Origin of the sequence: Bifidobacterium sp. ESL0732, from assembly GCF_029395535.1 — a bacterium.
GTDB lineage: Bacteria > Actinomycetota > Actinomycetes > Actinomycetales > Bifidobacteriaceae > Bifidobacterium.
The window spans coordinates 230,686-288,356 of the sequence record NZ_CP113920.1 but is presented as its reverse complement, the minus strand read 5'-3'; the positions used below and the strand labels follow the sequence as shown (position 1 = coordinate 288,356).

Genomic DNA, 57,671 nt, shown 5'->3' with positions numbered 1-57,671 from the left:
GCTTTCAAAACACGTTCGCGCGTGGAGGGACGCATGCTCCCAGTTCCGTTGAGTGCATTGGAGACGGTTTTGATGGAGACTCCTGCCTCCTTTGCCACATCTTTAATCGTCACTCTGGAACGCATATGCTAATCCTTTTCACAACTGTATTATGTAAACGAAAACGTCCGAATCGCTGACCCTCATCAGTCAAATAATACTGTAATCCAGCATACAGCCATCCCTAAGGCAAAGCCCATAAAACAAGATCGTGTCTGCACAGCAAAAGGCTGCACAGACACGATCTGCCATCCGACAACGTTCAATAAGAACCCGTCGAATGCGATTATTCCAGATGTTTTATTGCTTCACGGCTCCAGCGGTGATGCCTCCGACCCAGTAACGCTGCAGGAAGAGGAACGCCAGAACCAACGGAATCACAGAGATGAAGGCGCCGCAGGTGATGAGGTTCCATACTTGTTCCACACCGGCACCGGCGTTGGACTTGGCCTGCCATTGAGTCAGACCCACCGTAATCGGGAAGAGCTTGGTATTGGCAAGCACAACCTGGGGCAGGAAGTAGTTGTTCCAGCAATTGACCACGGAAAGCAGGAAAACGGTGGTAATTGCAGGGGTCATGATCGGCAGCGAGACCTGGAAGAAGGTCCTCAACTCGCCGGCGCCATCGACTCGCGCCGCCTCCATCATCTCGTCAGGCAAGGAAGACTGGCAATATACACGCATCAAGTAAGTGCCGAACGGGGAAAGCAACGAAGGCAAGATGACCGCCCAAATCGTATCGTTCATTCCGATCTTCGTCATGATGATGAACGTGGGAATGACCAATGCCGTGGTCGGAATCATCAAGGCACCGAGAACGATGTTGAAGTATACCTTGCGGCCATGGAAGCGGAATTTGGCGAATCCGTAACCCGCCATAACTGACAACGCCGTCGCGCCGACGCCGCCGACCAAAGCGTAGAGCAGCGAATTGAACAGCCAACGCCAGTAGATGCCATCCTGGTAAGTGGTGAGCTCCTTGATGTTGTCCCACAAAGCGAAATGCTTGTCGAACCACATCGGGCCGCCAGTGCCCATGAACAACCCGGCGTTGTTCTTGGTGGCGGCGACGATAAGCCACCAGACCGGCAGTATGAAGTAAAGAATGCAGATCACCATGAAGACCTTGGCGGTGATTTGATGCCCCCTGTTGATCTTCTGACCTTTATCGATATTCTGATTCTGTTTCATCGCTCAGTCCTCCAATCCAGACTGCTTGCGCGTCAATACCATGAACACCACGCTGAAGATGACCACCAGAAGGCCGAGTGCGAACGAGACCGTCGCGGCATAGTTCATTTGGTTGTAGTTGAATTCCAAAGCCTGCGCATACATGTTCGGCGTATATTCAGGTGGGATTGCGGAGTTCGCGTTGTTTCTCAAGACCATCGGCTCGGTGTAGAACTGCAACGTACCGATCAACGCGAAGATGGTGACCATGACCATCGAGCTGGTGATCATAGGAACCTTGATCTTCAAAGCGATCTTGACTTCCGACGCCCCATCGATTCGGGCGGACTCGTAAAGGTCCGTCGGAATCGACTGCAACGCGGAGTAGAGAATGACCATGTAATAGCCGGTCCATTGCCAAGTGACCATGTTGACCAAGGAACCGAAGATGCTGCCCGGGGCAAGGAAGTCAGGGGCCTTCATACCGAACAGTTGAAAAAGCGAAGTGAAGGGTCCCATATCCTTTGAATACAGGAAGCCCCACATCAGAGCGCCGATAACCACAGGAATGGCATACGGCAAGAAGTAAAGCAAACGAGAGACCGAGGCAAACTTGGACTTCATGGTGTCAAGCACCAGTGCCAGCAGAAGTGCAAACAGAAGCTGGATAGGTACCATCACAATCGTGTAGAGCACGACCAGTTTCAAACCATTCAGGAAGATTGGATCGGTGAATACCCTTTTATAATTGGCAAGCCCGGTGAATATCGTACCGCGGACCTGCGTATAACTGTATAGCGAAACAAAGAACGCATAGACAAGTGGAACGACAAGGAACAGGATAAACACGATGCCGAAAGGAGCGGTGAATATCCAACCCCAGCGGTTCGCCCTTGTCGTTGACAACGACTTGGTACCATGCGGCACAACATTATTTTTCTTTTTCGACATGAGCTTCTCCTCATTGAAGGAAAGGCGGGCAGAACCCGCCTCCCCTAACACCACTTGTTGTTACTCGACTGTGAAGCCCTGCTGCTTGGCATAGGTGCTGAGCGTCTTCTGCCATGCATCAAGCTTGGTATCCACATTGGCACCATCGCGCAGAATCGAGGCCAAAGTCTTGGTCTGCTCATCATTGGCGTAGGTCTGGAAGGGCAGGAACTGATAGCCCTTGTAGTTCTGAGCCACCGGTGCGATGATCTTGTTAATCTGCTGGTTGTTGAAGAACTTCTCACCACGATCAAGGAAGGCCTGAGACTGAAGCTTCTTCTGCCAGGTCGGATACAGACCGGAATCGTTGACTGCGATGTCCTGGGCCTGATCGTCACCGAAGAACTCCATGGCTACCTTCGCGGCCTGCTTGGTGTCCTTGGCCTGATCGGTCACAGTAAGAGCCGAACCGCCGCAGTTGATGGCCGGATCGTTCGCTGTCCAGCCTGGGGCCTTGGCGACCTGCCAGATCGAACCATCCTGAACACCGGAAAGACCGTTCAGATAGCCAACCATCCACGAAGCATGGATGATGGTGGCATAGGAGCCATCAACGTTCTTCTTGTTCCAAGCCGCAGTATCGGTATCGTCAGTGGCAACGATGCCTTCCTTGGCCATCTTCTGCCAGAAGGTGACAACCTTCTTGACGGAATCTGAATTGACATCAATACCGACCTTTTCGGGATCATTCGCAGAATACTTGAAGACCTTGCCGCCAGCCTGATCGTAATAGGCGTAGTTGAACAGAGTGCCGTTAGGCTGCCAGTTACCAATATGGCCTTCATAGCCTTTGGACTTGAGCTCAAGACCGGCCTTCTCATACTCGTCCCAGGTCGTCGGAATCTGTACACCGTACTTGTCGAAGATATCCTTGCGGTAATACATCACGACCGGGCCGACATCCACTGGGACGCCGTAGACGCTCTTATTGCCGCCCAGCTGGACGTCCTTCCAAGCGCCTGGAGTGTAATTGTCCTTGATTTTGCTGACCCCATACTTGTTCAGATCGACGAGATGCTTCTCAACGCCTGAGGCGTACTGAGGCATCATGGCATATTCAAGCTGTACGATGTCGGCGGCACCCGACTTCGCCTTGATGGCGGTGCTGAAGCGCGAATACGCCTTGGCGGACTGGTCAGAGCTGGTCCAGCAGACCTGAACGTCATTATGGGTATCGTTGAAATGATCAATCAACTTTTCAACCTGAGGATACCAAGACCAAAGAGTGACCTTCTCAGCCTTTGGATTCTTCACCTTGTTGATGCACTTGGCCGAATCGTTGGCATGAGCATCGCTGCCGGCCGCCTTCGAACCACCATTGTTAGAACCCGAACCGCATGCTCCAACAGACAGGGCCATGGCGCCCGCAAGGACGAGGCCCAACGCCTTGTTGATACTTCTCATTTTTCCTCCTTATCGTTGCGCCAACACTGGCACAATTGGATAAATTAACAAACATGAATCAACGTCCAAGAAACAGGCGCAAGATTCACAGATATGGTGTCGCCATCTATGGCGATGTTGCCGGTGACCTGTGGGGTCACTCTATTGGGATGCTCAAGCGTGTTGCAAGCCGAGACATCATCATCGTGCAACGTCCACGATTTAGCCTTGGAGAATCGACGATGGGCCGGTAGGGCGATCTCGAGTTTCGTATTTTCCTCCAAGGAACGATTCACGAGGAAAATGGCGAATGAGCCGTCCTTGCAACGCACAGCCGTATGACCGATTGCACTCACTTCGCCGTACGCCGCGGTATCAATGGAGGGACCGTTCAACACTGTCTGAAGAGCGGTACCGCCTTTGGCGAACCGGGCAGAAAGCGAGAAGGGATAAAAAATGGTCTGCCTCCAAGCCGGGCCGCCGGGTTCGGTCATAATCGGCGCAATGACATTTACCAACTGGGCCATGGAAGCGGAATGGACCGTGTCTGCGTTGCGCATCAAGGAGATCAGCAAATCGCCGACCACTGCCGCGTCCGTTACGGAGTAGATCTGCTCCAAAAGTCTTGGAGCAGTAGGCCAATTGCCGATTCCAGACGGATTGTTGGCCGGATCGTTGGCTTTATACCAGACGTTCCACTCATCAAAGGACAGATAGACCTGATGCGAAGTCTTATGGCGAGCCTTCACCGATTGCACGATGGCGGCGATTTCGTGAATAAACGCCTCCATGTCGGCGCCGGAGGCCACGAAGCTCTGCATATCGCCATTCCAAGGACGCGCATATGCATGACAGGAAACGAAGTCGACTAAATCATAAGTGGCATCGAGAACGGTCTCTTCCCATGAACCATATGTCTGCATATCGTGCGTGGACGAACCACAAACCACGAGTTCAAGGTTCGGATCAATTTGGCGCATACCTGCAGCAACCTTTGCTGCAAGACGTCCGTATTCTTCGGCAGTTATATGCCCCAACTGCCATGGTCCGTCCATTTCGTTGCCCAAGCACCACATGCGGATGTCAAAAGGCTTATCGGCACCATTGGCACGACGTTCTTCCGAAAGCTTCGTTCCACTGGGAACGTTGGCGTATTCCAGCAAATCCATTGCGTTCCCAAGGCCGCGCGTTCCTAGATTCACTGCTTCCATTAGCTCATTTCCATTGACTTTGCCTAGCCACTTAACCATCTCATGAAGACCGAACTGGTTGGTCTCGGTGGAATGCCAAGCAGTGTCAAGACGACGCGGGCGCTGATCCTTTGGACCGACTCCGTCCTCCCAGCGATAGCCGGAAACGAAATTGCCGCCCGGGTAACGGATGGTGGTTGCCCCCAGCTCGCGAACCAAATCAATGACGTCCTGACGGAAACCGTCCGCATCAGCAGTCGGGTGACCAGGCTCGTAGATGCCTGTATATATGCAGCGTCCAAGATGCTCAGCAAACGAGCCAAACAACCTATCATCGATAGGAGCGATCTCGAATTCATCATCAACGACAAGTCGCGCTTTGTTGGTTGTGGCACCTTCAGGCATGATCTCCTCTTTCAAGCTAGTCAGGCAAGTACAACGTTGTTCTAACAGGCAAACATTAACCACAGGTTTACAGTCTGTTAAGTTAATACAACCTTGTACTTGTTCTGATTCTTAAGATACACCTCGATAATCTTGCTTGCAAATGACATAAGTACAAGGTTGTACCAAAACGACTCTGCCAAAAGGCGACACGCCGAAGAACGGACACTGGCGCAACTCACTTTGCCGCTTCAAAAAGATCCATATTCCATAAGACTTAAACGCCCTAAACTTTGCACGACCATACCGCGGAAACTTATACAAGAGCGGATAATTAGTTCAGCCCTATCGCGATGTCGGCAGCTCGATAACGAATTGCCGATTCACCTGTATAGAATCATGAGGCTCCAGCGCACTACTCCAGATGTGGAATCCCGAATCATCCGGATCTATACCATCGTCATGGAATCCTCGCCCGGCAAACAAATGAATACTAGAGGTATTCCTGGGATCAATCTGTGTAACCACCAAAGGCGTGCGCCCCCGATGAAAAGCGTCAACGGCAATATCATCCAGCACAATGCCCAACAGTTGATCGCCCAAGCGGTATTGGTCATATTTTACGCTTCGCGCAATCCAAGAAATCGCGTAGGCACCCGAAGAAGATTCCTCTACTCCGGTATACCCATATTCACAATACGCAAATATCTCTGTATTCCCAGGAGTCACCAGAATCGTTCTGGTCGGAGCATCGTTTTTCCGGAAATCCTTGTGTTTCAAATCCAGAATATGCCGTTGCGGTTCCATAGCCCATTCAGACGCCGAACCATCCGCCAAACAACAATGAAACTTCCTCAATAACGATAAATCGTCACCCGTAGCGTTACGAGTGACGACTATTGAAAATGTAGAACCCATGACAGCAAATCAGTTGTTCGTATGTGAGACTTTTGAATACTGCGCGGCAATCACGGCCAACTTATTCCATTTCGCTTCCGATGATGTCTCAGGCTTGTTTACAGGACGAACAACCGGGATAGTTTGTGTAGACACTTTTACCGACACGATAACCCTCCTCCAAATTCATCGAAAAAACAAGATAAAAATTCCGCCTAGTTTTGAGTTTATCACTTTGGCGCCACAAACGGAGTGTCAAAAGAACGATTCTTAGACAGCGTAATGGAACCGAACAAATTGCACCGTAACAATTCTTCCAAGACATCTCCACCCAATCGAAACGAAATAGCCGCATGCCGAACCGTCGGCAAAAGCCAAACCGAACACCGACGGCACTGCTCTATTCATTTCAAACACATTTTTAGCGACTTTAGCGGCACTTATTTTGTGGCTTCAGAATCAACTTGAGTTTTTGCCTTAGTACCTGAGTCGGACTTAGCGTTAGCGACAGATTCAGTTTTTTTGGTTTTGGTGCCTGAGTCGGACTTCGACATGGACGGCTTCTTGCCCGAATCAGTCCTCGAAACAGCTTTGACCACTGAGCTGGCATCTGGGACATCTTGAGTTGCCGATTTTTGCGCCGCGGAAGCATCTTGAAGCTCCGAGCGCCGCAACTTGCGAAACGCGACGCGCTTCAGACGCGGCGGACGACGGGTGCTCAAGAAGAGCGGCTGCACCTCGACCACCGGGTTGTAAGGGGCCAGGCCGAACCACTTGACCGGCGAACCGGCCACATGACGGATGGCATACTTCATCTTAAGCGAGAGCGCCTCACGGCCGGTGATCTTGGACTCCGGCATCAAAGCCTTGTGAATCAGGACGTAACGCACGGTGCCGATATCCGGGTCGGCATCCACCTTCGGATAGACGGACTTCTGCTCCGGTAGCTCGCCCGAGGCGGAAAGGTCATGCATAATCTGATGAATATAAGCAGGAATCGATTGCGAGACCTTGAAACCGAGTCTGATCCGCACACGGAAGATATAATCCGTGCCGAAATTCTCGACTGAGTATTCGCGGGTGAACGGTTCGTCAGTGGTGACCATCGAAACGGCCCACCAGGCACGCGCACGCTTCGGGTGGTCAGCGAAAATCGAAAAGAAGATATCCGTGTCAAGCCGACGCAATTCGGAATCGGAAGTCAGGTAAACGATGTTGTCGGCAAAATACGGAATACGAAAATCATCATGCAATTTTGCGAGCGCGGGTTTGAAATCACGAGGCTTCATATGACGACGCTGCGAACGTTCAATCTTGGTGCCGTCATCCCAGGTGATCATAATCAGCAGAATCACGGTCGTGAGCAGCATGGTGAACCAGCCGCCGCGCAGGAACTTCGACATCGAGGAGATGAAGAAGAGCGAGTCGGTGGTGGCGAACAGCGCGAAGAAGCACACCGCGCCCACGCGATGGTGGTGATGCCAGACGTATGTGGTCAAAAGAATCGTCGTCGCCAGCATGGTGATGGTCAGCGCCAGACCGTACGCCGCGGAAATATGCTCGGAATCCTTAAAAATAGCCAGCACCGTAAGCGTCGCCACGCACAGCACCACGTTGACGGCCGGGATATAGAGCTGGCCACGCGTACGCGAGGGGTAGCGCACCTGAAGATGCGGCATCCAGTTCAGGCCGGTGGCCTCGGAGACCATCGTGAACGCGCCGGTAATCAGGGCCTGAGAGGCGATGACACCAGCCGCCACGGAAAGGATCACACCGACGTAACGCACGTTCGGACTCATCATCTGGAAGAACGGGTTGACGGTGACGTTCGCCAGGGATTTGTCGCCGCGGTTGTTGAGCATCCACGCGCCTTGCCCGAAATAGTTGAGCACGAGCGCAACGTTGATGAAGGGCCAGGTGAAGTAGATGTTGCCGCGGCCAACGTGGCCCATGTCGGAGTACAGCGCTTCGGCGCCGGTGGTCGAAAGGAAGACGGTGCCCATCAGCGAAAGGCCGGCGACGTTGTGCGAGCTGAAGAGAAACTCGACGCCATAGACCGGGTTGATGGCCTCGAAAATGGTCCAGTCACCACTCAGATTGACGATGCCAACCAGCGCCAGGAACGCGAACCAGACCAGGACGACCGAGCCGAAGACCTTGCCGATGCTTTCGGTGCCACGCGACTGCACACAGAAAAGCACGACAATGATGATGAGAGTAATCATCAGCGTCAGGTTCGGGTTCTCTTCGAAAGCATTAGTGAGCGCGGGAATGGTCTTGAGGCCTTCCACTGCCGAGGAGATCGAGACGGCCGGGGTCAACACGGAATCCGCCAGGAAGGCCGCTCCTCCAATCATCGCTGGAACCAGCAGCCACTTGCCGTAGTGCCGTACCAGCGAGAAAAGCGCGAAAATGCCGCCCTCGCCCTTGTTGTCGGCGTGCATGGCGACCAGCACGTATTTCACGGTCGTAATCAGCAACAGCGTCCAGAAAATCAAGGAAAGCATGCCGAGAACCGCGGGCCGGTCGATTTTAGCAAGCCCGCCCTGCCCGGCCAGGAACGTCTGGACGGTATAGAGCGGAGAAGTGCCGATGTCGCCGTAGACCACGCCAAGCGTGACGATGGCCATCCCAAGCGTCACCCTGTCGGGGCTGGACTGCACTTTGCGCCACCAGCGGCCGATTGGGCTGTGTGAGGCCTTGGTCAGTTTCTCGGCTTCCTCGCGCTCCTCCTTGGCATGTTTGGCAATTTCCTCGCGTTCCTCACGGGTCAGGGTGTCGCGAGAGACCTTGGGGGCATTGGTGAAGGTGTCGGCGCGCAGCAAGGCTTTCTTTTCGGCCGCAGCCGCCCGCTGCTCAGCAGTCAGCGCCTTCTTTTCGGCATTGGCCACCTTTCGTTCGGCAGTTTTGGCCTTGCGTTCAACGTTGGCAACTTTCTTTTCGGCGTTCGCCGCCTTCTTTTGCGCGTGAACAGCAGTTTTCTTGACTTTTGTCGCTCTGGTCGAGGCTTTGCGCGTCCGCCATGAGGCTTCTGCGGCGCCTTCTGCCGCTTCAGCTTTGGCTTTCGTCTCGCTTATCGCTTTGGCTGCGACCTTGCGCGTGCGTGAAGACGTTTCGGTGGCGGCATTTACCGCTTTTACTTTGGCGGCCACATCCAATGGGGTTTTGGCCCGCGTTGTTTTGCCCGAGTTGTTGGCGCTAACGCCGGTTTTGCTGCTATCGGAGTTGCTGGCAGGCTTATCTCTGTTTCGCGTGCCACGAACACGTCTGCGAACCTCTTGATTTTCTGGGTTTTGCTCTTGTTGACGATTTTGAGGTTCACTTGCCCCATGATGTTGCGGTTGCGCCATGATTTGTCCTCCAGAAACGGAAACCTTTACGCGCTTGTTTTCTTGCCAAATCCACTTGCCGAGCGCTCTCGTTTACAAACCAACGGGCAAGTGTAGCCATCTATTTACGAAAACCAAAATCGGAACGCTTATCTTGATTAAATTATGATTATTACTAGATAACAAGTCGCCAAATTAGCAGAAAAAGGGTTGTCCAGCAACGTTTTGAGGCAAAATGCGACACCACCATTCCACAGCATCGTCAAAGAATCCAACATCAAAATTACGCTGTGGACCAAGCGATTATTTACGTTCCGACTCCGACCGAAATGCTCGGCACCTTGATATCGAAAGCCGGTTTTTGCGATATCCGATACCCTAAAAAGACAAAATCTCGCAGGCTTACTTCTCCACCCAAGCAGCAAAGATTCAACTCGGGACAAGACGAAAAGTGCGCCAACCATATTTGGCGGTTGGCGCACTTTCAATAGCTTGCATCCGAAAATCATCGGGCTATCAATTTCGAATTATCGGACTATGACAACTTTCCGGATTTTCCGCTAGCGGCATCGGGACTTTGAGAGCGTGGCATGACCTTGGTCTGCTCACCGGTATCGCCTGCTGCCGATGTTCCACTTCTTTTGGCCAAATCGCCCAACTCCTGTTTTGCGACCTGCGAGAGGTGCAACGCCTTATCGGCTTGAGCGGCACGAACCGCCTTCAACGTCTTGGCCGCACGCAACGCCTTGGCCTTCTCGCCTTCGCTCAACGTTTCCTGTTCAGCTTTCGCCTTCACCGCATTGAGAGCTTCAAGCTTTGCTTTTTTGCGGGAAACCTCCGCCTTGTTCTTTTCGTTCTTCGCCGCATTCGTGCGCGATTCCTTGGATTCGACGCGACGCTTGCTGGTACGCAACGCGACGCGCTTCAGGCGCGGAGGACGACGGGTGGAGACGAACAACGGCTGCACTTCGACCACCGGGTTGTAGGGGGCCAGACCGAACCACTTGACCGGCGAACCGGCCACATGACGGATGGCATACTTCATCTTGAGCGAGAGCGACTCGCGGGCCGTCAGCTTCGATTCCGGCATCAAAGCCTTATGAACGAGGACGTAACGAACGGTGCCGATATCCGGGTCGGCGTCCACCTTCGGATAGACGGACTTCTGCTCCGGCAGCTCACCGGAAGCGGAGAGATCATGCATCACCTGATGGATATAAGCAGGGATGGACTGCGAGACCTTGAAACCGAGCCTGATCCGCACACGGAAGATATAGTCCGTGCCGAAGTCCTCTACCGAATACTCTCGTGTGAACGGTTCGTCAGTGGTGACCACCGAAACGGCCCACCAGGCACGCGCACGCTTCGGGTGATCGGCGAAAATCGAGAAGAAGATATCCGTGTCAAGCCGGTGCATTTCCCAATCGGAGGTCAGGTAGACGATGTTGTCGGCGAAATACGGGATACGGAAATCGTCATGCAACTTGGCGAGCGCGGGTTTGAAATCGCGCGACTTCATATGACGACGCTGCGAACGTTCGATCTTGGTCGCATCGTTCCACGTGATCATGATCAGAAGGATCAATGCCGTCAAAAGCATCGTGAACCAGCCGCCATGCAGGAACTTCGCCATGGAAGCGACGAAGAACAGTGTCTGGATGGCGATAAACACCACGAAGAAGATGCTCGCAAGCACGCGATGGTGCTTGTACCAGATATAGACCGTAAGCAAAATCGTCGTCGTAATCATCGTGACGGTGAGTGCCAGGCCGTATGCCGCGGAAATGTGCTCGGAATCCTTGAAGAGGGCCAGCACCGAAAGCGTGGCGACGCACAGCACCACGTTGACCACAGGGATATAAAGCTGGCCACGCGTACGAGCCGGGTAGCGCACCTGAAGATGCGGCATCCAGTTCAGGCCGGTGGCCTCGGAGACCATCGTGAACGCGCCGGTAATCAGGGCCTGAGAGGCGATGACACCAGCCGCCACGGAAAGGATGACGCCGACGTAACGCACGTTCGGACTCATCATTTCAAAGAACGGGTTGGCATTGCCGAGCGCTGTGTTGCCCTGGTTGCGCAGCATCCAAGCGCCCTGCCCAAAGTAGTTGAAGACCAACGCGACAAAAATGAACGGCCAGGTGAAGTAGATGTTGCCGCGGCCAACGTGGCCCATGTCGGAGTACAACGCTTCGGCGCCGGTGGTCGAAAGGAAGACCGTGCCCATGATGGCCAGACCCGCCAGGTTATGCTTGCTGAAGAGGAACTCAATGCCGTAAACCGGGTTAATGGCCGCGAAAATGCTCCAGTCCCCGCTGATATTGACGATGCCAGTGATCGCGAGGAACGCGAACCAGACCATGACCACCGAGCCGAAGACCTTGCCGATACGCTCGGTGCCGCGCGACTGGACACAGAAGAGGACGACGATGATCACGAGGGTAATCATCAGCGTCAGACTGGTGTTCTCGCGAAACACCGGTTCGAAGAGCGGAATGGTCTTGAGGCCTTCCACTGCCGAGGAAATCGAGACGGCCGGGGTCAAGACGGAATCCGCCAAGAACGCTGCACCACCGAGCATCGCCGGAATCACCAGCCATTTGCCGTGGTGGCGAATCAACGAAAACAGCGCGAAGATGCCGCCTTCGCCCTTGTTGTCGATACGCATGGCGACAAGCACGTATTTGACGGTCGTAATCAGCGTAATCGACCAAAAGACCAACGAAAGCAGGCCGAGGACAGCGGGACGGTCGATGTTGCCGAGCCCACCCTGGCCGGTGATGAAGGTCTGCGAAGTGTAGAGCGGGGACGTGCCGATGTCGCCGTAGACCACACCGAGCGCAACGATGGCCATGCCAAGGGTGACCTTGTCCTGGCTGGACTGCATCTTGCGCCACCAGCGGCCGATCGGACCGTGCGCGGAGGCCTTGGTCAGCTTCTTGGCCTCTTCTTCCTCCTCCTGCTCATGCTTGGCGATGACCTCGCGTTCCTCACGGGTCAGGGTGTCGCGTGAGACCTTGGGGGCATTGGTGAAGGTATCGGCGCGCAGCAAGGCCTTCTTTTCTGCGTTCACCGCACGTTTCTCGGCCTTAAGGGCTTTCTCTTCGGCGCTCGCTGCTTGTTTTTGCGCCTTTGAGGCGGCTTTGCTCGCCGTGTTGCTTTCCTGTTCAAGTTTACGAACGGCCTTCTTCTCTGTAGGCCGCCTGCCTTGCCCGCTTTTTTCGGTTTTGCCTGCGTTTCGGCGACTATTTCTTCGATTTCGAGGTTGCTTCGACTCACGATCTTGCGATTGCGCCATGACCTGCCCTCCAAAACGGAAAAGCGAAATGCTCCCCCGTATATACTTTCTTCTCAGAGCCCGGTTAACGGGCGCCCTCGTTTATCAACCAAAGCGTCAGTTTAGCCTTACAGACTTAATAAACCAAAATCAACCTTAGCCGCAGAATATATCAAGACTTTCAGAATCTCGCTGAATTCATATAAATGTCAGAAATTACATATTTTTCACCGAAGCAGCGAAAAAATCACCAGAATCGCCCTTTATACGCCGTAGACAACCCATGTGGTGCGACGCGTCGCCTCCGCGACTTCACCTACCGACAAATCGAGGGTGTCGGCAAGCGCCTTCAAGGTATAGGGAATCATATACGGGGCATTTGGACGGCCACGATACGGCATTGGGGTGAGATAAGGAGCATCGGTTTCCACCATGATGTGGTCGAGACCCACGACGGCGGCGGACTTGCGGATTTCCTCGTTGCCCTTGAAACTCGAAGCGCCGGAAAAGCTCAGGTACCAGCCCTGCTCCTTGGCGATTTGCGCGAGCTCAGTGTCACCGGACCAGCTGTGGAAAACCGTGCGTTCTGGGCTGCCGTCTCTGAGCAGAGTTTCGATGACCTCTTTGTGGGCGTCGCGGTCGTGGATCTGCAGCGGCAAATTGAGCTCCTTGGCCAGAGCGATATGGGCACGGAAAGCATCACGCTGAATTTCCATCGCGGCCTCGCCGGTGCGGAAGAGGTCCATGCCGGTTTCGCCGATGGTGACCACCTGCTCGGGATATTTCGTAGCCAAGCGGTGAACCTCAGCGAGCGCGTCCTCGAAACTCACGTCGTGCCACGGCTGGTATTTCAGGGGCAGACCATCCGGGCCAGGAACTCCGCGATGACCATGCAGCACTGCCTCGTTCGGATGGATTGCCAGACCTGCGTGCACAGTTCCGGGATGGTCGAGCGCCATCTGGACAGCGACCTTGAGATTCGGCAGCTCACAGCCCACGTCAATGACGCCTTCGACCCCGACGGCTTTAGCCTGCGCGAGAATCTCGTCGACGCTGTAAACCGGCACCGGCGGCTGATCACGTTCGATGGCCTCCCGATTCATCTCGCGCGCGAACGGCACCACGCTTGCCACATGCGTGTGGTCGTCGACTACGCTGACCCCGTCCGGCAGCGCTTGTGGCGCCGGCGCCCAGCTTCGATCGCGATGTTTCTTGCTCATGCCGCCCAAGTCTAACGAAGGGCTTAACACGGATATGCAAAATCCTTGGTATCGGCGCCTTCACAGACGCACTAACACCAAGGATTCCGACAGTATCAACCTCAAATAAAACTATCGTTTCGGCATATCAGCGCTCATAACCGAGGCCGTCACCGAAATGGTAGGTAGGATCGGCAGTGTCGAAGGGTACATCGCTTTGGGCCTCCTCGACGGCCTTCATCGAACTGGGGATATCGAATGGCAGACGGCCTTTGGGCTTGTCACGTCCGAACAGCACGTCCAACACGGCCTCGTCGCAGGCACCGTAGTCAACAATAAGCGACGTGACCAGCGGCACCAGCGGCTTGACGATGGCAGGACGATCAAGATAGAGGTCGATGACCGTGGGGACTGTCTTCGAGACCTCAGCGATATGAGCGATGGTCTCGTCACTGAATTCCAGCGACCCCGCGTGCATCATCGCCTCGAAAGCTCCAGGACGATGCTCATAAGGCGCCTTGACACGCAGAATCGCGACATCCACCTTGTCAGGGCTATCCACAACCGTGGCATACTTGCCAAGAACCTCCACATCGACACCTTCGGCATAGACCTTCACACCCTCACGCAACGGCAGGAGCGACGAATCCCCAGCACCCCTGTCGTTCTTGAGCAAAGTAAGCGAACCACGCTGCGCGGCCAGACCGGCCCCGCGGAATTCCGGCGCACCGACGATGCCGTCGGCCGCGTCGGCATCCACGTATGGATGCTCGAAAAGACCGAGAATGAACTTCTCGCGCAGCAGCTTGGCCACGGAAGCGTCGAGACGCGATTCGGAAACCTTGCCGGACTTCACGAGATCGACCAAAACGTCGCTGCACAGCTCGCCGCCGAACTGATCGGCTCCGGCATCGAGCGACTTCAGCATCTTCTCGGGGCGCGTCAAGCTTTCGGCGCCCCACGCACGCGCAGCCATGAACTGGCCGCCCATATCCGCGTCCGTGAGCACGCCCCAATCGGTGCAGATGATGCCGTCAAAGCCCAGCTCGCCACGCAGCAAATCAGTGAGAATTCCCTTGTTGAAGGCGAAGCCGACTTCTTCGTACTTCGTGCCGACAGGACGGCCGTAGGAAGGCATGACCTGCGTGGCACCGGCCGCAATCGCCGCCTTGAAAGGCTTCAGATGATATTCCAGGTTATTGCCGGGATAGACCTGATCCTTGCCGTAATCGAAATGCGGATCCTCGCCGTCCTTTTCAGGGCCGCCGCCCGGGAAGTGCTTGATCATTGCCGCGACGGAATCAGGCCCGAGTTTCTCACCCTGCAAACCATTGATATACGCAGTCGTGCATTCGCTGACCAGGTCCGCGTCCTCACCGAACGTCCCATTGCAACGGGCCCAACGAGGCTCGGTCATCACATCAATCTGCGGATGCAGCGCCGAGGAAAGGCCTACCGCGCGATACTCCTGACGAACAATGTCACCGTAACGCTTTACGGTCTCCTTGTCTCTCAATGCGGCCAACCCTAACGATTCCGGCCATTGCGAGAACGCTCCTGAAAGCATGCCGGTACCAGGGTTGTCAGTGAAGCTATGACGCGGATCGCTGGAAATCGTCAGCGGGATAGGCAGACGCTGCTGCAGGGCGATATGTTGTGCCTTGTTGTACCACTCCGCCATGTCGCGCCCGGTCTTGCCGGTACCGACCATGTTGAAGTAGGACATGTGATCCTTGGTGATCATTTCCTCCAAGGATGGCAGACCGAATACCGGCGCTCCCTGGTCGACGGGCCCGAACATCGCCATGTTCTGGAACATCAGCCCTGCCTTTTCCTCAAGCGTCATCCGCCCCAAAAGGTCTTTCACACGTTCGTCCGTCGGCAGCGACGAATCCTCAAACGGGAAATGCTCCTTTGCTTGCTCAGCCATCATTGCTCCTTTATTGTAATTTCAGAATCACGAATATTTTATTATGTTTTATTTTATTTTCTGGTTACTGTGCAACTTATCCAAGCGGGTCGGTGTCGGCTTCAGCGTAAGCTGCAAAGTTGTCGTTCCGACCCGCAATCCGTTTCAGTATGAAAGCATCCTCACTCGACGCTCTTGACCTTCATAACGGTGATACCCCCGGCCACCGCGACCACGGCGCCAATACAGAACCATACGGTGAAACCGGCCCCGCCGACAGCGGCGATGATCCAGTTGGCGATGAACGGTGCAATCGACTGAGGAAGGGTATTGGCGATATTGAGAACGCCGAGATCTTTCGCGGTATCTTCCGTGGAGGGCAGCACCTCGGTGCTAAGCGCCATATCGACGGCAAAGAAGAGACCGCTGCCGCCGCCCATGACACCACCACCGACGAGGATGGCAACCAAGCCGACAGCGTGTCCGAAAACGGGGGCGAAAGCAATCAACAGCACGCCAAGAGCGATGATGATGCCGGAAGCCGCAACGAAGGGACGACGCTTGCCGAACTGGTCGGAAAGCTTGCCGCCGAGAACGGAGACGATGATCACCATTCCAATCTCAACGATATTGAAGTAAAGGTTGAACTTGGTCTGTTCACTGGTCTTCATGCCGAACTTGGCGGCAAGGAAGAGGGTTAGATAGGAACCGACCGCGGCGGAACCGAACATCACAAAGAATTTGGAAAGCCAAGTCCAGCCCAGATCGGGGGCCTTGCGCGGGTTGAAGACGAAGGAGCCGAAGAACTCCTTGACACTCAGCGGCTTGAGCTCCTTGTCCTTGGAAAAGACCTTGTCCTTGAGAACGAGGGCGAAGATAATGCCGAAGATGATGTCGATGATGCCAGGCACCACAAAGCGGGGCGCATCTTGGGAGAAAACAGCCAGAAGCAGCGAACCAGTCAGCATACCCAGCGGCGAGCAGGCGCCCGCGATACCGGAAACGATGCCACGACGATTTTCGGGAACCTGATCCGGCAACGTCGCCGTCTCAGCAGCCTGCGCCATGTTCGAGAAAGTTTGCGCCAAGCACCAGAGCACCAGAAGGGTGGTCATATTCTTGGCAAAGCCGATGCCGGCCACGGAAAGGCCAGCGCCGACAACGCCGGCGATAATCCACGGGCGACGCATGCCGAACTTGCCTCGGGTTCTGTCAGAAAGACGGCCAAAAAGCGGCTGGGCGAAGAGCGCGAATATGGCACCACAACCGGTGACGATGGAAAGTTGAGCGGTCGCGGCTTTGAGATTGCCGTTGTTGATATCCTGCAACCTGATGGAAAGACCGCCGAGGGCCGGCATCATAATGCAGATCATCAGGCCATACATGGCCAGCGAATATGTGAGGACGTAGCCTTTCGGCTCGCGTTCCGCCGTAGCGTCTTGCTTCGGCGCGGGCACATTTTCTGGTTGTGACATTAAAAACTCCTTTGTTTAGACACTTCTTCGTTGTCATCTGAATTATATACCTAAAATAGACAGTAGTGACAGTTTTCAAAAAATTATTGACGTAAAATATCTAAAAGAATCTGTACATTACAGGAAAATGCAGGTGTTCGATGAAAATTATGAAGCGTGGGCCATATGCGAAAGGTCAAAGAAAACGTGAGGAAATAATCGCCACCGCAACCCGCGTTTTTTCGCAACAAGGCTTCAATCAAAGCAGCATGGTAGGAATCGCCAAGGCGTGCCATATCTCCAGAACCGCCCTGCTCCATTACTTCCCGAATAAGCAGTCACTGCTCATCGCCGTGCTGAGGGAACGCGACAAGAGGCAGGAACTTCTGCTTAATCAGCAGATCGACGACGGCTCCACAAGCCTGCAAATACTGGCAAAACAGCTCGAACTCACCAAATTCAATATCGCCGACCCTTGGCAAATCAGCCTGTATACCATCATCGCCTCGGAAGCCACCGAGTCGAACCACCCGGCACATCGATACTTCGCGCACCGCTATGCGCATGCGCGCGAAATAAGCCGAAACACATTTTCGCAATTGAAACGCGACGGATACCTGCGCGAGGACGTCAACGTTGAAGCCCTCGCGGCGAACCTGCTGGCCCTGATGGACGGACTGCAGATCCAGTGGCTCTATGCCCCGAAAAGCATCGACATATTAGCCCAGCTCAAGGCCGCAATTCAGCCTTATCTTACCGTCTCCCTTGACAGCGACGAACCTTCGACTGGCTTCCCGGGCGACATTCGATCGGCGTGCTAGCTCTCCAGTAACTTGCACGTCGGCCGATTCATTTCAGCTTGAGAGCGGCAGTGTAGACGGCCTTGCGATTGGGAAGGGAGCCGTCGGGAAGCGGATGAGCCTTAACAACCTCGGCGATGGCATCCTTGATGCGTTCGTTGGTTTTGGCGGCACGCTCGACGGCGAGCGCGGCCATGTCATCGATGCTTAAGACAGCTGCCGTCGCCTCGCCCGCTTTCAGGGCTTCTTCCTCGCTTGCGCCGGCAATGACCAAAACGATTTCGCCGCGCGGCGGGTCGTCGACAACCGACTGATGGATTTCGGCGATGGTGCCGCGGCGAATCTGCTCATAGTCCTTGGTCAGCTCGCGGCACAGCGCCATCGGGCGGTTCGGGCCAAACATCTCGAGCAAATCATCCATCGTCTCGGCGATACGATGCAAGGTTTCGTAGAAAACGATGGTGCGTCGCTCCCCCAGCAACGAGCGGAAGCGTTGGATACGTTCGTTGTGCTTGCGCGGCACGAAGCCCTCGTAGCAGAAACGGTCGGTCGGCAAGCCAGAAAGCGCGAGCGCGTCGAGCACGGCGGAGGGGCCGGGCGCGCAGGTCACCGGCAAGTCGCGCTCGATGGCACGACGGACGATGGCCACACCTGGATCGTTGACGGTGGGCATACCTGCGTCCGAAACCACCAGCACAGTCGCCCCGCGCTCGACCTCATCGAGCAGACCGTCGGCCTTCGCACGCTCGTTGTGGTCATGGTTGGCCACGACACGGCCGCCGACGCGCACGCCGAGGCGGTTGGCCAGGTCGTAAAGCCGGCGCGTGTCCTCTGCCGCGACGATGTCGGCCCGCTCGATCAGCGCCTTGAGACGGCCCGAGGCGTCGCCCACGTTGCCGATCGGCGTGGCCGCCAGCACAACCGTTCCCCGCGGTATCTCAATCATCGGACCACTTTGCGTCACGTCGTGTTCGCTAGTTCCCTGTTCCGTAGATTCCATATCACTCGATTCCATACTCCAAGTATCCTCCACCACGATGACTCCACCCTCGCTACCGGCATCAAGCGGTCGCCCCTGTGATATTGCGACTCCAAATGCAAGAAACGCCCGTACATCGCCGGAATATGGCAAGGGGCGGGCCACGCATCCACGCAGTCCGCCCCTTTAGCCGTAGAAACTTACGGCAATCGCATCAGTCACGACGCCTCTTGGCGACGGCGATGACGATGCCGAAAGCCAGCAACACCACGGCTGCGAGCGCAACAGCCACCGCCTGCGCACCGGTTACGGCCAAAGTGCCGTTCTGCTGCGCCGCTGAGCCAGTTTTCTTGCCATCGGTTTTCTGATTGTCCTTGGAATCGCTGGTGTCGGAAAGCTTGTCAGAATCATTCGACTTGTTCTCATCGGTCGACTCAACCAACTGATTGGAATTATCGGCATCGCTTGTATCGTCAGCGTTATCTGAGTCATCAGGATTATCAGCGTTGTTCGAACTGTCGGAATCATTCGAATCGTTGGTATCATCCGAATCGTTGGAACCGTCCGAATTGTCCGAACTGTCGGAGTTAACAGAGCCGTCGGAGCTATTAGAGCCATCACTTGGCTGGTCATCCGTTCCACCGGAAGGCGCGGGGTCGGAAGCGTCCTTCTCCCACTGGGCGGTCAGTATGATGGCAGCGTAGGGCTCGCCGCTGCGGGTTGCTTCGGTTACCGCCTCAAGTGGCATGGAATCAATAGCAGTGAACGAGTCGCCGGCCTTATACAGATGGGAATCTCCCGCAATCTTCCAGCCGACGAAATGGTGCTTTTCATACGTGTAACTTGCAGGCGCTTCCGGAAGCTTGTCGAAAGTATCCTGCAAATCGCCGCCAAGGTCAGCCACCTTCTTGGCCGCGCCAGTCGCATCATCACCCGGCACAATATTCAACTGGTACTTCGCGTACCGAGCGGTGTATTGGGCAGGAGTCTTCAAATCGACGGTCTTTCCCGCCTGATGCACGGCATCGTCGCCCTCGGCCTGCCAGCCCAAGAACCGCTGGCGATAGGTCGTAGCGGCAGGCGTTGATGCATTGAACGTCTTCGTAGGCGCTTCCGGCAGCTTCACCTGCTGCAGAAAATTGGCGAGGATATCGTCCGGATCATCATCGCTGTTACCGGTCGCGGCATCGAAGCTCGCTATCGGAGTCCAAGAGGCGACCAACGTAATGTCGTCATGAAGACGTGTCCACTGCGAGAACGGCTCGCCATCGACACGCCAGCCCGCGAACTTGTAGCCGTCCCTTGTCGGATCCTGCGGCATGGTGGCGATGTACTCCCCCAGGTCGACGTTCAGGTCGTCGATAGGGGTTCCGCCCTCGCCGGTTTCGAACGAGACGGTCGCGGTCTTCTGCCACTGGCCGTAGAGGATGATCGACAGCCTGTTGACGCCGTCGATAATCGGGTCGAGCTGATAATCCTCGATCTTGTCGGGCATGGTGAACTGCTCACCAGCTTTGATAAACGTGCCGCTGCCGTCCGGGGAAGTGCTCCAGCCCTTGAAATTCCAATCGGACCAGTGCAAGTTGAACTGAGGCTTCTGAAGGGTTACCTTGCCGCCGAGAGTATCCGTACCGGTGCTCGGGGATGCGTTGTAGACTCCGTTGCCGGAGTCGCCGTAGAACTTGATCTCGTATTTGTGCCAAATCATATAGAAGTGGTGTTCACCCGGCTGCATCGTATAGTTGTCGGTAAATCCGTAGGCGCTCAGCAACGTCGTGCCGGAGCCGTCGGGCTCGCTGTTCCAACCGGAATTGAAGTAATAGTAGGTCTGGCCGTTCTCTTCGAACGAGGGATGCGCACCGACGAAAGACTCTTGATTGGCCGCCTGCTCGATGAGCTTCTCCAGATCGACCTGCTCACCGACCTTGGCCGTCATCTGGCCCTGCACGGGATGGCTTTCATCGTGGTCGCGGTTCCATGCCGAGACGATAACGGTGCCCTCGTCGTCGTCCTCCGGGGCGGGGACGTTACCCGAAGTCTTGGGCGCGTGGTCGGCGGCAGGCTGAGGGTTGACGCTCTGGGATTGAGTATCCTCAGACTTGCTGTTCGGGTTTTGAGCGTCCTGAGATGCAACGTTCTGAGAAGATTGGGAATTCTTAGTCTGGTTGTTTTCGGACTTGTTGTTTTGGTCCTGGTTGCCTTGGTGGTCTGCGGCCGAAGGAGTTGTCGTCTTAGACTGAAGCTGCTGAGTGGAGGTGTTGGAAGTATCCTCGTGGGTCTCGCCATCGGCCAAGGCATTTGACGTGGTATTCTGCGACGTCTCCACCTGACTTACGGGAGACGGTTGAGCTGGCATCGCGGCGTTCGCTGCCGGGGCCACCATAGTGGCGACGGAGAGCGTTGCTGCGGCAATAATCATTGATAATTTTTTCATACAATTTCAGCATTACAGTCGTCGCCTACATTGCCGGACGAATTGTCTGTTTTTTCTGCTCGTAGTGCAAATAACGTTAGTCACGTTACATTTTCGGCGGAAAATCAAGGATTCTGAACTGTCGTTTGCGTAATATGAAACGTCAAAAATCGGTCAACTGCCGATCGACACAATCCAGTTTCCTTATTACCAACCTTGCCCAATAATCGATATCGACAGCAACATCCGATCTGCAGAAAAAATAAATAACAATTACACTGCATTTATTATCACGCGCAAACCGACCCGAATGTCGATGGCGGCAGACCGCCGTCAAAGCCGTGACACCGTCGACGCCGAACCGTCTGGCAAGCTTCTTAGAATTCGAAGTAAGCTTCGGCACCGCGTATACGTTATTGAGATACCAATGTACGCAGGGCCAGGCACGGAAGAAGGGCAAAATGCAATACATTACCAAGACTATCAAAGGCACCGATGGCAGCGAGGCGACGCTCACCGGCTATATCATCGACAACTCCAAGGAAATCGACCCGGACCGTCGCCGCCCGGCGGTGCTCATCTTCCCCGGCGGCGGCTTCAACAAGGTGACCGACCGCGAGGCCGAACCCATCGCGATGATGGCCATGGGCGCCGGCGTGCAGGCGTTCGTGCTGCGCTATTCCATCGCCCCTTCGCGCTACCCGGTGCAGATGCTCGAGGGCGCCGAGGCCATGAAGATCATCCGAGCCAACGCCGAAGAATGGCATGTCGACCCCAAGGCCGTCACCGTCATCGGCTTCTCATGCGGCGGCCAGCTCGCCGCGTCGATGGCCACGACCACCGGCGACGATGTGATGCGCGAAAATGGCTATGATCCCGACGCCGTGCGCGCCAACGGCCTGGCGCTGGGCTACCCGGTCCTGACGGCCGGCAAATACACGCACGCCGGCACGGTCGACAAACTGCTCGGCGAGAAGAAAACCGACCAGAAGATGCTCGATGAGATTTCCTGCGAGAAGCATGTGGACGCCAAGACGCCGACCACCTTCATCTGGCAGACTGTCACCGACGCTGTGGTGCCGGTGCAGAACTCGCTGCTTTTCATCAACGCCTGCGTCGATGCCGGCGTGCCTGTCGAGGCGCATATCTTCCCGCACGGCCCGCATAGCCTTGCCTTGGCCACCGCCGAGACCGCCGTTACCGGCAACGCCGCGCAAATCGAGCCAAGCGCGCAGGTATGGCCAAGCCTGTGGGCCGATTGGATCAAGCGCAACTTCGTGAAGTAATAAAAAAACTTCGCTTACCAAGGCCGGTCACCAGATTTCGTTTGGCGACCGGCCTTTTATATACCCGCCTCATAGAGCAGCATTTGGCACAATAGCATTTGGCCGGTCACCCGATTGGAGATGACCGGCCAAATGCTATTGGAAGAAAAAATATGGAATGAATCTTTTCCTAACGGTTTTACTCGCTCAGAGCCTCGATCATGTAGTTGTTAATCGTGGCCTTGACGCTCTCAAGGTGATCGGAGTGAGTGGAGGCGATGAGCTGGCTCTGCGGCTTGTCGATCGCATAATCCTCGAGTGTGGCGAGCGTAGCCTTGCCGTCTTCGACGGTCTTGCCGATGCCAGAGTCGAAGGAGCTGTAACGCTTCGAAACGAGATCCTCGATGTACTTGTCCTCGTGCATCTTCGCGGCGACCAGAAGGCCGGCGGCGAAGGCGTCCATGCCCGCGATGTGGGTGCGGAAGAGATCTTCGGCTTCGAAGGAGCTGCGGCGAGGCTTGGCGTCGAAGTTCAGGCCGCCGTGAGGGCCGATCTGGCCTTCGTCGAGCACTTCCCACATCACCGCGGTGGTCTCGTAGAGGTCGGTCGGGAACTCGTCCATATCCCAGCCGATGAGCTTGTCGCCCTGGTTGGCGTCCAGCGAACCGAGCTCGCCGGCGTCGCGCGCCACACGGATCTCGTGCTGATAGGTGTGGGTGGCGAGGTTGGCGTGGTTGCCCTCGAGGTTCAACTTGAAGGTGCCCATCAGGTCGTACTTCTGCAGGAAGGAGATGGCGGTGGAGGCGTCGAAGTCATACTGCAGCATGCAGGGCTCCTTGGCCTTCGGCTCGATCAGGAACTGCGCGCCCATGCCGATTTCCTTGGCATAGTCGACGCACATGTGGAAGAACTCGGCCATATGGTCCTTTTCGCGGGCCATGTCGGTGTTCCAGAGGTTTTCGTAACCTTCGCGACCACCCCAGAAAACGTAGTTCTCGGCGCCGAGGCGCTTGCCAATCTCGAGGCTGTGCTTGAGCTGCGCGCCGGAATAGGCGAAGATGTCGGCGAACGGCGAAGTCGAGGCGCCGTCGACGAAGCGCGGGTTGGTGAAGAGCGACGAGGTGTTCCACAGCAGCTTGACGCCGGTGGACTTCATGTTCTCCTCGATCTTGTCAACGACCTTGTCGAGATTGGCGTTGGTCTCGCGCAGGGTGTCGCCTTCCGGTGCGAGGTCGCGGTCGTGGAAGCAGAAGTACTCGACTCCGAGCTTCTGGAAAAGCTCGAAGGCGTAATCGACCTTGGCGAGCGCCTGATCCATCGGATCGGTGTACTTGTAATAAGGACGATGCGCGGTGCCGTCGCCGAACGGATCGACGAGCTGCTGGTCGAAAGTGTGCCACCAAGCCACGCCGAAGCGCAGCCAGTCCTTCATTTTCTTGCCCGCGACCACACGGTCGGCGTCATAGTAGTGGAAGCCAAGCTCTTCCTTGACTCCCTTGTCGTGTCCGACATACGGAATTTTGTCTACATCCCACAACCCCATAGGTTGCTCCTTTGCACACGTGCCGCCGTTACCGGCGACATTGATCAATTCGTTTCACTTACATCGTAGGTCACGCAACCACATTATGTCAAATCATTTAATTATATTCGCGCCAAAATTTTCCGTCCTTTCAAAAGCAATGTTTTATACGGCAAAACATGTGTTGCCAACCGCGCCAATAAGGCTACGACACAAAAAATACGAATCCGTCGCTTCCAAGAAAAACTTGGGAACGACGGATTGCAAACTTTCTATGACTGTTGATCGTTTCGGCATCTCGTAATGCCACAAACAAACGCACAACCAATCGCAACCACACTTCTTGGCGCCTGCGATATTTGCGGCTATCGCTTCAACATGTCGACGAGGATATACGGCTACCCAGCCATTACCTCAACGTGTCGGCAGGAGCATACAGCTGCGTCCTTCCGATGACGCCGGAATCATTGCTACGTTCAATGTTGATGGTGGCGCTCGGCAAGCCGTCGGATCCTTGAGCTCCATCGAACGTGAGGGTTGTAGTCGAGGTTTCATCCGCCGTCCCCTCCTGCCAACTCACCGTCGAAGGCGGGGCCGCCGCCGCATCGGCTCCCCAACACGTCATAGAACCACTGACCGAAGTGCCACTACCGGAGTTTGGCTGCGAAAACTTCACGGAAACCGAACCATCGGAGAACCGCTGCACCTGATAATTCTCGCCATCACTTTGCCACGTGATCGGCGATTCGTCTATCGGTTGCACGGACTGCGCAGGCTGAGCAGCGAAGGCAATCGACGGGCTCAAAAACGCCACGCTCGCCAGCACCGCCGCACACGCAGAGACCGCACCCAAAAGCTTTTTCTTGTTGTTGTTCATCATTGTACTTCCTTCGCCATCGAATAAAAGTTGATATACCAGATAACAAATTATTATACAGCATCCTTCACGCGGAACGACCCTGTATGGATTCAACACGCTACGAGAAAACACCACGTTATGCACTGTGTAAGCATCACTTTTGGATTGCAACGCAGCACAACCGCCGTCAGAGAAACTTCGCCTCAGACCGTGCGGAGCTCGCCTTTGACCTTGAGGGTCACCGGGTCACCGGAAAGGCGGTGGACCGAGACTTCGCCGTGGGTGACGTTGACGACCAGACGCGAGCCGTGGATGGTGAGCCTATAGGTGAGGCTCTCCCAATCCTTGGGCAGGTGTGGATCGATCGAAAGCTCTTCGCCGCCGGAATCGCGCAGGCCGCCGAAACCGGCGACCACCGACATCCACACCCCACCGGCCGATGCCAAGTGGATGTCGTCGGAGGTGCTAACACCGTCCACCTTCATCTCGCAGAGCGTCACCGATGCCATGGTCGTGCGCAGAACTCACCGCTCCTCTTTCAATGTCTGCGTCGAAGCTGGCATGCTTGTCGAGGCGCATATCTTCCCGCACGGCCCGCGCATCCTTACGTTGGCCACTGCCGAGACGACTGCCGCCGGTAACACCGCGCAAATCGAGCAAAACGCGCAGGTCTGGCCGACCCTTTGAAAGGAAGTGAATCAAGCGTAATTTCGTAGAATAAGAGCAAACTTCCTGGTCCGACCAAGTCTCTAGGCCAAACACCCAAATGAATTGACGTAAAGTAGCAGTCATCAAGCTCAATGAACCAATTGCCAATTCTTAACAGTTTGTTCCGTATACCGCACCAGGAACCCGCCAAACCGTTAGGAGTCTGACAGATTCCTGACATAAACCCGACACAGCACAGACACGAACGGCACTACCGCTTGTAATGTCATCGATACATGACTTGTCCGGAGGAGCTTCTGACCACCAAATTGGTGTCGAACACTTCCTTATGCACCTCTTCATCCCCATCGATGGCTTGCAGCAGCAGTTCGATGGCTCGTCTGCTTTCCCTGCGAACGGGCTGTTCGACGCTCGTCAGCCCAAAAGCGAACGCCAGATCATTGCCATCGATGCCGACCACAGAGACCTGGCGCCCAGGCTCAATCCCACGACTGCGCAACGCCTGTATGGCGCCCATCGCCATCTCGTCGGACGAGGAGACGATGGCGGTGACGTCGGGCCTGCGGTCGAGCAACACGTTCGCCGCCGTGAAACCATTGCGCGCGGTCATGATGTCCGAAGGGGAATCAAGACTCTCGCTGAATTCCAAGTTGTGGTCCCGCAACGCGTTGCGCCAGGCGTCGCGACGACGCTGGGTGGGGGCGTTCGGGCACTTGTCGTTCGTCATTCCCGAAAGGTGGCCGATGACCTTGTGCCCCAAGCCGATGAGGTGCTCACACGCTTTGGTCATGGCCAGCTCATCGTCGATGCCTACGCAGGAAAACCCTGGCTGGTCCACCGACAAGAACGCGACGGGCACGTTCAGCGAGCGCAGAAGATCGACCTCGTGATCGTCGAAGAACAAGGAAAGCACCACCACGGCATCGACCTTGCTGCGCAGGACCTCCGGATCGAAAGTTTTCCTGCCGACATCGTAATAATCGGGCAGCGTATACACCAGTGCGTCGTAATCATGCTCGCGCAAAGTCCTTTCAGCCGCCTCGATGGCGTTGGCGAAGAACCAACGGGAGGCGTCCGGAAGCACCAGACCCACCGTATGCATGGAGCCACTCGCCAAGGACGCGGCGCTATGTGAGGGAGTGTATCCTAACTCGGCAGCCACTTGAAGAACGTGAGCGCACGTGGCTTTCCCGACACCAGGCAAGCCACGGACGGCACGAGAGACGGTGGCCGTCGAGACATGCGCTTTTGAGGCCACCTCCTCAATCCTGACCTTTTTCGTACCCATCCTGACACCTCTGCAACATTACTTATAAAGAATAACAGTTATTCTTTTGCATTCATTCCATAATTTATCGAATGAATGTGATTACACCAATATAATCAATTATATTGATGCAAGCCAATTCGCAAGGCGATTTAATGGGAAAAGTGAATAATATTGACTGAAAAACCAGTCAAATTTGGCGTGACTCACCATCCACGATGAGCGTTACGGGGTCGCCGGAAAGACGACAAATATCCACTCCGTCATGGCTCACCGTAACCTTGAGCCGGGAGCCATGTATCAATATCTGATAAGTGAGACTCTGCCATTGCTCCGGCAGACGTGGGTTCATCGAGATCTCGTCGCCGCCGGAATCGCGCAGGCCACCGAAGCCCGCTACAACGGACATCCATACCCCTCCGGCCGACGCCAAATGGATGCCGTCGGAGGTGTTGCTGTGGAGGTTGGCAACGTCTGCATAGAGTGATTCGAGGAAGTACTTCATTGCCAACTCGTCATGACCGACCTCAGCGGCGATAATGCACTGCGAGGCCGCGGAAAGGGAGGAATCCCCGGTGGTGAGCGGGTCGTAGAAATCGAAATCACGGCGCTTAGAATCCAGGTCGAAGCTCGAGGAAAGCATATAGAGCGCCAAAACGGTGTCCACTTGCTTCAAGACTCGGCGACGATAGATCACCAACGGATGATAATGCAACAGCAACGGACGCTCGGTGTCATGTTCGAAGTCCCAAGGCCCACGACGCATGATATCGTCGTCCTGCAGATGGATGTTGAGCTTCTCGTCATATGGCAGCTTCATCTTGTCGGCAGCCTCACGCCAATGCACGGGCTCATCGAGCTTCAAACCTAGTCTACTCACCGCCGCTTCACGGTCCTCGTTACCCAACTGTTCCAAGGCGTCTGCTGCCTTGCGCAGGTTGAATTGTGCCATGACGTTTGTGTAGTAGTTGTCGTCCACCATTGCGGTGTATTCGTCCGGGCCTGTCACCGTGTTGATGTGGAAAGTACCGTCAAAGCCCATGTAGCCGATGCTTTCCCACATCCTGGCCGTCTCGACCAGAATATCAATGCCCTGCGTGGCCATAAACTCATGGTCGCCTGTCAGGGATACATACTGATAGACGGCATAGGCGATGTCTGCGTCAATATGGTATTGCGCGGTTCCTGCCTCGAAGAAGGCCGAAGCCTCCTCACCGTTGATGGTACGCCACGGGAAAAGCGCCCCGTCCACGCTCATCATCCTGGCACGTTTGCGAGCAGCCGGTAGCATGCGGTACCGGTAAGAAAGGATGTCGCGGGCGCGAGCAGGATTCGTGTAGATCAGGAACGGGACGATATAGGTCTCGGTGTCCCAGAAATAGTGGCCAGAATAGCCGGTACCGCTCAGCCCTTTGGCGGACACGCCGTTGGTGACTGTCGCGGTAGCCTGGGCGAGCTGGAACAGCTCCCAATGCATCACCTGTTGGAGACGACCATCGCCATCGTCATCGATCAAAACATCAGTCTTGGCCCAGAAATCGCTGAGCCATTGGCGCTGCTGCTCCGCAATCGAACTATAACCCTGATCAATGGCCCAGTTGATCGTTTGAGAGCATTGGCTGATCAGCGCGGCGGAATTCCGTTCGCCGTCGATTGCGACCTGGAGTCCCCTATCGATGCCGATGGGATCGATCGGATAGGAATTATAGGATGCGAAGCGCTCCACACGCTTTTCATCGCCGTCTGGCACCTCGACGTCGAATACCTCATGAATCATCTTGCCGTCGAGCTGCTGGCAGAAGCCCACGGCCATGGTCAGTTCGGAATGCAGACAGTGAAAGGCGCCGAAGCTCTGATCGGCCACGCCGCGCGAGATGGCGTCAACCTCAAGCTTGCGCAGACCGCCGTCGGCAATCATATCTGCTTTTCGAGGATCGACGTCACGCGAGACAACCGGGTGGTCGGTATTCATCTTGCCTTCGACATGCACATTGAGGGCGCGGCCATGCGCTCGCAATGAAATCACCGTAGTCATCAGGTCGGCCCTGAACAGGCAGACCATAGTGGCGATGTCCACATCGAGGCTCGCTCCGTCGCCCACCTCATAGGTATAGGAACGGGTGGAGGTGCCCGCCTTGAAATCGACACTCTGTGAGATCTTCACCGGATCCGCAAGCACCTTGCCGTCAATCGAGAACTTGAAATCCACAGTGTCGGGCACGCCCTGGATGACCTGTCCCACGCGGGCGAAGCCGTATGCCTCCTCTGCGTGACGGATGGAGAACGTCTCATGGAAACCGCTCAAAAACGTCCCGGAGCCCAGGTTCCGCGGGCCGTTCGCCTCGCCGCGCACACCGATGGTACCGTTCGACAGCGAGAAGAGCGTGGCAGATTCGGAATTGGGGTAGCCAAATTCGCTGAACTTCCACAGATCGATGGGATAGCGGTTGCTATCAAGCGGATCGTGGTCCAAATCCTTTTGTAATTTCAAGTCACCGAGCAACGGCTTTACCTCTCTAAAAACTCAATTGTCCGCCGGTCTGACGATACGACTTGCCTTTCCGGCGGACAACAGCATATACATTAACGATGTTCCACCCGCGATATCGCACGCAGGCGATCGGGCGTCAACCCTTAACCGCGCCAGCGAGCATGCCACGGACGAAGTAGCGCTGAAGGAACAGGAACACCAGCACCGGCACGATCATAGCGATGAACGCTCCAGGAGCGAGGAGGTACCAAGCCGATCCACGCGATCCGACCATGTCGGAAAGCCGTGCTGTCAATGGGGCCGTCGCGGGCGTGTTGCCTGCGAAGGCCAAGGCCACAAGCAGGTCGTTCCAGACCCAGAGGAACTGGAAGATGGCGAACGAAGCCACAGCGGGGACCATGAGTGGTAGGACGATCTTCAAGAAGACCTGCACATCGCCGGCACCGTCGACCTTCGCAGCCTCGACGAGCTCACGCGGTATATCGCACATGAAGTTGTGGAGCATGAAAATCGCCAGCGGGAGGCCGAAGATAGTGTGGCACAGCCACAGTACCCAGAAGGTGTTGTTGATGCCCCACTTGACGTATTGGGTCAACAGCGGGATCATCGTCACCTGCACGGGGACGACCTGCAACGCGAAGACGATGACGAACAGGATGTTTTTACCCGGGAAATCGCACCATGCGAACGCGTAGGCAGCCAATAGGGCGAGCGTAATCGGGATGAGCACGCCAGGGATGGTGATGACGAACGAATTGATTAGGTAGCTGCCCAGATTGTAGCCGCTACCGAGCACGGTCTTGTAGTTGGCCAAGCCGAAGTCCGACCAGTTCTTGGGCAGCAGACTGGTCCACCAACCGGAGGTGGAGATGGCCATACGGTTCTGCCGGAAGCTGGTAACCAGAAGGCCGACCGTGGGAATCGTCCACAGAGCGGCGATGATAATGGAGATCCCGGTCGCCCAAGGCGAGGATAGCTTATTCTTGGTACGAATCAACGCCTTTTCGCGGCGTGTCAGCTTTTTCTTTTTCTCACTCATCGTACGTCCTGCGACTTTCTCAACTGGAATATATTGAACACGACCACGGGGATGACGATGATGAACATCAAGACCGCCAGGGCCGCGCCGAGACCGGTGTTCTGGTTCTGGAACGACTGGGTATAGAACTCGTTGGCGATGACGGAGGTGTCATAGTTGCCGGCGGTCATCGTTCGCACGATATCGAAGGACTTCAGACCAGCCATCGCGACCGTGGTAATCACCACGACAATCGAGGGACGGATCATGGGAATGGTCAAGTAGATGAACTGCTGCCATCCGTTGAGGCCGTCAAGCCTGGAAGCCTCCACGAGGTCTTCCGGAATACCCTTGATCGCGGTGGAAAGCACCGTCATCGCGTAGCCCGCCTCGATCCAGATCATCACGAAGATCAGCAAGAACGTGTTGAGCGGGGCGTTCATCAGCCATTGTGGTGCCGTGACCGTATGCCCGAAAAGCTTGGCAACCCACACATAGACTGCGGAAAGCAGGCCAACGCGCTGATCGTAGACGAACTTCCAGATGATTGAAGCACCCACCATCGAGATGGCCATGGGCAGAAAAATCAACATTTTCGCGAACTTCTCATAACGTGTGCGATCGACGAGGACCGCGTAGACCAAGCCGACAAGGGTCGACACCAGCGGGACCAGAATGGTCCACAGGACCGTGTTGAGCAGAACCCGGAGGAAATCAGGGTTCGTGAAAATCTGTATGTAATTGGCCCATCCCACACCTTGAGTACCGTCGCGGCCGTAGAACGAGTTCTTGAACGTCACGACGCTGGGATAAATCAGGCCAAAGCAAATCAGCGCCACACTCGGCAGCAGGAAAAGCAACGCCACCCCCCATGATGGCATGCGCTTGGGCAGATTGGTGATGAACAGTACCACCGCCACTACAACGACGAACAACAATATGGCGAACAACATCGCCACTATCTTCTGGACACCCGATTCCGGGTGCAGCAATATATCCATGACACCGCCTCCATGCGGTCGATTCATCGGGCCCACTGCAGACGCTTGACGGCAGACTTCCGCCATGCGAATTGAATGTAAGCAACATTAAATCTGCGAGCGCTGATTAGAAACAGGGAGCCCGATATAGATACGTATTACACTTTGATGTGATTGTGAATCGTGATCCGACGACCTTTCACAACCGCCGGATCACAAACAATCATAACTTCAGGCGGCTTTACTTATCCTTCGGCCAGGTCGCCTCAATCTGATCCAAGGTGTCCTTCTCGGACTTGTTCTGAGCGAAGTACTCGGTCATCTTCTTCCAGAAGCTACCCGAACCGACTTCGGAGGGCATCAGATCAGAAGCGTCGAAACGGAACTCGGTCTTCGGATTGACCAACGTGTCATAAGACAGCTTGTCAAGCTTGGAACCAAGCAGCTTCTTGTCCATGGCCTTGTTCGGATAGACCCAGCCACCAAGCTTCTTGGCACGCTCGTTGGCCCACTGCGGCGAGGAGAGATAGGTCAGCATGGCCTTGACCTCAGGACGATCGGCGAACGCGAAGGCGAAGTCACCACCACCGAGCATCGGAGCGCTGCCCTTGGTTTTACCAGGCATCTGGAAGACCCAGGCGTCACCGTCCGGATCGATCTTGATGTTCGGGTTCGAAGACTTGTAATTGGTCTGATAGAACGGGGCCATGTGCATCATGTAACCGGTGCCGTCGATAATCGGGTTGCCGGCATCCTGCCAGGCCGTCGAAGCGATGGACTGCGAATCGCCGAAACCGCCGTTGACATAGTCGTTGTCCTTCAGGATCTTGCCGATCTCCTTGAAGGAGGACAAAATCTTCGGATCGTTGAACGGAATCTCGTGATCGACCCACTTGTTGTAGGTATCGGCATCCGTGAAGCGGATGACGGCGTCCTCAAGCCAGTCCGTAGCCGGCCAACCAGTGTCGGAACCACCTTCGATGCCGACTGACCAAGGCTTCGTCTTCGTGCCCTTGTTGTCCGCGGCAATCTTCTTGGTCAGATCCATCATCTCATCCCAGGTCTGTGGGACTTTATAGCCCTTTTCCTTGAACTTCTTGGGAGAATACCAGATGAAGGACTTCGTTGAGGCTTCCAGGGCGACGCCATAGAGCTTGCCGTCCACAGAGCCGTATTCCTTCCAGTCCTTGGAATAGTACTTGTCAACGTTCTTGATGACGGACTCAGGCGCGGGCTTAGCCTTGCCGGTCTTCACCATGCTCTTGAGCATGCCAGGCTGGGCAACGACGGCGATATCCGGAGCAGAACCGGATTTGACACGCACAGGAAGCTGTGTGGCCTCGTCACGCGAGCCCTCGAACTTGACGGTCGCACCAGTGCACTGACGGAACTGGTCAAACGACTTGTCGGTCGCATTGCCTTCATCGTCGATCCATGCGCTGTACATGGTGACGGTCTTGCCTTTCAGATTGCCGTACTGCTTATAGGACTTGCAAGCGGCATTGTTTGCAGCAGAATTGTCGCCCGACGAGCTCGACGAGCCGCCACAAGCGGCCATTCCCGACAGCATGGCAAGGCTTGCCACTGCTGCGAGAGCTTTCTTTCCATTGCTAATTTTCACTTCTCTACCTCCTTGTAACCAGTGTGATGCCATTTAGCATCTTCACAAGTACAATAGTAAGCGCTTACTTTTTAAAGCGCAAGCGCTCGCGATTTTTTTTCTTTTATCCCTGATATCCTCGTCCTGAAAAATTCGCGACAAGTCAATGCCACTTCGTTTTCTCGAATATCAGAAACTCAATGCTAAAACCCTAAAGGCCTACTCAGCCTTGGCCTTTCCAGCATTGAAGTAATCCATGGATCCAATCGGGCCGGCCAGCGCGAACTTACCGTTCTTGTAAGTGAGCTTAGTGACCGCGTCGTTGCCCATTCCGGCACCGGTGTATTCAGGGAACTTCTGCGCCAGTAGGAAGAAGTTGATGGCGGAGCCAGAGCTGACAACGAGCACATTGCCGCCGCCGTTCTTCATTTCCTTCTTACCGATCGAGGTCAGGACATCAGTCATGCGCTTCTCAATGGCTTCGGCGCTTTCTGCACGCAATTCAGCAGGCAAATCAGTGCCCAGCTTGTTGGCCTTATCGAGCTGGTAATAACCATTCTGCTGCACGACCGCGGCGTTTAAGCCGTTCTTGGCGACCAAGTCGTCATGGTCCTTGTAACCGTAGAAGGCGGCGATGTCAACATCGTTCTGAGCCGCATCCTGACGGCCTTCATAGCTACCGAAATTGCACTCGCGCAATCTCCAGTCCTGCTTGAGCTGGATCGACTTGTTGCCGGAATATTTCAACGCGCCTTCGGCGGTCTTCTCCTGACGAGTCAGATCACCAGAATAAGCGGCCTTGAACTTGGTGCCCTTGAGCCCCAAGCCCAAATACTTGGCTCCATCGATGCCTTGTTGCGTCAGGGTCCAATCACTCCATCCCTGGGACCGGTGCATCACGTTGGAAGCGGTCTGGCCGTGTCGGGCCAAATAAATAGTCACGGTTCCGTCGGCCTTGGGAGCTTCAGCAGTCTTTGCGGACGAGTCGTTGCCGCAAGCTGCCAACCCAGCCAGCAAGGCGACGCCAGAGACCATAGCAATGGCCTTTGCGATGAAACTTTTTTTCACGAGTTACCTCCTTGTAATGTGCGCTTCTATACGCACTCTCTTATGACGGCGATATCGTCATCACACGTAAAATAGTAAACGCTTACTCAGCAAATTACAAATTTGGTCGCGTTTCTAAAATGATGAATCCTCGCTATGCTGATGCATTTTTTTTACATTGTTGGGCCCATTCCTAATTCTCCAGCAATCATCACGCAGCGTCAATCATCACGCAATGTCAATAAATATAAGCTCCGACGCATTTCATCGTGGCTGGCGGAAATGGCGGTTCCCGAGGGGTTGATACGGAGTATGCGGCTCATTCTGATACCAGTAGGCAACGCTGGCCACATCGTCGTTGCGCTCGAACAATCCTGCCTCATCGGCACCAATCTGCTGGACGGTCACGCGCAGGTCGTCCTCGAAATAAATCGGATCGGGAATGTGCCAACGGTAAAGGCCGCGGGTGACTGGAGTCGCCCGATCCCAATAGTCGCTTTCGCGGCCGACCAGACTCTGCGACCGGAACGGGAAGCCGACGAACGGAGCACAATAAGTCTGCTCGTGCATATGATGATTTTCATCAAAAGTGGCAAAACTCCATGCACCACCGAAATAATCCTCGGTTCCCGTACTGGTAATCGTCGGATAATCAGTGTCGCCGTCGAGGTAGAACTTGACCTCGCCTTCACCCCACCAGCGGCTTTCCAGCGCCGTCAACGCAAGGTAGGTGCCGACGTAGGTGCCTTGGCCGCGCACGCCATCGAGAATCGTATAATCCTGTTGCTCCTTGGTAACGCGTTCGCGGCGCCACTGGGCATGGAAGCGCATCGCGTCATCCGGCAGCGTGTCATATTCGGTGTAATCAATCTGGTAGAAGAACGCCGGAACGTCCTCGTTGTGATCGCTGCGCAACACAATTTTCGCGTGCTCGAACGGCATGGCGAAGTAGCAATTGAAGCCGCGATTGGGTGCGACGACGATGGGCATGGAATTGACGAAGCAATCCTGCGCGTGACCGCAGCAGAAGAAATCGCCGATCGGACAGACCACCGACGGGCTGTCCTCACCGTCCCAATAGAACTCGAGGATGAGGTTACGCAGAACATTCGGTCCGGTTGGAGAAGTTTTATCGGTCACGGTCATCCAGATATGGCGGATGACGCCAGGGCCTTCGACGTCCATCAGTGTCACGGATTCGCCGGTCCGCACGGTGCCTAAGCAAGGCGTTCCCTTGCGTGAAGGGCCGAGCTCGCTGGCACTCATGGCCGCGACACCTTTGCCACCGGTCGGGTTCTCCGCATTGACACAACGCGAGCGCCCGCGTGAGGCCACCGTGAGCCCATCCATCATGCCGAGCCCGTAACCTCCAAATCCTTGGGCCGCCTCTGCCGTTACACCGTTCATCGAACTTGCCTTCCCTTGCTTACTTAACATTATTTTTACTGGCGCATATGACATCGACATTGGGTCAGAACCAATACCGTGCCGGTTGCGCCATATATCAGCTGCTCAGCCACCCCCAACGGCTTGAATATGGCGCGAATCCACAGTTACGACATATTCGAGCCGCTGAGTAGGCCGGCCCACTTGGCGCCGTGCATGATGCCCATCGCATCGTACTTGGCAATCGAGGCGTCGTCCTGGGCGTTGCTCGACCCGCACGCCGAAAGCGCCGTCAACGTGATCACCGCCGCGAGCGCTGTCGCGATAATCTTCCTTATCTTCATCTTTCCTCCTTGAAATATCCGGATGAATAGAATTATGCAACTAATAATCGAAACGTTTCGATTCACAAGATAAAACTACCTTTTTGTTTTTTCGTATAGTTTCCTTGTTCCATCGAAAGGCGGAATCAAAGCCACGCACCGCGCCAAACCCTCATCGCTGAAAGGCTGGCCAGCCGGGCCAACGGCTCTTCACTCAATCCAACGTTTAGCATCGATCAATCCATAAGTTCCCCTTCCAAGTCTCTGCTTTTGCGGGCGGAAACGATTGGTCTCGAAGCAGGAGTCTCGTCATTACCCGAGCCCGGGTTTTGCGGGGCCACGGCAAGAGAACCTCAATCGATGAATTTGGGGTCGATCAGCGTGACTTCCCTGGCGATGCCCCGACGTTTCTCGATGGCGGAAATCAGCGAGGCCATGGCTATCGAGCAAAGGCGCTCCGGTTCGAACGGCTTCGCGCTTGCCGGCATTATCGGTGGTGGCGACATTTACCTCCCTGACTTCATTTCTCGTTATTAGACAGCCATGCCATACAATTCCGACTTCGGGTTTGTGCAGATTCACGGAAAACTCAGTCAACGTCAAGCCTCAGACATGGTACGGCTGATAAAGTGACGAAGGTTGAAAACCTCAGAGTTTTAGACAGTCAGCTCCCACATGGAAAGATCACGCCGACAGTCATCACGCGCCCATGAGGTTTCAAAGCGAGATTTACGCAATACCTTCCCTCGTCCAGACGCGAAGGCAAAACCAAGACATCAAGCAACAGACGGGACACCATGGGTTTCATTCACTTCCTCATTGAGCTTCTGAAAGACCCGCGCACCATCATCGCCGGTTGGATCTCGATGGGGGTGGCACCGACGCTCGGCTTCATCTTCCTCATCGTCTTCATCGAGACCGGTGTCGTCTTCTTCCCGTTCTTGCCCGGCGACTCGCTGCTGTTCGCAGCCGGCTTCTTTGCCGCGCCCGATGCGGTGACCGGAAAATCCGCACTCCCCCTGATTGCGTTGCTGCCGGTGGTCTGGATCGCGCCGATCGTGGGCGACCAGTGCAATTACTTCATCGGCCACTTCTTCGGACGCAAGATCATCGAAAGCGGCAAAGTCAAGGCTATGACCCCCGAACGCCTCGCCAAAACCGAAGCGATGATCGACAAGTGGGGTCCGCTCGCCGTCTTCCTTGGCCGGTTCTTCCCCTTCATCCGCACGTTCATGCCGTTCATTTCCGGGCTTTCCGGCATGCGCTGGCGTCGCTTCACGCCATTCTCGATGCTTGGCGGACTCACATGGTCGACGCTTTTCACCCTGCTCGGCTATTTCTTCGGCGGCATCCCCATCGTCCAGGAGAACTTCGAGCTGGTCATCGTCGCCATCCTCGTGATTTCGCTGCTGCCCACCATCATCGGCCTGCTCAAAGCCAAGTTCGGCAAGAAGAAAAGCGACCCCACCTCGGTCGAGAAAACCACGTCTGTCAAAGAAAACGAAATGGCCGACTGAAAGCGATAAATTCAAACATTAGTTGAACCCTATAGACACAATGCTGTGTCTCAAAATGAATGTCAAACGTTATTAATATCTCAACAATCGTTTATTATTTGTTGCTCATTAATACGTAAATCTATTATCAGAAATCAGCAAAATAGCACAAAATACTAATATTAACATTCCCAACGATTCCGCCATTCGACGAACATACGGGGCAGGTATACCATAATCGACTCCTGTAATTCCTTCGTTTTACAAGCATTTTCAGATTTTTTGTTGCAACAGTATCGATAGTAAGTCACTAGTTAACTGAAAAATGTGAGCAAACTCACGTTGACAAATTCTATTTTATAATAAATCTCGGCTTTTTTAAATTTCTGACATATATCGTTATATATTGAAGGTTATTTTTGATGGGGCATTGAACGTTGCATATACGCGCAAGGAAGCCATCGATATGTGCCTAAAGCAATAAAAGGCCAACTCGAAGGAGTCAAAATGAAGGTAGTGATTTTCTCCACCTGCCTGGTCGACCTGATATTTCCCAATGTCGGGAAAGCCATGGTTGAAGTTCTGGAAAGGTTCGGCTGTGAAACCTACATGCCGATGCAGCAAATCTGCTGCGGGCAGATCACGTTCAACAGCGGGTATGTAAAGGAATCCACGAAGGTGATGCACAACGAGATCGATGCCCTGATGAGCGTTGATGCCGATTACATCGTCGGCCCCGCCGGTTCCTGCGTCAATATGTTAAAGGAGCTGCAGTTCCACCTGCCTAAAGGCGACGATGAGTATAAGGCCAAGGCTCACGAGATGGCCGACAAGACCTATGAGTTCTCGCAGTTCCTCTATCGCGTGCTCGGCGTGCTCGACGCCGGCGCGGAACTCGATGCCGTGGCCACCTACCATCGTTCCTGCCATATGACCCGCCTGCTTGGTGAGCGCGAGAGCCCTTATATTCTTATGGACCACGTCAAGGGCCTCAAAGTCAAGGAACTTCCGCATATCGAAAACTGCTGCGGTTTCGGCGGTATGTTCTCCATGAAAGTTCCTTCGGTTTCCAAGGAAATGGTCAATGAGAAGGTCTCAGACGTCGAAAGCACCGGGGCCGAAGTACTGATTTCCTGCGACCCTGGCTGCCTGATGAACATCGGCGGCCGCTTCAATAGGCTCGGCAAAAAGATCACCATCATGCATCTGGCGGAAGTGCTCAACAGCAATGTCGACATGAGCCGCGTGAAGTATGCCGACGCAGCCGAACGCAAGGCCATCGACGAACAGACTTTGCAGCATTCCAACGCACATGAGGAGGCTCTGGTATGAGCACCACACAAATGGACGACACCATGTTCAAGCGGACCGGCAAGCAAACCGGCACGATGCTGCAATACGGCGATCCCGATTTCGTCACGCGCGTCGAAACCAACGAAAAGGACAAGTTCGCGCACCACGCCATCTCCAACGCGCAGGACGCGCAGTGGGTCAAGCGTGAGACCGCACGTGCGGAACTCGGCAACTGGGAAGGCTGGCGTGACCTTGGCGAGCAGATTCGCCAGCAGTGCGTGCGCTATCTGCCCGATTACTTGGAGGAATTCTCCGACAACGTCGAAAAGCGCGGTGGACACGTCTTCTTCGCCCAGACCGACGTCGAGGCGCGTGACTTCATCACCGATCTGGTGAAGAAGAAGCAGGCACACAAAATCGTCAAGCCGAAGTCCATGGTCACTTCCGAAATCGGACTCGACAAGGCACTGCTGAAAATCGATGGAGTCAAGGTCACCGAAACCGACTTGGCCGAGTTCATTCTCGAACTCGACGACTGGGACGAGCCTTCCCATCTGGTTTTCCCGGCGCTGCACAAGAACCGCGACCAGGTGCAGAAGCTGTTCGAAAAGATCGGCTATACCGGCGACAACGACCCGCAGCACGAAGCGCGCTTCTCCCGCAAGGTGCTGCGCGAGCGCTTCCTTGAAGCCGACATGTCCATCACCGGCTGCAACTTCGCCGTCGCCGACCAAGGCATGGTCAATATCGTCACCAACGAAGGCAACGCCGATCTCTCCATGGCCATCGCGCCTACACAGGTCGTGGTCATGGGTATGGAACGCATCGTACCGACGTTGCGCGAGGCCGAGACGATGGACAATATGCTCGTCCGTTCCGCCGTCGGTTCCAAACTCACCTCTTATTGCAGCTTCGTTTCCCCGAAGCTCCCCGACGAGGCCGATGGCCCTGAAGACTTCTATGTGGTCATCGTCGACAACGGCCGTTCCAACGCGCTCGGCACCAAGTTCGAGCCGATCCTGCAGTGCATCCGTTGCGCTTCCTGCCTGAACGTCTGCCCTATCTACCGCAACATCGGCGGCAAGGGCTACGGCTCCATCTATCCAGGGCCAATCGGAGCTGTGCTCTCCCCGCTGCTGCAGGGCGACTACGCGGAATTCCACGACCTGCCCTACGCCTGCAGCCTCTGCTCGGCCTGCACCGCGACCTGCCCCGTGAAGATTCCGCTGCACGAACTGCTGCTGAAGCACCGCGAGATCATGATGAACGACAAGCATATGGGTGACCTGATCGCCGACACCGTGATGAAGGTCGTCGGTATGGGTACTGGTCATTCCTCGCTCTTCCGCACGGCGCTGACCTTCGATCACGTCGCGATGAACACCATAGCCAAGAAGGGAATCAAGGATCCGGAAACCGGCACGCGCGTGCCCGACACCGCTAAGAACCTCAACGAAAACGGCAAACACGAGGAATGGATGCCGTTCGTCTTCGGCGGATGGACGAAGGTCCGTGATCTGCCGGAACCGCCGGCCCACTCCAAGAACTTCCGCACTTGGTATAACAAGCGCAAGAAGTCGCAGATTGCAGATGCCGGTGGCGCTGAGGCGTTCCGCAAGGCACAAGCTGGCATCCTCGCCAAGAATCCGAACGCGCCAAAGGACTTCGGCTCTTACGACAACAGCGTTTCCGCACGCAAGGTCGGCCATGAGCAGACCACACCATTGAGTGACGCGACCGTGCCGGTGGCGCTTGGCTCCATCGAGGAGGCAGGAGTTGGCCACTATGCCGACCATTCCAGCCACACGAGCCATGAGAACGCCAAACGGCATGGCATCGCTCCGGCAAAAACCGAAGCCGCGGCGGATTCCGCCGCAAATTCTGCCGACAATGGGAAGAAGGACTGAACATCATGACCGATCGTGAGACATTCCTCAACTATCTCGCCGAGAAAAGCGGACGCCCGCGCCACCAGCTCAAAGATCATCCTCTTGAGCCGGTCAACGACCTTCCCGAAAGCACACTTTCGGGCCACAGCGTCGACGAGCTGCTCGAGATCGCCCGCAAAAACGCGCCTGCCGTCCACGTCGATTTCCAGACGACCGACAAGGCCGGACTGCCCGCCGCGCTCGACAAGTTCATCTCCGCCAAGGCCGACGGCAAGCTCATGCTGCCTACCTATGACGAGAACTATCAGGCGTTCGGGCTTGAGAAGTGGCGCGACGGACTCGATCCGAAGCCTTCGTTCTGGGTGCCGGGTGCCGGCCGCAAGGCCAACATCGACACGGCGAACCACTCGGAAGCGGCCATCGGTTTCGCCGACTTTCTGTGCGCCGAGTCTTGCACCATCACCGCCCCGACCACGCCAGGCCAAGGCCGCGCCTTCCACTTCCTGCCGGTGCACTATCTGAGCATCATCCGCAAGTCGAAGATTGTGGCGCGAACTCGCCAGGCGATGGACTACTACGAGCCGGCTCTGAAGTCCGGCGAGCTCAAGACCTCAAACCTGAACTTCATCACCGGCACTTCGTCGACCGGCGATATCGAGATGGTTCTGGTCGTCGGCGTCCACGGCCCGCTCGATATGACCTATCTGGTCGTCGAAGACATGTGATTGCCATCTGATTCCGCTGATTTATCCGCCGTCTGACTAGTCATAGACGATAGATTACAGCTAAAAATAATAAATTGGGCACTCCTCGGAAATCTCAGGGAGTGCCCAATTTGCTATGTACCGATGCTTAGCAGTCCATAACATCGACAACCGAAATATGCGTGTGGCATCGTTCAGTCAGAGATGAAGGCGTACTGACGGTACGTCGAAATCTCTGGCTTTGCGATGACGCTCCATATTTTCAGTGCTGACCATACACATTCTGATAACGATCATTTAATTTATCAATATCATCCTGCGCAATCGGGATGATGTCGCCAAGCTGGCGGGCAGCCCACATGGTGTGCGCCACCTCTTCGGTCATCGCAGCGGCCTTGACAGCGGACTCAGCGTCCTTGCCAATGGTGAAGGGGCCGTGGTTCTGCATCAGCACGGCCGGGGAATGAGGATACTTCTTCAGCGTATCCACAACACCCTTGCCAATGGCTTCCGAACCGATCAACTCAAACGGGCCGACCGGCACGGGGCCGCCGAACTCGTCGCCCATCATCGTTAGGCCGCAAGGAATGTTCTGGCCGGTGGCAGCCCAAGCCGTCGCATAGGTGGAATGGGTGTGCACAACACCGTAAACATCAGGCATATTGCGATAGATATAAGCATGGGACTTGGTGTCGGAGCTGGGGCCGGCCAGACCGTCGACCGGGTCGCCGTTGAGGTCGCAAACCACCATCGATTCCGGCGTCAGGCTCTCATAGCGCATGCCGGAAGGCTTGATCACCATCAGATCGGCAGTGCGCAGACGCTGCGAGACGTTACCCGCCGTCCACACCACAAGATTCCACTTGATCAGCTGCTGATGCAGGGTGGAAACAACCTCGCGCACCTGCTTGACTTCAGCGCGAACCTCGGGCCCAAAATCATCCAATGTAGTCATATTTATTCCTTTCATTACGATTGCCGCACACGCGACGTTCCTCACTACCGGCAATCATCCATATTTATTGATATTTCAAGCTTACAGTATCTACGTTACCGCTCACATAAGCACAACCGCAAACCAAACACTCAAGAATGTCGTTATAAAAAATCCGCCATATCCAAGCCACTCGATTGGCGCAAGCGACGCGGATATGGCGGAACCTAACAAGATTTCACGGGAGCTTACAGGCTCTCGAGATCCTTGCCACGGGTCTCCTGCGCGAAGAGGTAGGTAATCGCGCCGATGACCAGGCAGACGCCGAAGAAGGTGAACGCCTTGGTGATCACGGAGATGTCGATGTGCTGAGCGACGAAGCTGCCGCCGACGAGCACGCCCATGAGGGCCGGGCCGATAACCTTGGCGATGGCGCCAAGGCCGTAACCCAAGCCGAGACCGGTGGAACGCACGTCGTTCGGGAACTGCTCGCCACCGAAGGCATTGAGGATGCCGAACGCGCCATCAGCGAAGGTCATGATGATGAGGATCGCGATGTAGAAAGCCCAGCCGGAGCTGTGGAAGAACGCAGCGTAGAAGCAACCCAGGGCTCCGACGATGCCGAAGATGAACATCGTCCAGCGACGGCCGATGACGTCAGCGAGCCAAGCGGAACCGAAGCGGCCAATGCAGTCGGCCACGGAGACGCCCATGAACAGGTAGGCAACCATCTGTGGGGTGAAGTGGAACGCATCCTTAAGCAACGTCTGGCCCCAAGACTGGATAGCGAAGCTGCCCATCATGAAGCAGAACGAGCCAATGGTGATGATGACCAGCGGACGCATGTGCTTGCTGAAGAGCTCGCTGTAGCCGACCTTCTTCTCGACCTCGACGGCAGGAAGGGTGCCGACCTGGTCGATCGGGAGTTCCATGGCCCAAGCGAGAGCCTCGCGAGCCTTGTCGTCCTGACCCTTGGTCTGATAGAAACGAGGAGATTCAGGCACATAGTGCAGCCAGACGAGCAGCAGCACCGGCAGGGCGCCGATGGCGATGAGGATACGCCAGTTGTCGCCGACGATGCTCTGCGAAACGGAACCGAGGAGCAGACCGAGCGGGATGAAGACGGAAGCGAGGCCGGAAAGCATACCGCGGTTCTTGCTCGGGACGAACTCCTGAACGTAGGGAATCGAGGTGATGTTGAGGCCGCCGACGCCGATGCCCACGCCGATACGCAGGAAAGCGAGCAGCGCCCAGGCGCGATCAGGCAGGAACACCGAGAGGACAGTGAAGGTGACGAAGCAGATCACGCACCATTGGAAGGCGTGCTTGCGGCCGAATTTGTCGGCCAGACGGCCCCACACGATGGAACCGATGACGGTGCCAAGGCCCGAGCAGGCCAGAATGACGCCAGCTTCGAAGCCTGTCAGCTTCCATGCGGTCGTCAGCAGCGAGACCACGAAGCCGATCAGGAACATGTCGAAGAACTCCGAGACGTTGCCCAGAATCACCAGCGAGATAATGCTTTTCTGGTGGCCGGTCAGCGGCCGGGAATCCATTTGCTCATATGCAGTGACCGGTTTGGCCGATGCCGCTGGAGCATTTGTTGTTGTGCTCATATCTTATCCTTGTTTCTCTTTGTTTTTGATAATAAATACTAACGATCGATGTCGGTGCCCAGCGGGATGTCCAGCTCGTCGGGACGGATGCGGGTCAGATCACCCTTGTGAGTGATGGCGAACTTGGAAGCACGCTGGCCCCACTTGACGCCTTCGGCAATGTCGCCGGAAAGGTAGCCGTGCAGCGTGGCGGCGACGAACGAATCGCCGGCGCCCGGGCGGTCGATAACCGGGACCGCGGTGGTCTTGTATTCGGTGAAGCCTTCGTGAGTGCGCAGGTACGGGCCTTCCATGTGATTGGTGGTGACAACGTACTCCGGATCGAAGCGCTTCATCAGCTCATCGGTCACCTCTTCGGGCGTGCCGGTGATGCCGAAGACCTTCTCGGCGTCGGAAATCGAGCAGAAGAGCACGTTGGCTTCCTCGGCGATGGGGGTGAGCACCTTGCGCGCCTGTTCGCCGCTCCACAGCTTGTGGCGGAAGTTGACATCCAGCGCAAGTTTGGCGCCGCGCTCGATGGCATGGTCGGCGGCGTAGCGCACCACTTCGGCGGTAGTGTCGGTCAGGGCTGCGGTGATGCCGGTGACGAACATGAGCCTCGTATCGAGCATCGTATTCCAGTCGTACTCGTCGATGCCGGTGGCACGGAACGAGGTCCAATCGCGGTCATAGATGACGTTCGCAGGCATCGGGCCGGCTCCAGGCTCCATAAAGTAGAGGGCCGTGCGACCGCCCTTTTTGCGGACCATCGTCTTCATATCGACACCGACGGAACGATACTCGGTCAGAATGTAGTCGCCGAGATCGCCTTCCGGCAGCGAACTGGTCCACAAGGTCTTGCGCCCAAGCTGAGCAAGCAGGCCGGCGACGTTCGCTTCGGAGCACGCGGGGTTCATGGAAACGGAACGCGTGAACATAAGGCGTTCACCGCTATTGACGGTGAAACGAATCTGGCCTTCACCGATAGTAGAAAGATCATAAGTTGCCATATCAGCACTCCCTTGTAACTATTTACGTTGCGAAACGTCTTGGAGACGTTACGCTCCTTTCCCCGCCAAACACATGGCGGGCTGAAAATCCGACGATCCGAACGTCCCGGGCTTTTCGCGTTGGCACGAAAGCAGGAAATTGATATGTTCGGAAAATCACCATTCTGGTCCGGCCACGTTATACGACGCATCGCGGAACCGGAAAGACCGTTGACCCATATCCTTCAGTTGACATAGGCCACGGTGAAGCTGTACCCGCTAGAAACCGCGGATACAGAACCATAAAATCATGTTTTTTATTTATTGCAACAGATTGGCCTGACACCGGCATCAGTACCGGAAACAAGCCGGCTGTCGCCATTTTCATCGATGGTGGTGGTGATGGAATTGCAGTGTTGAAGCGGCAGTCTGCAAATCCATCACTGTCACCGGTTGATTAAGTTATATTCTGTATTCAGTTATATTTAAGTTATGTCATACCGTGCGTTCCACGATATTACGGCTGGAACGCGCGGGCTGGAAACAATCAGCGCGAGGCTACCGTGATACCAGCGTCACCCAACCAGCCGGCGACCTTTTGACGGGCCTTAGAGCTGATTTCACTGGAATCCGGCGCATCGTCATTCCACATCTCGAGCATCATCCTGCCGGACCAATCCTGCCGCTTCAATTCCTTGAACGCGGCGGCGAAATCGGTGACGCCGGTACCCATCGGGATGCGGCGCGGCTGGCCTGGCAGCACGTCCTTGACGTGGATGGCGAGCATCCGGCCTTCCCCGGCCCGCAGTTCCGCGGTGGTGTCAAGCTGCTGCTCGGCGAGATTGCCGATATCGGGGTACATCGTCAGCCATTGCGAATGAATCTCATCGCAAATCGCGAGGCCTTTGGTAATCGAGGTGACGTCATTACCATCGACGTTCTCGATGCCCAGCATCACACCGGCTTGCGCGGCATACGAGGCCGCACGGCGCAGGGAATCGACGTAACGGGCGCGCTGCCCCTCGTCGGGTTCCTCGTAATAGGCGTAATACCCAGCGACCTGCACCACAGGGATACCGGCCTCATGGCAGAGGTCGATGGCCTTGCGGAAGATGTCATCGGCTTCCTGGCGGACTTTCGGATCAGCGGAACCCGGCCCCACCTTGCGATGGCAGCTCAGGCACATGCCTCCGATCTGAACACCTTGCCGGTCGGCGGCGGCGCGGAATTCACGAGCCTGCGCCGGCGACCAATCGAGACGGGCCATACGTTCGGGCGACTCGTCGACGGAAATGTCCATGAACATGAACCCACCGTCGCGCACCTGGACGAAGAACGAATCCCAGTCGTCGGTGTGTTTAAGCGCCTTTTCGTAGATGCCAAGCCTCACGGTACTCATTGCGGCCACACCTCACTGATAGTGTCTTGCAGGTGCTTCGCGGCGGCCAGCGGATCGTCGGCCTTCACAATGCCGCGCCCGGAGATGATGACCCCAACCGGAGTGCCCTTGAAGAACGGCAGATCGTCAGCCTTCACGCCGCCGGTAACGGTGACCATGAAGCCCATGTCGTGCAGCTCCTTGATGCGCTGGATGTCGTTGGGGCCCCAAGTGAGCTTGCCGGCGACTTCCGCGTCACGCGAACGGTGGACGATGACCTGCGTGGCACCCAGACGACGCCATTCGCGGGCCTGGTCCGGGTCGTACTTCTCTCCGAGCTCGATCTGCACCTCGCCGCCAAACTCGTTGGCGACCTTGACGACCTGCTCGACCGTGGTCATCGAGGCACCAGCCACCACGGAAACCCAGTTGGCCCCGGCTTCGAAGCAGTTACGGGCGATCAAGGCGCCGGCCTCGGCGATACGCACGTCGGCCAGAATCGTCTTGTTCGGGTAAAGGGCACGGACCTCGCGCACGGCCTTGAGGCCTTCGGCGATGATGAGAATCGTACCGCACTCGATGACGTCGACCTGGCTGACCGCCTGGTTCAGCGGACGCAGGGCGCTCGGCATGTCGGTGGTGTCGAGAGCGATCTGCAGCTTTGGACGTTGCAATTTCTCTGCCATTGAAATCAGCCTTCCTTCTTGAAGGTGAAGAACTTGGCGGCGTTCTTGATCAGCAGCTTGTCGACGTACTCTGGGTCGAAGCCCTCGTCGATCATGCGCGGGCCGTCGACGGCGGGGTTGTAATCCACGCCGGAAACGGAACCGTAAGCCTTCTGATAGGAACGCTTGCCGGAATCGGTGCCGAGCAGGATGCGGTCTTCGAAGCCGTCCTTCTTGAAGGCCCTGAGCTCCATCATGCGGTTGGAATCCGGCTGGTACTTGATGCGGTTGGTGCCGTCGATCTCGAGGTAGACGCCCAAGTCGAGGATCTTCTCGAGGTAATAGACGTCGGCGTTGCGCTGGATGTGGCCGATGGCGATCTGGTCAGCCGGCACGCCCTGCTTCAGCAGCTCCTGAGCCTGCTCGAGGCCGCAGGTGCCGTAAGTGGTGTGGGTGTTGACCGGAGCGCCGGTCTCGATGGCGGCCGCAGCGGCGGCTTCGAGGCACTTGTGCTCGAACGGGGTGATCTCGCCGTAGGCGGTGCCGACCTTGATAACGCCGGCCTTGTAAGGCGTACGGTTGACGAACGGGCCGGTGTAATCATTCTGGTCGACGCCCTCACGGATGTCGGCGATGACCAGCTCGGTGATCTGATCAACGGAATAGCGGTTGACCCAGTGGGACTGGGTCTCCAGATAGACGTGCTCACGGTGGAAGCCAGTGGCGCCGATGACCTTCAGGTCCTTCACGTTCTTGGCGACCTCGACGAGCTTGGCCGGGTCACGACCGCAGTTGATGGGGCACATATCGACGATCGTGCCGCCATACTTGCTCCACTTCTTCGAAGCCTGGGCGAAGCGCGTGGCCTCTTCCTCAGCCTTCTCGACGGAATCGAGCTGATGGTCGCCATCGATATAGACCTCGCCTGCTCCGACGCGGATGAGATGGTCGTGGGCGTCGACCACACCGAGGGTGCTCGGATCGACATCGCCCAGAATCGTACGTGCAAACGACATTGTTAACTCCTTGTTTGATTCACCATTGTTAAACCAATTTTTAATTTGTGGATCGCCGACTGCCTGCCGCCTAATATCTACGACCGGCTGCCGGTCACTCGCAATTCCTTGCGTAACGGGCTTGTCTAGATTGCGGATTTCGCGGCCACAAATCAAAGTCGCAACTTCTTTGCAATCTCACCCATTGCGTTTTCAATTCTTACGATATGCGTTTGCAGATGGAATCACCACGTCTTGATGAACATATGTTCATCAAGATGCAATACAAATATTTCGCTATACACTAAAAATGTTGTGTAATTCCGGTTAAAACTTCTCGAATTGAGCTAGAATGAACATATGTTCAGCGATGAATCACTAGCAACCAGCTCCTCACGGCAACATATCGAACTTGTGTTGCGCGTGGCACGTTCCTATTATCTGGAAGACAAGACGCAGGCCCAAATCGCCCGCGATATCGGTTATTCCCGACCGACGGTCTCACGTCTGCTCAAGGAATCAAGGGACTCGGGTATGGTCCATATCTCCATCGGCCACGAATTGGAACGTATCCGTGAGCTCGAGCAGGAACTGGAGCGCAAATTCGGGCTCAAACATGTGCGTGTGGCGACGGTGAACGACAGCGAAAGCGCAGGCCAGGTGGTGCCGAAATACGCGGCAGCGTTGTTCTGCGAGCTTTGCAAGCCCGATTCGCTGGTCACGGTCTCGAATGGACGGGCCGTGGCGGCGACGGTGCATGAAATGCCAATCTGCGAATGGCCGAAATCCAACGTCGCGCAGATGATCGGCGCGCTGAGCCCCGACAATCCGATGATCGACTCCCCGGACATCTGCCGCATGCTCGCCAGCCGGCTTGGCGGCACCTTCACCGCCCTGCCCGTGCCGATGATTCTTTCGAACGCGAAAATCGCCAACAGCATGCGCAAGGAGCCGCAAATCGCTACGACCCTGGCGCTCGGGGGCGGAGCGGATATCGCCATCGTGGGTGTCGGAGCCGCCACGGAAGAGCGACTCGGGCACATCTTCGACGAATACGTGGATCCTGCCACCGCGCGGTCGTTGTGTCGGCACGGGGTCGTGGGGCACATTTGCGGGCATCTGATCAACGCGGAAGGCAACCTCGTTCATTCCGATCTTTACGAACGCACAATTTCCATCGATTTCGGGCGACTCAAGAAAATCCCAATCGTCCTCGGCGTGGCCTGGGGGCCGGCCAAGGTCAACGCTATTCACGCTTGTCTGGTCGGGCATCTCATTTCCGCTTTGGTCACCGACCAGAAGACTGCCGAGGCTTTGCTGGCGATATAGGGACTTTGCTAACGAATAGGTTTCATTCCCAACCCGCCGGATTGGACTTGGGACTGGGTTGTACTAGAATATGTAACGTTGTCTTGAGCGATGAACTCAAAGACATGGGGCTGTAGCTCAGTTGGTAGAGCGCTTCGTTCGCATCGAAGAGGTCGTGGTTTCGATTACCATCAGCTCCACGAGCAGGGTTTCCGACGATTCGCCGGAAACCTTTTTCATATGATTCTAAGCCGTCTGCCGTCCAAGCTCCCTGTGACACGCTTCGCGCATGAGATCGGCGAAACTTACGCCGCGCTTATCAGCAGCTTTGCGAAGCGCTTCCGCTTCACTGCCTGGCATACGGAACGTCACCGGAACCATCGGCTCCTCATACAGCGGCGGGCGGCCAAGTGGCTTGTTAACGACGAGCTTGCCAGGAGTGCCATGGTAAATGCCGTTATCAGCATCCTTGTCCCACTGGTCAATCATCTCGTCGGTGACCTCAACTCCGCCTTTTGCCCTGTAGTCCTTCATGGGTTATCTCCTTCCCAACAACTGACGAATCTCAGCCTCGCCGAACCCCATCTCGGCGAGGAACTTCTTTCTTGCCGGTGCGGCGTGGAAGATAATCCATTCGTCATCCTCCATGCCGGCATACGCAATCATCTCGGTGAGCCTGCCATGCCAGTCCCAACCGATGGCGAGCATCTGGTCTGGCTCGTAATCGCCCTGGCGGGGAAGCATACGCGCGGCATCCATCCACGCGGCAACAATCTCCTTCTCATCGAGCCAAGGACGTTTCTCCAACACCCTTGGATGCAGGCAAACTTGCAATTCCCCACCTCTTTTCTTTTCGTATACATAAAGAATATCTTTTCGTATACAAAATAGCAAGACACTTCGCTACAAGAGACATGGGCTGCTTTTAGAAACAGCTCTTGAAACTACGCATCACCGATCTTTAAAAAGTTAAAAATAGTAGAAAAATGAATTTTAGGTACACATATAGGTACACAAAATAATGATGGTGGAAATCGGCAGAATATCAACAGATTATGCGATTACCATCAGCTCTACAAAGAGAGTTTCCGACGTTTCCCGGAATCCTTTTGTATTTCTAACCAGAAAATCCTACATTATTTTCCTGCTTGCAAGAACTGAGTTACGATGACTCGGTTATATTCAATACCTCTGGAAAGAATATACACAACGATACATCATGTCTGAAATCTCACAGTAATTATGGCACACAAACAAGCTATCTTTATCGAATTACTGCTAGCATGAAAGAAGATGCAGTTCTTGCATCATAAACAAAGGAGTTGAACTATGACAGATCAATTAAAAGGCAAAGTAGCTATTGTCACAGGTGCCGCTTCAGGCATGGGCAAAGCAATTTCGGAACGTTTCGCAGCCGAAGGTGCGAAAGTCGTGCTGGCTGATATCAACAAAGACACACTTGCCGCTGTTGAAAAGGAAATTACTGACGCGGGTGGGCAAGCCGTGTCCGCCGTCACCAACATTGCCAACGAGGCTGACATCGATGCCATGGTTAAGTGCGCAACCGACACTTTCGGCCACTTGGACATTCTCGTCAACAACGCAGGCATCATGGACAACTTCATTCCCGTCGGCGAGCTTGACGACAAGCTGTACGAGAAGGTCATGGCCGTCAATCTGACCGGTCCGTTCAAGGCTGCGCGCGCCGCTATCAACGTGATGCTCAAGCAGGAGAACGGCGGGGTTATCGTTAACAACGCTTCAGTAGGCGGGCTGTTCGGCGTTCGAGGAGGTGCCGCCTACACCATGGCCAAGCACGGACTGGTCGGGATGACCAAGAACATCGCCGCCACTTATGGACGTTTCAACAACATCCGAGCCAATGCCATCGCGCCCGGCGGCGTCAAGACGAACATCCAGAGCACAATTACCGCGCCTAACGAATTGGGTACCAAAGCCCTTGCGCTGACCGGTGACGCTCCATTGGCCGAGCCGAGTCAAATCGCCAATCTTGCGCTGTTCCTCGCGTCCGATGAATCAAGTTTCATCAATGGAGACATCATCGCAGCTGACGGAGGCTGGACTGTCGTCTGATGGATACAGTTCGGATTGAAATTAGCGCTACGCGCCACAACTTTCGGCGAGATGCACAGGCTGGTTTTATACCAGTTCGCCGCATCTCGCCGATTGCGTTTCAGCAACGCCTTAACGAAAACTGAACGCCATTAACAATATGAGGGCTGCAAAAGCAGACCGAATCTCTTATCTGAATATGTCACATTCCCAACGCCCGGCAAATGCTATCTATGTTCCGGGACGATTCAACGATTTCCAGAAACATAGTGCATAGGCATCAACTATTGGTCAGACTCGCCAGACGCTGCTCGACGTAGTGTTCGAGGACTTCGGCGGTCAGGTTGTCGTAGCTGCTGATCGACGCGAATTGGGGGCCGGCGGACGTGTCTGTTCCGATGAAGCCCGTTTGGGCAATCGTTGTTGCGCCAGAAGCCGCTGCCGACTCAATACCGGTCATCGAATCTTCGAGAGCTACACATCTCGCCATTTCGTGATAGAAATCCGCGTCTTTAAAAGCAACCTCAGCGTTACCGGCAGAAGCTTTGCCGCTCCCCTTGTCGTTGTTGCCACCGCTCTGCCTCTGACGACCAGAGTGGCCATTTTCTGGCTCCGACATGCCATTGGCCACGGCTATATCATGCGGAAGCTCAATACCAACCACTTCTGCCGCGGCAAGATACGGCGCGGGATTCGGCTTCTTGGGCAAGTCGTCCTCACCGCAGACATACCCGACGAACGCGCCCTCGGGAGCCTGGCGCACCAGATTCTCGGCCATACGGCGCGGCGACGCTGTCACCAAAACCGACGGAATCCCCGCAGCAACCAGCGAGCGTAACACCTCTTCCACGCCTTCGATCCACGGCATGTGTTCCGCTTCCTTGCGCGCCACGCCTTCAATCATGAGCCGCTGTATTTCGGAGACCGGCAACTTGGTGCCATGGTCCACCATCTTTTGCGCGACTTGCGGAACCGGCTTTCCGGAGCAGGTCCATCCGATATCTTCGCTCCAATAGCCGCCATGCTCGCGGGCGATGCCCATCTCGACCTGATGCCAGTAAGGCTCCGAGTCGATCAAGGTGCCGTCCATATCCCAGAGGACGGCCTTCAACATCCGCCTAGAACCCATTACATCATTTTGCCGCTGCAAAGCCAAAGGGAATCCACCTCGTCATATCCGTCCACGCCAGCTTGTTCACTCATGCAATCGCGTTGATACATGACGCTGGCACCTTCAATACGTTCTACATCTCTATCATGCCATAAGCACTCGCTTTAGTAATGCCGTCAGCAGCTTAGCGCCTATATAAACCAAAACGCAATACACGCCATTGTCGAAAGAATCGACGACGGCCATTTTCTAGCATTCACCTATCATCATGCAAGAAATCGGCCACTCAGCGTTGGTAAATGACCGTTTTCTAGCATCCTCGCGCAACGATGCAAGAAACCGGTCACTGATGACGGGTCAACGGCCACTTTCTTGCATCCAGCTCCAAATATGCAAGAAAGCGTTCACTGAGGATTAACTCGTGAGCGCTTTCTAACGTTTGCTGAGATTGCCGAAACCATTCACCGATAACTGCTTGATGAAAGCTTTCTGCATTCCATCTGAATCTGTCAGTCGTAATAATGGCCCCAAACGACCAACGAACGCGGGTCGACGAATGGGTCGGAATAGGGAGCAGAGCCAGGTTTCGCAGCGTGACGGGGCTTGTGGGCAGACTGTCCTTGCGAAGTATCGGCATCGGCATTGACCCCAGTCCCAGCTACGTCCGATTGCGCGTTCGAAGCATGCGGATTGGTGGCATTGCCAGCGTAATATGGCCGACCCGGGAGCTCACGGGTGTGGGCCTGCACCTCGTGACGCCAGCGACGGGCCTGACGAGAGCGCTGAATCTCGGTGATGTCACCGTCGGAATCGGCGGCGAAAATACTGGAACCACGCGGGCGTTCGAGGCGCTTCACCTCGCGCCGCAACTGGCGGTTCTCCTCCTGCAAGTCGAGAATCCGCGAGATGCCGGCGAGATTGATGCCATCCTCCTGGCTCATTTGCTGGGCCTCGGCGAGCTTGTGCACATCGCGCAAGGAGTAACGGCGAGCGCCGCCTTCCGTCCGTTGGGGGACGATAAGCCCCTGACGGTCGTATTGACGCAGGGTCTGGGGATGGATGTCCGCCAATTGTGCGGCACGGCCGACGCTGAAAACAGGCAAATCGATATCGAAACCAACGTCGTCGGCACCGTCCAAATCAGCGCGCTGTTCGACCAGTGCGACTGCACACAGCCCATAGAGCGCCTGTACCTCACGAGAAATTCGAGCCATCATTCACCTCCGCTCGTCGTTGTTTATAACTTCATTCATAACGTATGACATTGACCGCTTTATGCATCAATGTAATACGCAATGCCTATCTCGCCCAAAACTGCTTGATTGGTCTATCCGCAACGCTCTTGCGCGATTGCGTATAGGCCAATCACAACTTGTTATCAGCCGACGGAAGATCTGCCGGAAAGATCCGACAGACATTTCCATCAAACCGTTGTGCCGAAACTTACCGTATTATTCCTACGTCTCGCTTCAGCCGTTTCAACCGCTTCGACCAGTTGGCAACCTCATCCACCGCAGCCGCGCGAATCACTCGCGCTCTTTGGCAACCTCGTCGACGAACTCGCCGGAATTCTTGTCGAATTCCTTGGCATCGTGCTTCTGCGCCATGCTGGGCCTGCTCGGCACGCGAATCACTACGCGTCCGACCAAGTCACCATCACGGCCAGGAACACCCTTGCCGCCGACACGGACCTCGGTGCCGCTCGACGTGCCAGCCGGCACGCGGAATGTCACTTCATTGCCATCGAAATCATTCGCCTTGACGCGGGCACCAGCCACCGCTTCACCGATGGTGACCGGCAGCGGCATCACGATGTTGTTGCCATCGAGGCTGAACTTCGTGTCGTTCTTGACGTGGATCTGCAGGTACATATCGCCTGCGCGCCCACCGTTAGAACCGAGCTTGCCCTTGCCGGGAAGCCGGATCTTCTGCCCGTCCTTCACACCGGCCGGGATGTGGGTCTTGAACTTGCGCCCGCCCGCCTTCAGCGAGACGGTCGCGCCCTTCACGGCCTGACGGAAGGTCAGCGTGATCTTCGAGTTGCGGTCCTCGCCGCGCACCGGACGCTGCGGCTCACGGTAGGAGCTCGACCCGCCGCCACCGCCGTAAGGCGAACCAGCACCCGCGTAGCCGCCAGCGCCTTGGCCAGCCGCGTTGCCGAACATCGAGAAGATGTCGTTCAGGTTGGTCGGACCACCGCCGGAGGTCGAGAAGCGAACCCCGCCGGGGCCGCCCGCGCCACCACCGAACATCGAACCGAAGATATCGGAGAAGTCGGAGGCGCCGCCACCGAACCCGCCTTGGCCGGAACCGCCGGCGAACCTTGCGCCGCCACCCGCGAACTGGCGGATTGCGTCGTACTTGCGCCGCTGGTCGGCGTTGTTGAGCACATCGTAGGCCTCCGAGATGTCCTTGAACTTCTCCTCGGCTTCCTTGGTCTTGTTGAGATCGGGATGGTACTTACGCGCAAGCTTGCGGTAAGCCTTGGTAATCTCCTCGCTCGTCGCGTCCTTGGAGACGCCGAGCACCTTGTAAAAATCTTTATCTAGCCATTCATTCTCAGCCATATCACTGCCCTCCTTCTCGGGCCCTAAGCCGGTACATTGCCTGCAACGACTTTACAAACGATAAGTGCGACCCTCCGGCCACGCGGGGAATCGCACTCTACGTATCACGTCATTGCAGATAGCCGCTAGGCCTTGGGGGAAGCCACCACCACACGAGCGGCCCGGATTACCCGGTCGCCGATGCGATAGCCCGCCTCTACGACGGTGTCCACAGTCTCTTCGGTCGCGTCGGCATCCGGTTTGTGAAGTATCGCTTCGTGTTTGGTCGGGTCGAAAGCTTCACCCTTCTTGCCGAACTTCTCCACGCCGAACTTCTCGAACGCCTTGTCGATCTTGTTGGCCACAGCGGCGAACGAATCGTCCAGATCGCTGTGCTCACGGATACGGTCGATGTCGTCGAGAGCCGGAAGCAACGCGGTCAGCACATCAATGATGCCGTGCTGGCGGAAAATATCCTGCTCTTTCTTCGCGCGGTTGCGGAAGTTGACGAACTCAGCACGCTCACGCTGGAGCGCATCAAGATAGTCCGCGGCTTCCTTTTTCGCCTGCCCGAGCGGTGTCAGCGTATTCTCGCCGTCCTTGCCATCGGCAGCGTCTGCCGTATCAGCCTTGCTTGCGTCATCGGTTGCGTTGTCGCCGTTGGTATTAGCAGCGGCAGCCGCGGCACCAGCAGCATTGGCTTGGCTATTGTCAGCACCAGCCTGGCCAGCATCCGGTTGCGCGGAAGCATCGCCTGCGTTCACGTTCGTATTGTCGTTGTTGTTGGCAGCTGAAGCGGCAGCACCCTGTGGGTTCTGTTTCGCTTCGTCGTCGGCCTTGTTATTCGACTGTTCGGAGCTCATTGTTTCACCCGCCTTTTCGCCGGTTGCGCCGGCGCTAGTGTGCTCGGGTTCTGCGGAACCGGCCCCATCAGGGGACCCGCCGAATCCCGCACCCGGCGCATTGAACCCAGCCATGGAGTTGAGCCATGCGTCGTCGGGATCCGGCAGATCCTTCAGATAGTCGTCCTTATCGAACCCGGACATAATTACTTGTTGTCCTTCTTGTCGTCATCGTCGTCAACGACTTCGGCGTCAACCACGTCGTCGTCATCGGACGAGGACGAGCTGGAGCCTGCGCCTGCCGCACCAGCAGCACCGGCACCCGCGGCACCTTCAGCACCCTGCTGTGCATAGAGCGCCTGACCGATCTTCTGCGAGGAAGTGGTCAGCTTCTCCTGTGCGGACTTGATCTTGTCGATGTCCTCACCCTTCAGGGCTTCCTTCAGGTCGTTGACATCGGCCGTGACTTCCTTGACGACATCATCGGAGAGCTTGTCCTTGTTGTCGTTGACCATCTTCTCCATCTGATAGGCGAAGGATTCGGCGGTGTTGCGGGTCTCGGCGTCTTCCTTGCGCTTCTTGTCGTCGGCCTCGTGGGCTTCGGCTTCCTTGACCATGCGGTCGATCTCGTCCTTAGGCAGAGCGGATCCGCCGGTAATGGTCATGGACTGTTCCTTGCCGGTGCCCTTGTCCTTAGCGGACACGTGCACGATGCCGTTCGCGTCGATGTCGAAGGTGACCTCGATCTGCGGGACGCCACGAGGAGCCGGAGCGATGCCGGTCAGCTCGAAGGTGCCCAGCGGCTTGTTGTCGCGGGCGAACTCACGCTCACCCTGATAGACCTGAATCAGCACGGAAGGCTGATTGTCCTCAGCGGTCGAGAAGACTTCGCTACGCTTGGTCGGGATGGCGGTGTTGCGGTCGATGAGCTTGGTCATGATGCCACCCTTGGTCTCAATACCAAGGGAAAGCGGGGTGACGTCGATCAACAGGACGTCCTTGCGGTCACCCTTGATGACGCCGGACTGCACCGCAGCGCCAATCGCCACGACCTCATCCGGGTTGACGGACTGGTTCGCGGCCTTGCCACCGGTGAGTTCCTTGACGAGCTCCTTGACAGCGGGCATACGAGTCGAGCCACCGACGAGGACCACATGGTCAATGTCGGAAACCGAAATGTTCGCATCGTGCAACACGTTGTTGAACGGCGTACGGCAACGGCCGAGCAGGTCGGAAGTCATTTCCTCGAAGTGGGCGCGGGTCAGCGTCTCGTCGAGGTGGACAGGCGTTCCGTCGGGGGTCATGGCCAGATATTGCATCGAAATGTTGGTTTCGGTGGAGCTGGAAAGTTCCTTCTTGGCCTGTTCCGCGGCTTCCTTCAAGCGCTGCAGGGCGATCTTGTCCTTGGACAGATCGACGCCGTACTTGTTCTTGACCTCGCTGACGAGCCAATCGATGATCTTCTGATCCCAATCGTCGCCGCCGAGCTTGTTGTCGCCGTTCGTGGCCTGCACCTGAATGGTGGAGAAGCCGTCCTCATCCTTGCCGATCTCCAGCAGAGACACATCGAAGGTGCCGCCGCCGAGGTCGAAGACCAGGATGCGTTCGTCTTCCTTACCCTTTTCAAGGCCGTAAGCCAGTGCCGCAGCCGTCGGCTCGTTGATGATACGCAGCACGTTGAGGCCTGCGATCTTGCCGGCGTCCTTGGTGGCCTGACGCTGTGCATCGTTGAAGTATGCAGGGCAGGTGATGACCGCGTCGGTCACCGGCTCGCCCAGGTACGCCTCGGCGTCCCTCTTCAACTTCATAAGAATCTGTGCGGAAATCTCCTGCGGAGTCCACTTCTTGCCGTCGATGTCCACCGACCAGTCAGTGCCCATGTGGCGCTTGACCGAGCTGATGGTGCGGTCGACGTTGGTTACAGCCTGACGCTTGGCGACCTCGCCTACGAGAATCTCGCCGGACTTGCTGAACGCGACCACCGACGGGGTGGTGCGAGCGCCCTCGGCGTTC

The 57,671-nt window shown here is 55.8% G+C and carries 46 protein-coding genes, 1 tRNA gene and 1 pseudogene (2 of these 48 only partly in view); 10 read left to right on the top strand and 38 right to left on the bottom strand.

Annotation, left to right across the window (positions count from 1 at the left end; all coding sequences use genetic code 11):
- From OZX70_RS00920 to OZX70_RS00870, 11 genes are all read right to left on the bottom strand, one after another.
- Positions 1-125, bottom strand: partial view of a LacI family DNA-binding transcriptional regulator gene (locus OZX70_RS00920; protein ID WP_277181238.1) — the 5' end (the start) only. Its footprint begins 907 nt before the window's first position; the window shows 125 of its 1,032 coding nt (coding positions 1-125); its start codon is at positions 123-125; its stop codon lies off the left edge, out of view.
- A gap of 214 nt (positions 126-339) precedes the next feature.
- The gene (locus OZX70_RS00915; protein WP_277181236.1) at positions 340-1,230 is read right to left on the bottom strand and encodes a carbohydrate ABC transporter permease; all 891 of its coding nucleotides are present in this window, start codon (positions 1,228-1,230) and stop codon (positions 340-342) included.
- A gap of 3 nt (positions 1,231-1,233) precedes the next feature.
- Complete coding sequence (locus OZX70_RS00910) at positions 1,234-2,160, bottom strand: sugar ABC transporter permease (protein ID WP_277181234.1); 927 nt, start codon at positions 2,158-2,160, stop codon at positions 1,234-1,236.
- 60 nt (positions 2,161-2,220) lie between these two features.
- A complete protein-coding gene (locus OZX70_RS00905) occupies positions 2,221-3,603 on the bottom strand; it encodes an extracellular solute-binding protein (RefSeq protein ID WP_277181231.1) in 1,383 nt (460 codons plus the stop codon).
- A 44-nt stretch (positions 3,604-3,647) separates the two neighbouring features.
- A complete protein-coding gene (locus OZX70_RS00900; protein WP_277181230.1) occupies positions 3,648-5,177 on the bottom strand; it encodes an alpha-L-arabinofuranosidase C-terminal domain-containing protein in 1,530 nt (509 codons plus the stop codon).
- A 324-nt stretch (positions 5,178-5,501) separates the two neighbouring features.
- A complete protein-coding gene (locus OZX70_RS00895; protein WP_277181228.1) occupies positions 5,502-5,963 on the bottom strand; it encodes an N-acetyltransferase in 462 nt (153 codons plus the stop codon).
- Between the two features lie 530 nt (positions 5,964-6,493).
- Positions 6,494-9,403 (bottom strand): KUP/HAK/KT family potassium transporter, encoded by a 2,910-nt coding sequence (locus OZX70_RS00890; protein WP_277181225.1) that lies wholly within the window; start codon positions 9,401-9,403, stop codon positions 6,494-6,496.
- 514 nt (positions 9,404-9,917) lie between these two features.
- Complete coding sequence (locus OZX70_RS00885; RefSeq protein WP_277181223.1) at positions 9,918-12,680, bottom strand: KUP/HAK/KT family potassium transporter; 2,763 nt, start codon at positions 12,678-12,680, stop codon at positions 9,918-9,920.
- Positions 12,681-12,922: 242 nt separating this feature from the next.
- Positions 12,923-13,879, bottom strand: coding sequence for a TatD family hydrolase (locus OZX70_RS00880; protein ID WP_277181221.1), 957 nt, complete (start codon positions 13,877-13,879; stop codon positions 12,923-12,925).
- A gap of 127 nt (positions 13,880-14,006) precedes the next feature.
- On the bottom strand, positions 14,007-15,788 hold the full coding sequence (locus tag OZX70_RS00875) for a glycoside hydrolase family 3 N-terminal domain-containing protein (RefSeq protein ID WP_277181219.1): 1,782 nt from the start codon (positions 15,786-15,788) through the stop codon (positions 14,007-14,009).
- A gap of 161 nt (positions 15,789-15,949) precedes the next feature.
- Positions 15,950-17,242 carry an MFS transporter gene (locus OZX70_RS00870; protein WP_277181216.1) on the bottom strand — a complete coding sequence of 431 codons (1,293 nt, stop codon included), beginning with the start codon at positions 17,240-17,242 and terminating at the stop codon, positions 15,950-15,952.
- A 140-nt stretch (positions 17,243-17,382) separates the two neighbouring features.
- On the opposite strand from OZX70_RS00870, the gene OZX70_RS00865 reads away from it, so the two are divergent.
- Positions 17,383-18,042, top strand: coding sequence for a TetR/AcrR family transcriptional regulator (locus tag OZX70_RS00865; protein ID WP_277181214.1), 660 nt, complete (start codon positions 17,383-17,385; stop codon positions 18,040-18,042).
- Positions 18,043-18,070: 28 nt separating this feature from the next.
- On the opposite strand, the gene rsmI is transcribed toward OZX70_RS00865, so the two are convergent.
- Positions 18,071-19,036, bottom strand: coding sequence for a 16S rRNA (cytidine(1402)-2'-O)-methyltransferase (gene rsmI / locus OZX70_RS00860; RefSeq protein WP_277181212.1), 966 nt, complete (start codon positions 19,034-19,036; stop codon positions 18,071-18,073).
- A gap of 178 nt (positions 19,037-19,214) precedes the next feature.
- Positions 19,215-21,434 carry an InlB B-repeat-containing protein gene (locus tag OZX70_RS00855; RefSeq protein ID WP_277181210.1) on the bottom strand — a complete coding sequence of 740 codons (2,220 nt, stop codon included), beginning with the start codon at positions 21,432-21,434 and terminating at the stop codon, positions 19,215-19,217.
- Positions 21,435-21,874: 440 nt separating this feature from the next.
- Between OZX70_RS00855 and OZX70_RS00850 the strand changes: the two genes are divergently transcribed.
- Positions 21,875-22,699 carry an alpha/beta hydrolase gene (locus tag OZX70_RS00850; protein WP_277181208.1) on the top strand — a complete coding sequence of 275 codons (825 nt, stop codon included), beginning with the start codon at positions 21,875-21,877 and terminating at the stop codon, positions 22,697-22,699.
- A 178-nt stretch (positions 22,700-22,877) separates the two neighbouring features.
- On the opposite strand, the gene xylA is transcribed toward OZX70_RS00850, so the two are convergent.
- From xylA to OZX70_RS00835, 3 genes are all read right to left on the bottom strand, one after another.
- Complete coding sequence (gene xylA, locus OZX70_RS00845; protein ID WP_277181206.1) at positions 22,878-24,221, bottom strand: xylose isomerase; 1,344 nt, start codon at positions 24,219-24,221, stop codon at positions 22,878-22,880.
- A 388-nt stretch (positions 24,222-24,609) separates the two neighbouring features.
- Positions 24,610-25,080: a hypothetical protein gene (locus tag OZX70_RS00840; protein ID WP_277181204.1), complete on the bottom strand. Its 471-nt coding sequence runs from the start codon at positions 25,078-25,080 to the stop codon at positions 24,610-24,612.
- Between the two features lie 182 nt (positions 25,081-25,262).
- On the bottom strand, positions 25,263-25,538 hold the full coding sequence (locus tag OZX70_RS00835) for a glycosyl hydrolase family 65 protein (RefSeq protein ID WP_277181202.1): 276 nt from the start codon (positions 25,536-25,538) through the stop codon (positions 25,263-25,265).
- On the opposite strand from OZX70_RS00835, the gene OZX70_RS00830 reads away from it, so the two are divergent.
- Complete coding sequence (locus OZX70_RS00830; RefSeq protein ID WP_277181200.1) at positions 25,522-25,746, top strand: hypothetical protein; 225 nt, start codon at positions 25,522-25,524, stop codon at positions 25,744-25,746. The genes OZX70_RS00835 and OZX70_RS00830 overlap by 17 nt on opposite strands.
- 247 nt (positions 25,747-25,993) lie before the next feature.
- On the opposite strand, the gene OZX70_RS00825 is transcribed toward OZX70_RS00830, so the two are convergent.
- From OZX70_RS00825 to OZX70_RS00785, 9 genes are all read right to left on the bottom strand, one after another.
- Entirely contained in the window at positions 25,994-27,016 is a 1,023-nt protein-coding gene (locus tag OZX70_RS00825; protein WP_277181197.1) for a LacI family DNA-binding transcriptional regulator, read from the bottom strand.
- Between the two features lie 169 nt (positions 27,017-27,185).
- Positions 27,186-29,486, bottom strand: a complete 2,301-nt coding sequence (locus OZX70_RS00820) for a glycosyl hydrolase family 65 protein (protein WP_277181195.1) — start codon at positions 29,484-29,486, stop codon at positions 27,186-27,188.
- Positions 29,487-29,622: 136 nt separating this feature from the next.
- Positions 29,623-30,525 (bottom strand): carbohydrate ABC transporter permease, encoded by a 903-nt coding sequence (locus OZX70_RS00815; RefSeq protein WP_277181192.1) that lies wholly within the window; start codon positions 30,523-30,525, stop codon positions 29,623-29,625.
- Entirely contained in the window at positions 30,522-31,505 is a 984-nt protein-coding gene (locus tag OZX70_RS00810; RefSeq protein WP_277181190.1) for a sugar ABC transporter permease, read from the bottom strand. The genes OZX70_RS00815 and OZX70_RS00810 overlap by 4 nt, the downstream gene beginning before the upstream one ends.
- 220 nt (positions 31,506-31,725) lie before the next feature.
- Positions 31,726-33,105 carry an ABC transporter substrate-binding protein gene (locus tag OZX70_RS00805; RefSeq protein ID WP_277181188.1) on the bottom strand — a complete coding sequence of 460 codons (1,380 nt, stop codon included), beginning with the start codon at positions 33,103-33,105 and terminating at the stop codon, positions 31,726-31,728.
- A gap of 198 nt (positions 33,106-33,303) precedes the next feature.
- A complete protein-coding gene (locus OZX70_RS00800; RefSeq protein ID WP_277181186.1) occupies positions 33,304-34,152 on the bottom strand; it encodes a histidine phosphatase family protein in 849 nt (282 codons plus the stop codon).
- 243 nt (positions 34,153-34,395) lie between these two features.
- Complete coding sequence (locus OZX70_RS00795; RefSeq protein WP_277181184.1) at positions 34,396-35,538, bottom strand: glycoside hydrolase family 172 protein; 1,143 nt, start codon at positions 35,536-35,538, stop codon at positions 34,396-34,398.
- A 146-nt stretch (positions 35,539-35,684) separates the two neighbouring features.
- Positions 35,685-35,861, bottom strand: coding sequence for a hypothetical protein (locus tag OZX70_RS00790; protein WP_277181182.1), 177 nt, complete (start codon positions 35,859-35,861; stop codon positions 35,685-35,687).
- A 332-nt stretch (positions 35,862-36,193) separates the two neighbouring features.
- Positions 36,194-36,346, bottom strand: a complete 153-nt coding sequence (locus OZX70_RS00785; protein WP_277181180.1) for a hypothetical protein — start codon at positions 36,344-36,346, stop codon at positions 36,194-36,196.
- A gap of 291 nt (positions 36,347-36,637) precedes the next feature.
- Here OZX70_RS00785 and OZX70_RS00780 point away from each other — a divergent pair, with 291 nt between their 5' ends.
- From OZX70_RS00780 to OZX70_RS00765, 4 genes are all read left to right on the top strand, one after another.
- Entirely contained in the window at positions 36,638-37,357 is a 720-nt protein-coding gene (locus OZX70_RS00780; RefSeq protein WP_277181178.1) for a VTT domain-containing protein, read from the top strand.
- 486 nt (positions 37,358-37,843) lie between these two features.
- On the top strand, positions 37,844-38,668 hold the full coding sequence (locus OZX70_RS00775) for a (Fe-S)-binding protein (protein WP_277181176.1): 825 nt from the start codon (positions 37,844-37,846) through the stop codon (positions 38,666-38,668).
- A complete protein-coding gene (locus OZX70_RS00770) occupies positions 38,665-40,536 on the top strand; it encodes a LutB/LldF family L-lactate oxidation iron-sulfur protein (RefSeq protein ID WP_277181173.1) in 1,872 nt (623 codons plus the stop codon). The genes OZX70_RS00775 and OZX70_RS00770 overlap by 4 nt, the downstream gene beginning before the upstream one ends.
- Before the next feature lie 5 nt (positions 40,537-40,541).
- Positions 40,542-41,243: a lactate utilization protein C gene (locus OZX70_RS00765; RefSeq protein ID WP_277181170.1), complete on the top strand. Its 702-nt coding sequence runs from the start codon at positions 40,542-40,544 to the stop codon at positions 41,241-41,243.
- Between the two features lie 241 nt (positions 41,244-41,484).
- On the opposite strand, the gene OZX70_RS00760 is transcribed toward OZX70_RS00765, so the two are convergent.
- From OZX70_RS00760 to OZX70_RS00735, 6 genes are all read right to left on the bottom strand, one after another.
- Positions 41,485-42,177, bottom strand: coding sequence for an L-ribulose-5-phosphate 4-epimerase (locus tag OZX70_RS00760; protein ID WP_277181168.1), 693 nt, complete (start codon positions 42,175-42,177; stop codon positions 41,485-41,487).
- Positions 42,178-42,404: 227 nt separating this feature from the next.
- The gene (locus tag OZX70_RS00755; protein WP_277181166.1) at positions 42,405-43,772 is read right to left on the bottom strand and encodes an MFS transporter; all 1,368 of its coding nucleotides are present in this window, start codon (positions 43,770-43,772) and stop codon (positions 42,405-42,407) included.
- Between the two features lie 38 nt (positions 43,773-43,810).
- Positions 43,811-44,761, bottom strand: coding sequence for a sugar kinase (locus OZX70_RS00750; RefSeq protein WP_277181164.1), 951 nt, complete (start codon positions 44,759-44,761; stop codon positions 43,811-43,813).
- A 526-nt stretch (positions 44,762-45,287) separates the two neighbouring features.
- Entirely contained in the window at positions 45,288-46,139 is an 852-nt protein-coding gene (locus OZX70_RS00745; RefSeq protein ID WP_277181162.1) for an L-ribulose-5-phosphate 3-epimerase, read from the bottom strand.
- Positions 46,136-46,804 (bottom strand): 3-keto-L-gulonate-6-phosphate decarboxylase UlaD, encoded by a 669-nt coding sequence (locus OZX70_RS00740; protein WP_277181160.1) that lies wholly within the window; start codon positions 46,802-46,804, stop codon positions 46,136-46,138. Before OZX70_RS00740 ends, OZX70_RS00745 begins: the two co-directional genes overlap by 4 nt.
- 5 nt (positions 46,805-46,809) lie before the next feature.
- A complete protein-coding gene (locus OZX70_RS00735) occupies positions 46,810-47,799 on the bottom strand; it encodes a hypothetical protein (RefSeq protein ID WP_277181158.1) in 990 nt (329 codons plus the stop codon).
- A 339-nt stretch (positions 47,800-48,138) separates the two neighbouring features.
- On the opposite strand from OZX70_RS00735, the gene OZX70_RS00730 reads away from it, so the two are divergent.
- Both OZX70_RS00730 and OZX70_RS00725 read left to right on the top strand, forming a co-directional pair.
- Positions 48,139-49,107: a sugar-binding domain-containing protein gene (locus OZX70_RS00730; RefSeq protein WP_277181156.1), complete on the top strand. Its 969-nt coding sequence runs from the start codon at positions 48,139-48,141 to the stop codon at positions 49,105-49,107.
- Between the two features lie 106 nt (positions 49,108-49,213).
- Positions 49,214-49,286 (top strand) — tRNA-Ala (locus OZX70_RS00725).
- A gap of 46 nt (positions 49,287-49,332) precedes the next feature.
- On the opposite strand, the gene OZX70_RS00720 is transcribed toward OZX70_RS00725, so the two are convergent.
- Both OZX70_RS00720 and OZX70_RS00715 read right to left on the bottom strand, forming a co-directional pair.
- Positions 49,333-49,620: a CopG family transcriptional regulator gene (locus tag OZX70_RS00720; protein ID WP_277181153.1), complete on the bottom strand. Its 288-nt coding sequence runs from the start codon at positions 49,618-49,620 to the stop codon at positions 49,333-49,335.
- Between the two features lie 3 nt (positions 49,621-49,623).
- Positions 49,624-49,896, bottom strand: a complete 273-nt coding sequence (locus OZX70_RS00715) for a hypothetical protein (RefSeq protein ID WP_277181151.1) — start codon at positions 49,894-49,896, stop codon at positions 49,624-49,626.
- Between the two features lie 519 nt (positions 49,897-50,415).
- Here OZX70_RS00715 and OZX70_RS00710 point away from each other — a divergent pair.
- Entirely contained in the window at positions 50,416-51,180 is a 765-nt protein-coding gene (locus tag OZX70_RS00710; protein ID WP_277181149.1) for a glucose 1-dehydrogenase, read from the top strand.
- Between the two features lie 259 nt (positions 51,181-51,439).
- Here OZX70_RS00710 and OZX70_RS00705 read toward each other — a convergent pair whose 3' ends face one another.
- From OZX70_RS00705 to dnaK, 5 genes and pseudogenes are all read right to left on the bottom strand, one after another.
- Positions 51,440-52,288 carry an HAD family phosphatase gene (locus tag OZX70_RS00705; RefSeq protein WP_277181147.1) on the bottom strand — a complete coding sequence of 283 codons (849 nt, stop codon included), beginning with the start codon at positions 52,286-52,288 and terminating at the stop codon, positions 51,440-51,442.
- A 698-nt stretch (positions 52,289-52,986) separates the two neighbouring features.
- A pseudogene (locus OZX70_RS00700) lies at positions 52,987-53,484 on the bottom strand (MerR family transcriptional regulator); the annotation flags it as partial.
- A 312-nt stretch (positions 53,485-53,796) separates the two neighbouring features.
- Positions 53,797-54,837 carry a DnaJ C-terminal domain-containing protein gene (locus OZX70_RS00695; RefSeq protein WP_277181145.1) on the bottom strand — a complete coding sequence of 347 codons (1,041 nt, stop codon included), beginning with the start codon at positions 54,835-54,837 and terminating at the stop codon, positions 53,797-53,799.
- 125 nt (positions 54,838-54,962) lie between these two features.
- On the bottom strand, positions 54,963-55,580 hold the full coding sequence (gene grpE, locus OZX70_RS00690; protein WP_277182054.1) for a nucleotide exchange factor GrpE: 618 nt from the start codon (positions 55,578-55,580) through the stop codon (positions 54,963-54,965).
- Between the two features lie 284 nt (positions 55,581-55,864).
- On the bottom strand, positions 55,865-57,671 hold the 3' portion of the coding sequence (gene dnaK, locus OZX70_RS00685; RefSeq protein ID WP_277181143.1) for a molecular chaperone DnaK. The gene runs 83 nt beyond the window's last position; the window shows 1,807 of its 1,890 coding nt (coding positions 84-1,890); its start codon lies off the right edge, out of view — the gene reads right to left on this strand; the stop codon is at positions 55,865-55,867.

Excerpts from the sequence above, each read along its gene's own strand:
- OZX70_RS00755 (WP_277181166.1), bottom strand. The coding sequence starts at position 43,772 with ATGAGCACAACAACAAATGCTCCAGCGGCATCGGCCAAACCGGTCACT.
- OZX70_RS00705 (WP_277181147.1), bottom strand. The coding sequence starts at position 52,288 with ATGGGTTCTAGGCGGATGTTGAAGGCCGTCCTCTGGGATATGGACGGC.
- OZX70_RS00710 (WP_277181149.1), top strand. The coding sequence starts at position 50,416 with ATGACAGATCAATTAAAAGGCAAAGTAGCTATTGTCACAGGTGCCGCT.
- OZX70_RS00875 (WP_277181219.1), bottom strand. The coding sequence starts at position 15,788 with ATGGCTGAGCAAGCAAAGGAGCATTTCCCGTTTGAGGATTCGTCGCTG.
- OZX70_RS00880 (WP_277181221.1), bottom strand. The coding sequence starts at position 13,879 with ATGAGCAAGAAACATCGCGATCGAAGCTGGGCGCCGGCGCCACAAGCG.
- OZX70_RS00775 (WP_277181176.1), top strand. The coding sequence starts at position 37,844 with ATGAAGGTAGTGATTTTCTCCACCTGCCTGGTCGACCTGATATTTCCC.
- OZX70_RS00825 (WP_277181197.1), bottom strand. The coding sequence starts at position 27,016 with ATGGGTACGAAAAAGGTCAGGATTGAGGAGGTGGCCTCAAAAGCGCAT.
- OZX70_RS00760 (WP_277181168.1), bottom strand. The coding sequence starts at position 42,177 with ATGACTACATTGGATGATTTTGGGCCCGAGGTTCGCGCTGAAGTCAAG.
- OZX70_RS00870 (WP_277181216.1), bottom strand. The coding sequence starts at position 17,242 with ATGTCACAACCAGAAAATGTGCCCGCGCCGAAGCAAGACGCTACGGCG.
- OZX70_RS00740 (WP_277181160.1), bottom strand. The coding sequence starts at position 46,804 with ATGGCAGAGAAATTGCAACGTCCAAAGCTGCAGATCGCTCTCGACACC.
- rsmI (WP_277181212.1), bottom strand. The coding sequence starts at position 19,036 with ATGGAATCGAGTGATATGGAATCTACGGAACAGGGAACTAGCGAACAC.
- OZX70_RS00695 (WP_277181145.1), bottom strand. The coding sequence starts at position 54,837 with ATGGCTGAGAATGAATGGCTAGATAAAGATTTTTACAAGGTGCTCGGC.
- OZX70_RS00730 (WP_277181156.1), top strand. The coding sequence starts at position 48,139 with ATGTTCAGCGATGAATCACTAGCAACCAGCTCCTCACGGCAACATATC.
- OZX70_RS00905 (WP_277181231.1), bottom strand. The coding sequence starts at position 3,603 with ATGAGAAGTATCAACAAGGCGTTGGGCCTCGTCCTTGCGGGCGCCATG.
- OZX70_RS00790 (WP_277181182.1), bottom strand. The coding sequence starts at position 35,861 with ATGAAGATAAGGAAGATTATCGCGACAGCGCTCGCGGCGGTGATCACG.
- OZX70_RS00795 (WP_277181184.1), bottom strand. The coding sequence starts at position 35,538 with ATGAACGGTGTAACGGCAGAGGCGGCCCAAGGATTTGGAGGTTACGGG.
- OZX70_RS00745 (WP_277181162.1), bottom strand. The coding sequence starts at position 46,139 with ATGAGTACCGTGAGGCTTGGCATCTACGAAAAGGCGCTTAAACACACC.
- OZX70_RS00780 (WP_277181178.1), top strand. The coding sequence starts at position 36,638 with ATGGGTTTCATTCACTTCCTCATTGAGCTTCTGAAAGACCCGCGCACC.
- OZX70_RS00865 (WP_277181214.1), top strand. The coding sequence starts at position 17,383 with ATGAAAATTATGAAGCGTGGGCCATATGCGAAAGGTCAAAGAAAACGT.
- OZX70_RS00815 (WP_277181192.1), bottom strand. The coding sequence starts at position 30,525 with ATGAGTGAGAAAAAGAAAAAGCTGACACGCCGCGAAAAGGCGTTGATT.
- OZX70_RS00840 (WP_277181204.1), bottom strand. The coding sequence starts at position 25,080 with ATGATGAACAACAACAAGAAAAAGCTTTTGGGTGCGGTCTCTGCGTGT.
- OZX70_RS00915 (WP_277181236.1), bottom strand. The coding sequence starts at position 1,230 with ATGAAACAGAATCAGAATATCGATAAAGGTCAGAAGATCAACAGGGGG.
- OZX70_RS00735 (WP_277181158.1), bottom strand. The coding sequence starts at position 47,799 with ATGTCGTTTGCACGTACGATTCTGGGCGATGTCGATCCGAGCACCCTC.
- OZX70_RS00750 (WP_277181164.1), bottom strand. The coding sequence starts at position 44,761 with ATGGCAACTTATGATCTTTCTACTATCGGTGAAGGCCAGATTCGTTTC.
- OZX70_RS00720 (WP_277181153.1), bottom strand. The coding sequence starts at position 49,620 with ATGAAGGACTACAGGGCAAAAGGCGGAGTTGAGGTCACCGACGAGATG.
- OZX70_RS00765 (WP_277181170.1), top strand. The coding sequence starts at position 40,542 with ATGACCGATCGTGAGACATTCCTCAACTATCTCGCCGAGAAAAGCGGA.
- OZX70_RS00810 (WP_277181190.1), bottom strand. The coding sequence starts at position 31,505 with ATGGATATATTGCTGCACCCGGAATCGGGTGTCCAGAAGATAGTGGCG.
- OZX70_RS00785 (WP_277181180.1), bottom strand. The coding sequence starts at position 36,346 with ATGTCGCCACCACCGATAATGCCGGCAAGCGCGAAGCCGTTCGAACCG.
- OZX70_RS00850 (WP_277181208.1), top strand. The coding sequence starts at position 21,875 with ATGCAATACATTACCAAGACTATCAAAGGCACCGATGGCAGCGAGGCG.
- OZX70_RS00855 (WP_277181210.1), bottom strand. The coding sequence starts at position 21,434 with ATGAAAAAATTATCAATGATTATTGCCGCAGCAACGCTCTCCGTCGCC.
- OZX70_RS00770 (WP_277181173.1), top strand. The coding sequence starts at position 38,665 with ATGAGCACCACACAAATGGACGACACCATGTTCAAGCGGACCGGCAAG.
- OZX70_RS00900 (WP_277181230.1), bottom strand. The coding sequence starts at position 5,177 with ATGCCTGAAGGTGCCACAACCAACAAAGCGCGACTTGTCGTTGATGAT.
- OZX70_RS00885 (WP_277181223.1), bottom strand. The coding sequence starts at position 12,680 with ATGGCGCAATCGCAAGATCGTGAGTCGAAGCAACCTCGAAATCGAAGA.
- OZX70_RS00890 (WP_277181225.1), bottom strand. The coding sequence starts at position 9,403 with ATGGCGCAACCGCAACATCATGGGGCAAGTGAACCTCAAAATCGTCAA.
- xylA (WP_277181206.1), bottom strand. The coding sequence starts at position 24,221 with ATGGGGTTGTGGGATGTAGACAAAATTCCGTATGTCGGACACGACAAG.
- OZX70_RS00895 (WP_277181228.1), bottom strand. The coding sequence starts at position 5,963 with ATGGAACCGCAACGGCATATTCTGGATTTGAAACACAAGGATTTCCGG.
- OZX70_RS00910 (WP_277181234.1), bottom strand. The coding sequence starts at position 2,160 with ATGTCGAAAAAGAAAAATAATGTTGTGCCGCATGGTACCAAGTCGTTG.